This window comes from Streptomyces sp. V3I8, from assembly GCF_030817535.1.
In the GTDB taxonomy this organism is placed as follows: Bacteria; Actinomycetota; Actinomycetes; order Streptomycetales; family Streptomycetaceae; genus Streptomyces.
In genome coordinates this window covers 4335830-4392692 of the sequence record NZ_JAUSZL010000002.1, presented here as the reverse complement: position 1 = coordinate 4392692, position 56863 = coordinate 4335830, and the positions used below count along the sequence as shown (strand labels likewise).

The 56863-nt window shown below is 69.9% G+C and carries 50 protein-coding genes and 1 riboswitch (2 of these 51 cut by a window edge); of the genes, 24 read left to right on the top strand and 26 right to left on the bottom strand.

What is annotated here, in order from left to right; translation table 11 throughout:
• On the top strand, nt 1-1167 hold the 3' portion of the coding sequence (locus tag QFZ75_RS19495) for a CCA tRNA nucleotidyltransferase (protein ID WP_307538634.1). The gene continues 300 nt to the left of window position 1, outside the view; only the last 1167 of its 1467 coding nucleotides appear in the window; the start codon falls outside the window, past its left edge; the stop codon is at nt 1165-1167.
• Nucleotides 1168-1303: 136 nt separating this feature from the next.
• Here the strand turns inward: QFZ75_RS19495 and QFZ75_RS19490 are convergent, their stop codons facing one another.
• The 4 genes from QFZ75_RS19490 to QFZ75_RS19475 form a co-directional block, all read right to left on the bottom strand.
• On the bottom strand, nt 1304-1789 hold the full coding sequence (locus QFZ75_RS19490) for a hypothetical protein (protein ID WP_307538633.1): 486 nt from the start codon (nt 1787-1789) through the stop codon (nt 1304-1306).
• Between the two features lie 116 nt (nt 1790-1905).
• Complete coding sequence (locus QFZ75_RS19485; protein ID WP_307538632.1) at nt 1906-3171, bottom strand: MFS transporter; 1266 nt, start codon at nt 3169-3171, stop codon at nt 1906-1908.
• Between the two features lie 78 nt (nt 3172-3249).
• The gene (locus tag QFZ75_RS19480) at nt 3250-4332 is read right to left on the bottom strand and encodes an inositol-3-phosphate synthase (RefSeq protein ID WP_307538631.1); all 1083 of its coding nucleotides are present in this window, start codon (nt 4330-4332) and stop codon (nt 3250-3252) included.
• Between the two features lie 44 nt (nt 4333-4376).
• A complete protein-coding gene (locus QFZ75_RS19475; RefSeq protein WP_307538629.1) occupies nt 4377-5057 on the bottom strand; it encodes a PadR family transcriptional regulator in 681 nt (226 codons plus the stop codon).
• Between the two features lie 374 nt (nt 5058-5431).
• On the opposite strand from QFZ75_RS19475, the gene QFZ75_RS19470 reads away from it, so the two are divergent.
• A complete protein-coding gene (locus QFZ75_RS19470; protein WP_307538627.1) occupies nt 5432-8152 on the top strand; it encodes a transglycosylase domain-containing protein in 2721 nt (906 codons plus the stop codon).
• 151 nt (nt 8153-8303) lie between these two features.
• The gene (locus tag QFZ75_RS19465) at nt 8304-9821 is read left to right on the top strand and encodes a glycosyltransferase family 87 protein (RefSeq protein WP_307538625.1); all 1518 of its coding nucleotides are present in this window, start codon (nt 8304-8306) and stop codon (nt 9819-9821) included.
• 108 nt (nt 9822-9929) lie between these two features.
• Here the strand turns inward: QFZ75_RS19465 and QFZ75_RS19460 are convergent, their stop codons facing one another.
• The 3 genes from QFZ75_RS19460 to QFZ75_RS19450 all read right to left on the bottom strand — a co-directional run bounded on the left by QFZ75_RS19460 (nt 9930) and on the right by QFZ75_RS19450 (nt 12723).
• On the bottom strand, nt 9930-10961 hold the full coding sequence (locus QFZ75_RS19460) for an alanine racemase (RefSeq protein ID WP_307538623.1): 1032 nt from the start codon (nt 10959-10961) through the stop codon (nt 9930-9932).
• Nucleotides 10962-11079: 118 nt separating this feature from the next.
• Complete coding sequence (femX, locus tag QFZ75_RS19455; protein WP_307538621.1) at nt 11080-12201, bottom strand: peptidoglycan bridge formation glycyltransferase FemX; 1122 nt, start codon at nt 12199-12201, stop codon at nt 11080-11082.
• 207 nt (nt 12202-12408) lie between these two features.
• Nucleotides 12409-12723, bottom strand: coding sequence for a hypothetical protein (locus QFZ75_RS19450; RefSeq protein ID WP_307538619.1), 315 nt, complete (start codon nt 12721-12723; stop codon nt 12409-12411).
• A gap of 274 nt (nt 12724-12997) precedes the next feature.
• Here QFZ75_RS19450 and rpsF point away from each other — a divergent pair, with 274 nt between their 5' ends.
• From rpsF to rplI, 4 genes are all read left to right on the top strand, one after another.
• A complete protein-coding gene (gene rpsF, locus QFZ75_RS19445; protein WP_052578287.1) occupies nt 12998-13288 on the top strand; it encodes a 30S ribosomal protein S6 in 291 nt (96 codons plus the stop codon).
• Between the two features lie 78 nt (nt 13289-13366).
• The gene (locus tag QFZ75_RS19440) at nt 13367-13993 is read left to right on the top strand and encodes a single-stranded DNA-binding protein (protein WP_307538615.1); all 627 of its coding nucleotides are present in this window, start codon (nt 13367-13369) and stop codon (nt 13991-13993) included.
• 60 nt (nt 13994-14053) lie between these two features.
• Nucleotides 14054-14290, top strand: a complete 237-nt coding sequence (gene rpsR, locus QFZ75_RS19435) for a 30S ribosomal protein S18 (RefSeq protein WP_003949403.1) — start codon at nt 14054-14056, stop codon at nt 14288-14290.
• Between the two features lie 18 nt (nt 14291-14308).
• Nucleotides 14309-14755 (top strand): 50S ribosomal protein L9, encoded by a 447-nt coding sequence (rplI, locus tag QFZ75_RS19430; RefSeq protein ID WP_307538613.1) that lies wholly within the window; start codon nt 14309-14311, stop codon nt 14753-14755.
• A gap of 160 nt (nt 14756-14915) precedes the next feature.
• On the opposite strand, the gene QFZ75_RS19425 is transcribed toward rplI, so the two are convergent.
• Complete coding sequence (locus QFZ75_RS19425; protein ID WP_307538611.1) at nt 14916-16253, bottom strand: MATE family efflux transporter; 1338 nt, start codon at nt 16251-16253, stop codon at nt 14916-14918.
• A gap of 459 nt (nt 16254-16712) precedes the next feature.
• Between QFZ75_RS19425 and dnaB the strand changes: the two genes are divergently transcribed.
• The 3 genes from dnaB to QFZ75_RS19410 all read left to right on the top strand — a co-directional run bounded on the left by dnaB (nt 16713) and on the right by QFZ75_RS19410 (nt 20953).
• The gene (gene dnaB / locus QFZ75_RS19420) at nt 16713-18200 is read left to right on the top strand and encodes a replicative DNA helicase (protein WP_307538609.1); all 1488 of its coding nucleotides are present in this window, start codon (nt 16713-16715) and stop codon (nt 18198-18200) included.
• 338 nt (nt 18201-18538) lie between these two features.
• The gene (locus QFZ75_RS19415; protein ID WP_307538607.1) at nt 18539-19372 is read left to right on the top strand and encodes a PIG-L family deacetylase; all 834 of its coding nucleotides are present in this window, start codon (nt 18539-18541) and stop codon (nt 19370-19372) included.
• A 192-nt stretch (nt 19373-19564) separates the two neighbouring features.
• The gene (locus QFZ75_RS19410; protein ID WP_307538605.1) at nt 19565-20953 is read left to right on the top strand and encodes a serine hydrolase; all 1389 of its coding nucleotides are present in this window, start codon (nt 19565-19567) and stop codon (nt 20951-20953) included.
• A gap of 135 nt (nt 20954-21088) precedes the next feature.
• Here QFZ75_RS19410 and QFZ75_RS19405 read toward each other — a convergent pair whose 3' ends face one another.
• The gene (locus QFZ75_RS19405) at nt 21089-21541 is read right to left on the bottom strand and encodes a GNAT family N-acetyltransferase (RefSeq protein ID WP_307538603.1); all 453 of its coding nucleotides are present in this window, start codon (nt 21539-21541) and stop codon (nt 21089-21091) included.
• 40 nt (nt 21542-21581) lie between these two features.
• Nucleotides 21582-22046 (bottom strand): MarR family winged helix-turn-helix transcriptional regulator, encoded by a 465-nt coding sequence (locus QFZ75_RS19400; RefSeq protein ID WP_307538601.1) that lies wholly within the window; start codon nt 22044-22046, stop codon nt 21582-21584.
• Between the two features lie 138 nt (nt 22047-22184).
• Here QFZ75_RS19400 and QFZ75_RS19395 point away from each other — a divergent pair, with 138 nt between their 5' ends.
• Together QFZ75_RS19395 and QFZ75_RS19390 are read left to right on the top strand one after the other, a co-directional pair.
• Nucleotides 22185-23414 (top strand): MFS transporter, encoded by a 1230-nt coding sequence (locus QFZ75_RS19395; protein ID WP_307538599.1) that lies wholly within the window; start codon nt 22185-22187, stop codon nt 23412-23414.
• 143 nt (nt 23415-23557) lie between these two features.
• The gene (locus tag QFZ75_RS19390; protein ID WP_307538597.1) at nt 23558-23995 is read left to right on the top strand and encodes a heme-binding protein; all 438 of its coding nucleotides are present in this window, start codon (nt 23558-23560) and stop codon (nt 23993-23995) included.
• 45 nt (nt 23996-24040) lie between these two features.
• On the opposite strand, the gene QFZ75_RS19385 is transcribed toward QFZ75_RS19390, so the two are convergent.
• Nucleotides 24041-24907 carry a GNAT family N-acetyltransferase gene (locus QFZ75_RS19385; protein WP_307538595.1) on the bottom strand — a complete coding sequence of 289 codons (867 nt, stop codon included), beginning with the start codon at nt 24905-24907 and terminating at the stop codon, nt 24041-24043.
• A 5-nt stretch (nt 24908-24912) separates the two neighbouring features.
• Nucleotides 24913-25449 carry a DUF2269 family protein gene (locus tag QFZ75_RS19380; RefSeq protein ID WP_307538593.1) on the bottom strand — a complete coding sequence of 179 codons (537 nt, stop codon included), beginning with the start codon at nt 25447-25449 and terminating at the stop codon, nt 24913-24915.
• Between the two features lie 531 nt (nt 25450-25980).
• Here QFZ75_RS19380 and QFZ75_RS19375 point away from each other — a divergent pair.
• Complete coding sequence (locus tag QFZ75_RS19375) at nt 25981-27504, top strand: globin domain-containing protein (RefSeq protein ID WP_307538591.1); 1524 nt, start codon at nt 25981-25983, stop codon at nt 27502-27504.
• Between the two features lie 109 nt (nt 27505-27613).
• Here QFZ75_RS19375 and QFZ75_RS19370 read toward each other — a convergent pair whose 3' ends face one another.
• The 5 genes from QFZ75_RS19370 to QFZ75_RS19350 all read right to left on the bottom strand — a co-directional run bounded on the left by QFZ75_RS19370 (nt 27614) and on the right by QFZ75_RS19350 (nt 31295).
• Nucleotides 27614-28096, bottom strand: a complete 483-nt coding sequence (locus QFZ75_RS19370; RefSeq protein ID WP_307538589.1) for an NUDIX domain-containing protein — start codon at nt 28094-28096, stop codon at nt 27614-27616.
• Nucleotides 28097-28162: 66 nt separating this feature from the next.
• The gene (locus tag QFZ75_RS19365; protein ID WP_307538587.1) at nt 28163-29065 is read right to left on the bottom strand and encodes a LysR family transcriptional regulator; all 903 of its coding nucleotides are present in this window, start codon (nt 29063-29065) and stop codon (nt 28163-28165) included.
• A gap of 216 nt (nt 29066-29281) precedes the next feature.
• Nucleotides 29282-30421, bottom strand: coding sequence for a cystathionine gamma-lyase (locus QFZ75_RS19360; protein WP_307538585.1), 1140 nt, complete (start codon nt 30419-30421; stop codon nt 29282-29284).
• Nucleotides 30418-30909 (bottom strand): low molecular weight protein-tyrosine-phosphatase, encoded by a 492-nt coding sequence (locus QFZ75_RS19355; protein WP_307538583.1) that lies wholly within the window; start codon nt 30907-30909, stop codon nt 30418-30420. The genes QFZ75_RS19360 and QFZ75_RS19355 overlap by 4 nt, the downstream gene beginning before the upstream one ends.
• A complete protein-coding gene (locus QFZ75_RS19350; protein WP_307538581.1) occupies nt 30906-31295 on the bottom strand; it encodes a phage holin family protein in 390 nt (129 codons plus the stop codon). Before QFZ75_RS19350 ends, QFZ75_RS19355 begins: the two co-directional genes overlap by 4 nt.
• Before the next feature lie 59 nt (nt 31296-31354).
• Here QFZ75_RS19350 and QFZ75_RS19345 point away from each other — a divergent pair, with 59 nt between their 5' ends.
• From QFZ75_RS19345 to QFZ75_RS19330, 4 genes are all read left to right on the top strand, one after another.
• Nucleotides 31355-31672, top strand: coding sequence for a cupin domain-containing protein (locus QFZ75_RS19345; RefSeq protein ID WP_221348887.1), 318 nt, complete (start codon nt 31355-31357; stop codon nt 31670-31672).
• Nucleotides 31673-31844: 172 nt separating this feature from the next.
• Nucleotides 31845-32057: a DUF5326 family protein gene (locus tag QFZ75_RS19340; protein ID WP_149512501.1), complete on the top strand. Its 213-nt coding sequence runs from the start codon at nt 31845-31847 to the stop codon at nt 32055-32057.
• A gap of 280 nt (nt 32058-32337) precedes the next feature.
• Entirely contained in the window at nt 32338-33051 is a 714-nt protein-coding gene (locus tag QFZ75_RS19335; protein ID WP_307544601.1) for an IclR family transcriptional regulator, read from the top strand.
• A 99-nt stretch (nt 33052-33150) separates the two neighbouring features.
• The gene (locus QFZ75_RS19330; RefSeq protein ID WP_307538577.1) at nt 33151-33591 is read left to right on the top strand and encodes an SsgA family sporulation/cell division regulator; all 441 of its coding nucleotides are present in this window, start codon (nt 33151-33153) and stop codon (nt 33589-33591) included.
• 7 nt (nt 33592-33598) lie between these two features.
• On the opposite strand, the gene QFZ75_RS19325 is transcribed toward QFZ75_RS19330, so the two are convergent.
• Nucleotides 33599-35014 carry a YibE/F family protein gene (locus QFZ75_RS19325; RefSeq protein WP_307538576.1) on the bottom strand — a complete coding sequence of 472 codons (1416 nt, stop codon included), beginning with the start codon at nt 35012-35014 and terminating at the stop codon, nt 33599-33601.
• 71 nt (nt 35015-35085) lie between these two features.
• Nucleotides 35086-35242: riboswitch (TPP riboswitch) on the top strand.
• On the opposite strand from QFZ75_RS19325, the gene thiC reads away from it, so the two are divergent.
• Nucleotides 35235-37109, top strand: a complete 1875-nt coding sequence (gene thiC / locus QFZ75_RS19320) for a phosphomethylpyrimidine synthase ThiC (RefSeq protein ID WP_307538574.1) — start codon at nt 35235-35237, stop codon at nt 37107-37109. Its footprint overlaps the riboswitch before it by 8 nt.
• A gap of 63 nt (nt 37110-37172) precedes the next feature.
• Here the strand turns inward: thiC and QFZ75_RS19315 are convergent, their stop codons facing one another.
• From QFZ75_RS19315 to QFZ75_RS19305, 3 genes are all read right to left on the bottom strand, one after another.
• On the bottom strand, nt 37173-38045 hold the full coding sequence (locus QFZ75_RS19315) for a hypothetical protein (RefSeq protein ID WP_307538572.1): 873 nt from the start codon (nt 38043-38045) through the stop codon (nt 37173-37175).
• Between the two features lie 183 nt (nt 38046-38228).
• Nucleotides 38229-39455, bottom strand: a complete 1227-nt coding sequence (locus QFZ75_RS19310) for a metallophosphoesterase (RefSeq protein WP_307544599.1) — start codon at nt 39453-39455, stop codon at nt 38229-38231.
• A 176-nt stretch (nt 39456-39631) separates the two neighbouring features.
• Complete coding sequence (locus tag QFZ75_RS19305) at nt 39632-40744, bottom strand: LacI family DNA-binding transcriptional regulator (protein ID WP_307538570.1); 1113 nt, start codon at nt 40742-40744, stop codon at nt 39632-39634.
• Nucleotides 40745-41176: 432 nt separating this feature from the next.
• Here QFZ75_RS19305 and hisC point away from each other — a divergent pair, with 432 nt between their 5' ends.
• From hisC to QFZ75_RS19275, 6 genes are all read left to right on the top strand, one after another.
• A complete protein-coding gene (gene hisC / locus QFZ75_RS19300; RefSeq protein WP_307538568.1) occupies nt 41177-42259 on the top strand; it encodes a histidinol-phosphate transaminase in 1083 nt (360 codons plus the stop codon).
• A gap of 304 nt (nt 42260-42563) precedes the next feature.
• The gene (locus QFZ75_RS19295) at nt 42564-44069 is read left to right on the top strand and encodes a cytochrome ubiquinol oxidase subunit I (RefSeq protein WP_307538566.1); all 1506 of its coding nucleotides are present in this window, start codon (nt 42564-42566) and stop codon (nt 44067-44069) included.
• Nucleotides 44070-44089: 20 nt separating this feature from the next.
• Nucleotides 44090-45094: a cytochrome d ubiquinol oxidase subunit II gene (gene cydB, locus QFZ75_RS19290; protein ID WP_307538564.1), complete on the top strand. Its 1005-nt coding sequence runs from the start codon at nt 44090-44092 to the stop codon at nt 45092-45094.
• 103 nt (nt 45095-45197) lie between these two features.
• Entirely contained in the window at nt 45198-48713 is a 3516-nt protein-coding gene (gene cydD, locus QFZ75_RS19285) for a thiol reductant ABC exporter subunit CydD (protein WP_307538562.1), read from the top strand.
• 100 nt (nt 48714-48813) lie between these two features.
• Complete coding sequence (locus QFZ75_RS19280) at nt 48814-50433, top strand: GAF domain-containing sensor histidine kinase (RefSeq protein ID WP_307538560.1); 1620 nt, start codon at nt 48814-48816, stop codon at nt 50431-50433.
• Nucleotides 50434-50580: 147 nt separating this feature from the next.
• The gene (locus tag QFZ75_RS19275) at nt 50581-51627 is read left to right on the top strand and encodes a M23 family metallopeptidase (protein WP_307538559.1); all 1047 of its coding nucleotides are present in this window, start codon (nt 50581-50583) and stop codon (nt 51625-51627) included.
• Here QFZ75_RS19275 and QFZ75_RS19270 read toward each other — a convergent pair.
• The 5 genes from QFZ75_RS19270 to QFZ75_RS19250 form a co-directional block, all read right to left on the bottom strand.
• The gene (locus QFZ75_RS19270; RefSeq protein WP_307538557.1) at nt 51624-52499 is read right to left on the bottom strand and encodes an HAD-IIB family hydrolase; all 876 of its coding nucleotides are present in this window, start codon (nt 52497-52499) and stop codon (nt 51624-51626) included. The genes QFZ75_RS19275 and QFZ75_RS19270 overlap by 4 nt on opposite strands.
• Nucleotides 52500-52735: 236 nt before the next feature.
• On the bottom strand, nt 52736-53647 hold the full coding sequence (locus QFZ75_RS19265) for an LLM class flavin-dependent oxidoreductase (protein ID WP_307538554.1): 912 nt from the start codon (nt 53645-53647) through the stop codon (nt 52736-52738).
• Between the two features lie 73 nt (nt 53648-53720).
• The gene (locus tag QFZ75_RS19260; RefSeq protein WP_307538553.1) at nt 53721-54329 is read right to left on the bottom strand and encodes an RNA 2'-phosphotransferase; all 609 of its coding nucleotides are present in this window, start codon (nt 54327-54329) and stop codon (nt 53721-53723) included.
• A gap of 122 nt (nt 54330-54451) precedes the next feature.
• Nucleotides 54452-55396: a MerR family transcriptional regulator gene (locus tag QFZ75_RS19255; protein WP_307538552.1), complete on the bottom strand. Its 945-nt coding sequence runs from the start codon at nt 55394-55396 to the stop codon at nt 54452-54454.
• A 106-nt stretch (nt 55397-55502) separates the two neighbouring features.
• Nucleotides 55503-56863 carry the 3' portion of an SDR family oxidoreductase gene (locus QFZ75_RS19250; RefSeq protein WP_307538550.1) on the bottom strand. Its footprint extends 406 nt past the window's final position, so 1361 of the gene's 1767 nt are visible here — the last part of the coding sequence; its start codon lies beyond the right edge, outside the window; its stop codon occupies nt 55503-55505.

Genomic DNA, 56863 nt, shown 5'->3' with positions numbered 1-56863 from the left:
GCCCGCGTCGGAGAGGTGGACCAGAGCTTCCAGATCGAGGTGACGACGTACCGCTCGGAGGCGTACGACCGGACCTCGCGCAAGCCCGAGGTGTCCTACGGCGACTCCATTGAGGACGACCTGGTGCGCCGTGACTTCACGGTGAACGCGATGGCCGTGGCGTTGCCCGAGAAGGAGTTCATCGATCCGCACGGCGGGCTCGCGGATCTCGCCGCCCGGGTGCTGCGGACGCCGGGCACCCCCGAGTCGTCCTTCTCCGACGACCCGCTGCGAATGATGCGTGCCGCGCGCTTCGGGGCGCAGCTCGACTTCGAGGTGGCACCGGACGTCGTCGCGGCGATGAAGGCCATGGCCGACCGTATCGAGATCGTGTCGGCCGAGCGCGTGCGCGACGAGCTGAACAAGCTGATCGTCTCGGCGCACCCGCGCAAGGGGCTGACGCTGCTGGTCGACACGGGACTCGCCGACCGGGTGCTGCCCGAGCTGCCCGCGCTGCGCCTGGAGCGGGACGAGCACCACCGGCACAAGGACGTCTACGACCACACGCTGATCGTCCTGGAGCAGGCGATGGCGCTGGAGGAGAACGGCCCGGACCTCACGCTGCGGCTGGCCGCCCTGCTGCACGACATCGGCAAGCCGCGGACGCGTCGTTTCGAGGAGGACGGGCGGGTCTCCTTCCACCACCACGAGGTGGTGGGGGCCAAGATGACCAAGAAGCGGATGACGGCGCTCAAGTACTCCAACGAGCTGGTGAAGGACGTCTCGCGCCTGGTCGAACTGCACCTGCGCTTCCACGGCTACGGCACCGGGGAGTGGACGGACTCGGCGGTCCGCCGCTACGTCCGTGACGCGGGTCCGCTCCTCGACCGCCTCCACAAGCTGACCCGTTCCGACTGCACGACACGGAACAAGCGCAAGGCCACGGCGCTCTCCCGCGCGTACGACGGTCTGGAGGAACGCGTGGCGCAGCTCCAGGAGCAGGAGGAGCTGGACTCGATCAGGCCCGACCTCGACGGCAACCAGATCATGGAGATCCTGGGTATCCGGCCGGGTCCGGCCATCGGGCAGGCCTACAAGTTCCTGCTGGAACTGCGCCTCGAGAACGGGCCGATGGAGCACGACGCGGCGGTGTCGGCGCTCAAGGAGTGGTGGGCGCAGCAGAGCTGAGAGTGCGCGGCGAGGTCATGTTTCACGTGAAACATGACCTCGCCGCGGAAGAACCGGATACGCCGAGGGCCGTTGTTTCACGTGAAACAACGGCCCTCGCGCGTCAGCATGTTCCCGCTCGTGCGTCAGCACGTTCCTACTTGGAGGAGTACTCCGACAGGCAGAGGGTGAAGTCACTGCTGCCGCCGGTCTCGGTGTACTCGGCGTACTTGGTGCGGTCGCAGCCCGTGCTGTTGCTCTTCTTCTGCTCGACCTTGTACGCGGCCTTGGAGCTGCCGCAGTCCACGACCTCGAGGTCCGGGTCGGTCGTGCTGTCCGGGTTGCCGATGCTCATGCAGTCGCCGACCTTGGCCGTCTGGGCGTCATCGCGGTTCGACAGCCAGCCGCCGATGCCGACTATGAGGACGACGACGGGGATGGCGAACCGCAGGTACTTCTTGAGGTTGCGCTTCGGCGGCTCGGGCGGGACCGGGGCGTACGGAGCGTTCGGCTGCTGCGGGTAGCCCTGCGGCGGCTGCTGCCCGTACGGGTTTCCTTGCGGGGGCTGCTGTCCGTACGGGTTGCCCTGGGGCGGCTGGCCCTGAGCGAACGGATTCTGGCCCTGAGGCGGCGGAGTGGTCACTTTGGGGGTCCCCCTCGAACGTAAGAGCGCGTGGCGCGAAATAAGACGCACGTAAACTATCGGGCCCCACTGACAACTCCGTAGCCCGGAGGGGCTTCGTGGCATTGATGTGACACTTACTGGCGAGCAAAGCGGGCCATAGTGACAGCAACCGCCCCGTAGATAACGGCCATCGTGACCACAAGCACCACGGAACGGCCGTCAGGGGGCAGCATCAGGGCAGCCACCGCCGCGGCGCCGACGAAGGCGACGTTGAACAGGACGTCGTAAACGGCGAAGATCCGGCCACGGAAGCTGTCGTCGACGGACGACTGGACCACGGTGTCCGTGGCGATCTTCGCGCCCTGCGTGGTCAGTCCGAGGACGAAGGCTGCGACCAGTACGGGGGCCACGGCGAACGAGAGGCCCAGCGCCGGTTCCAGGACGGCGGCGGAGGCGGCGCAGACGATGATCCACCCACCGGGCCCGAACCGGTTCACCGCCGCCGGGGTCAGCACGGCCGCGGCGAAGAAGCCGGCCCCGGAGATCCCCACGGCGAGGCCCAGGAGGGCGAGCCCGTCGTCGTCGGGGCCCGACGGCCAGGCGTACCGGCAGAGCATCAGCACCATGACCGTCAGGGCGCCGTAGCAGAAGCGCATCAGCGTCATCGCGGTGAGCGCCCAGGCGGCTTCCCGGCGGGAAGGCCGGGCAAGGTGGCGTACGCCCTGCGCCAGACCGCGTGCGGTGCCCGTCAGCGCGGCCCTCAGCCGCGGCTGCACCTGCTGCCGGTCGGGACCCAGCAGGTCCGGGGCCAGGCGCAGCGAGGCGAGCGCGGAGCACACGTACAGGGCCGCTGCCACCAGGACGACCGCCGCGTCGGAGTCGGAACCCACGAGCCGTACGACGAAGGCGAGACCGCCGCCGAGGGTCGCGGCGAGCGTGCCGGCCGTGGGCGACAGGGAGTTGGCCGTCACCAGGCGCTCGGAGTCGACGACCCGGGGCAGGGCTGCGGACAGGCCGGCCAGCACGAACCTGTTGACGGCGGTCACGCACAGGGCGGAGGCGTAGAAGAGCTGGTCGGGCACGCCGCTCAGCATCAGGACGGCCGTCAGGGAGGCGAGGAGCGCCCGCAGCAGATTTCCGTACAGGAAGACCTGGCGGCGCCTCCAGCGGTCCAGCAGGACCCCCGCGAAGGGGCCCACGAGGGAGTACGGGAGGAGCAGGACCGCCATCGCGGAGGCGATCGCGGCCGCCGACGTCTGTTTCTCCGGCGAGAAGACGACGTACGTGGCGAGGGCGACCTGGTAGACCCCGTCGGCACCCTGCGACAGCAGCCGTACGGCGAGCAGACGTCGGAAGTTCCGGAGGCGCAGGAGTACGCGCAGGTCACCCACGACAGCCATGGGTCACAGCCTCGCACAGGGCGAGGGCTCCCGGAGCAGTGCCCCGGGAGCCCTCGACAGCCGTACGCGGGACGGGTCCTAGCGCTCGACCTCGCCCTTGATGAACTTCTCGACGTTGTCGTAGGCCTCGTCGTCGAAGTACTGGACCGGCGGGGACTTCATGAAGTAGCTCGACGCGGAGAGGATCGGGCCGCCGATACCGCGGTCCTTGGCGATCTTCGCGGCGCGCAGGGCGTCGATGATGACACCCGCGGAGTTCGGGGAGTCCCAGACCTCGAGCTTGTACTCCAGGTTCAGCGGGACGTCACCGAAGGCGCGGCCCTCGAGGCGGACGTACGCCCACTTGCGGTCGTCGAGCCAGGCCACGTAGTCCGAGGGACCGATGTGGACGTTCTTCGCGCCCATGTCGCGGTCGGGGATCTGCGAGGTGACGGCCTGCGTCTTCGAGATCTTCTTCGACTCGAGGCGGTCGCGCTCCAGCATGTTCTTGAAGTCCATGTTGCCGCCGACGTTGAGCTGCATGGTGCGCTCGAGACGGACACCGCGGTCCTCGAACAGCTTCGCCATCACACGGTGCGTGATGGTGGCGCCGACCTGCGACTTGATGTCGTCACCGATGATCGGGACGCCCGCCTCGGTGAACTTGTCCGCCCACTCCTTGGTACCGGCGATGAAGACCGGCAGGGCGTTGACGAAGGCGACCTTGGCGTCGATGGCGCACTGGGCGTAGAACTTCGCCGCGTCCTCGGAACCGACGGGCAGGTAGCAGACGAGGACGTCGACCTGCTGGTCCTTGAGGACCTTGACGACGTCGACCGGGGCCTCGTCCGACTCCTCGATGGTCTCGCGGTAGTACTTGCCGAGCCCGTCATGGGTGTGGCCGCGCTGGACCGTGACGCCCTTGTTCGGGACGTCGCAGATCTTGATGGTGTTGTTCTCGCTGGCGCCGATGGCGTCCGAGAGGTCGAGGCCGACCTTCTTCGCGTCGACGTCGAAGGCGGCGACGAACTCGACGTCACCCACGTGGTACTCGCCGAACTTCACGTGCATCAGACCCGGCACCTTGGACGCCGGATCGGCGTCCTTGTAGTACTCGACGCCCTGAACCAGCGAGGCGGCGCAGTTGCCCACGCCGACGATGGCTACGCGAACCGAACCCATTCCGGTTGCTCCCTGTGTGTACTCGGTGAAGCCCTGAGCGGACCTCACGTGGCAGTGTCGCCGGACGGATCCGGCCCGGGGGTACCCCCGGGCCGGGGCAGGCCGCCCGACTCCCCAGATGTGTTGTCGTGCTGAGCGGAGCCGTCGGGTCCGGGACGTTGGTCCCGGCCCGCCCGCTCGCTCTCGATGAGCTCGTTCAGCCAGCGCACTTCGCGCTCCACGGACTCCATTCCGTGGCGCTGGAGCTCAAGCGTGTAGTCGTCGAGGCGCTCCCGGGTGCGCGCCAGTGAGGCGCGCATCTTCTCCAGTCGCTCCTCGAGCCGGCTGCGGCGGCCTTCGAGGACCCGCATCCGTACGTCCCGTGACGTCTGGCCGAAAAACGCGAAACGAGCGGCGAAGTGCTCGTCCTCGTACGCGTCGGGGCCCGTCTGCGAGAGCAGGTCCTCGAAATGTTCCTTGCCCTCCGCCGTCAACCTGTAGACGATCTTGGCGCGGCGACCTGACAGGGTCGTCGCCAGTGCGTCCTCGGGGGTGTTCCCCGGCTCCTCGATCAACCAGCCGTTGGCGACCAGCGTCTTGAGGCAGGGGTAGAGCGTCCCGTAGCTGAACGCACGGAACACACCCAGTGACGTATTGAGGCGTTTGCGCAGCTCATAGCCGTGCATCGGGGACTCGCGGAGAAGGCCGAGGACGGCGAACTCGAGGATCCCGGAACGCCGGCTCATCGTCGCCTCCTCTCTGCCGCGGTTCTGCCGTGACGGTCTTTATGCCGAGCTGATGTATCGACTCGATACATCAGCACGATAGATCGGTCCTCCGCCTGCGACAAGAGGGAGCAGGGTGAACGGGGTCACATCACTGATTCGTAGGAAGCAAGTTGCCTGATTTGGGCTGAACTTCGGTCCTAGGCGGGGTTTGACGGTGCGTAGTCTGTGCGCCATGCAAACCACCGGGAACCGAGTGACGCCTGGGGACGTCCATGCCCTCGGTGCGGTACGGATGAATGTAAAAACGACCGCATCCGTACTTCGGGGGGACCGGAAACCAGCCGCTGTTTCCAGGCGCGCTCAGGTGCGCCTGCCCGAGGAGTAATCGTTCGATGAGCGAGCACCGTCGCAAACCGTCACAGCCGCAGGGTGGCGGACGTGCCGCTGCCCGACGCGGCCAGACCGGCTCGTCCTCCGGCCGCCGTGCGGCACCGCGGGGCGAAACCGAATCTCCTTCCGATTCCTACGACTCGGGGGGTGAGGAACGCCCGTTCGGCAGCCGCGCCGAAGCCCGGCGGGCGTCACAGAGGAGCACCAACGGCGGCGGTCGACGCAGAACGGCCGACGGCGCGGGATCCGGCGGGCGCGGCGGCGGTGGCCGGGGTGGCCCCGGCGGGCCCACCGGCCCCGGCCGGGGCCGCGGACGCGGTTCCGTACCGCCGAAGAAGCAGATCATCGACTACCCGCGCGCGGGCAGGTACGGGGCGGCCCGCTGGGTGCCGTCCTGGAAGCTCGTGACGGGACTGTTCATCGGCTTCTTCGGCAGCATGATGGCGGTCGCGGGCGTCGCGTACGCGCTGGTGGGCCTGCCGGACGTGGCCAAGACGGCGGAGGCGCAGAACAACGTCTACTACTGGGCCGACAATACGCAGATGGTCGCCACCGGTGGTGAGACGAACCGGCAGATCATCGACTACTCCCAGATTCCCAAGGCGATGCGCTACGCGGTCATCTCGGCCGAGAACAAGTCGTTCGAGAACGACCGGGGCGTCGACCCCATGGGCATCGGCCGGGCCCTGTTCAACATGGCCAAGGGCGGCCAGACCCAGGGCGGCTCCACGATCACCCAGCAGTACGTGAAGAACGCCATGCTGGAGGACCAGTCGCAGACGATCTCCCGCAAGTTCAAGGAGCTCTTCGTCTCCATCAAGGTCGGTGCCAAGGTCGACAAGGACGACATCATGGCCGGCTACCTGAACTCGGCCTACTACGGCCGCGGGGCCTACGGCATCCAGGCCGCCGCGCGGACGTACTTCGACAGCGCCGCCAAAGATCTGAACCCGAGCCAGTGCGCCTTCCTCGCGTCGGTGCTCAAGGGAGCCACGTACTACGACCCGGCGGGCGCGGAGTCCATCGACCCGGCCGCCACTCCCGCCGCCAACCGTGCGCGCGCGGAGAACCGGTGGGGCTGGATCCTCGACGAGATGGTCAAGGACGGGCACCTGGAGCAGTCGGTGCGCGCCAAGTACACGAAGTTCCCCAAGCTCCAGAGCCCCCGGTCGAACGCCCAGCTGAGCGGCCAGGTCGGTTACCTGGTCGACCTCGCCAAGGCGTACATCGTCAACAACAGCGAGAAGACCGGGATCACCGAGAAGCAGCTCCGCGAGGGCGGCTACGAGATCCACACGACCTTCGACAAGAACAAGGTCAAGCAGCTCGAAGCCGCGGTGAAGAAGGTCCGCAAGGAGAACATCAAGGACAAGGCCCGGCCCAAGACGGACACCCACGTCCAGTTCGGCGGGGCCTCCATCGATCCGGACACCGGCGCCATCAAGGCCATCTACGGCGGCGAGGACGCGACCAAGCACTTCACCAACAACGCCGACCAGACCGGTGCCCAGGTCGGTTCGACCTTCAAGCCGTTCGTCCTCGCGGCCGCCATGAAGTGGGGCGTCCTCGATCCCGACCTGGCGCCGGGCCAGGCCCAGGACGAGAGGAAGAAGGTCTCGCCCAAGAGCATCTACAGCGGCAAGAACAAGCTCAAGATCGAGAAATACGACGGGACCGTCTGGCAGGACAAGGACGGCGGCGAGTGGCTGCAGCGCAACGACGGTGACGAGTCGTACAACCCGCCCAGCTTCCGGATCGACCTCCGTGAGGCGATGAGGGTCTCCTCGAACTCCGCGTACGTGCAGCTCGGCATGGACGTGGGCCTCGACAAGGTCCGGGAGTCCGCCATGGACGCCGGCATCCTGGAGGACAGCCTGGCCAGTGCCAGCGTGCCGTCCTTCTCCATCGGCACCTCCGACCCGAGCGCGATCCGCATGGCCGGCGCCTACGGCACCTTCGCGGCGAGCGGCAAGCAGAACGATCCGTACTCGGTCGACGAGATCACCGACAAGGACGGCACGGTCTTCCAGCACAAGAACGTGGCCAAGGCGAAGGAGGCCTTCGTCCCGGCCGTCGCCGACAACGTCACCGACGTCCTCAAGACCGTCGTCGACGAGGGCACCGGTACCGCGGCGAAGCTGACCAACCGGCCGGTGGCGGGCAAGACCGGTACGACCGACGGCAACAAGTCCGCCTGGTTCGTCGGGTACACCCCGCAGCTCTCGACCGCGATCTCCATGTACCGCCTGGACGACGACGAGTCCAACAAGAAGCGCGAGTTCCTGGAGATGTTCGGAACCGGTGGCCAGGAGAAGATCCACGGCGCCTCGTTCCCGGCCGAGATCTGGCACGACTACATGGAGCAGGCGCTCAAGGGCACGAAAGTCGAGCAGTTCCCGACGCCCGAGCCCATCGGCGAGGTCGTCGACGACGTCCCGACCCCGACCCCGACCCCCACGCCCACCGTGACGGAGGAAGAGGAGGAGGAGACGGAGAAGCCGAGTCCCACGCCGACGAAGAGCGAGCCGTCTCCCAGCGCCACCCCGACCGAGACCTGCGGCAACTTCGACTTCGACTGCGAGGAGACCGGCGGTACGGAGAACGGCGGCACGGAGACCGGAGGCACGGACGGCGGGGTGAGTGCCTCACCCACGGAATCCGAGGAGGAGGGCAACAGCAGGGGCAACAGCAACGGCGGCCTCTTCGGAGGCTCCACGGGCTAGCCTGCAGCGCTCTCCCGTACGCGAAGTGGTCGCCGACCCCGGTCGGCGGCCATTCGCGTTTCCACGGCCGGAGGACGGATCCGGCGCCCGGACCTCCCCACCGGCCCCGAACGAGCCCGCTCCCGGCGGTTTCCCAGGCACGTACGGCAGGATGTGCGGCATGCCCAGTGCAGAGACGACGCGCGCGAGCGTGCACGAGCCGGATCCGGTGCCGCCGACCAGGGAGGACCCGGTCGCGGCGACCGGCAGTGAACTGTTCGGAGGTCCCCTCGGGCGGCGTGCGCTGCTCGGGACGTCCTGGTGGACCCCGGTGCGGGTCGTCGCGCTCGTCGCGATCGGCATGTTCGCCCTCGGCATGGTGCAGAAGCTGCCCTGCTACGACGGCGCCTGGTTCTTCGGGGCCAGCTCCCAGTACACGCACGCCTGCTACTCGGACATCCCGCACCTCTACCAGGGGCGGGGCTTCGCCGACGGGCTCGTGCCGTACTTCGACAAGCTCGAAGGCGACATGGAGTACCTCGAGTACCCGGTGCTGACCGGCGTGTTCATGGAGGTCGCCTCCTGGCTCACGCCGGGCGGCGGCAGCATCCAGGACCAGGAGCAGGCCTACTGGATGGTCAACGCCGGGATGCTGATGGCCTGCGCGGCCGTCATCGCTGTCTGTGTGAGCCGCACCCACCGGCGGCGCCCCTGGGACGGCCTGCTGGTCGCCCTGGCACCCGCCTACGCGCTGACCGCCACCATCAACTGGGACCTCCTGGCGGTCGCTCTGACGGCCGCGGCGATGCTGATGTGGTCCCGGAGCCGTCCCCTCGCCTTCGGGGTCCTCCTGGGGCTCGCCACGGCCGCCAAGCTCTATCCCGTGCTGCTGCTGGGGCCCCTGCTCGTGCTGTGCTGGCGGGCGGGCCGGTGGCGCGCGTTCGGCACGGCCCTGCTCGGCGCCGCCGGCTCCTGGCTGGTCGTGAACCTTCCGGTCATGCTGCTGGCACCCGAGGGCTGGTCGAAGTTCTACACGTTCAGTCAGGAACGCGGCGTGGACTTCGGCTCCTTCTGGCTGATCCTCTCGCAGCGCACGGAGGAACCGCTCGTCACCGACACCGTCAACACGTGGGCCACGCTGCTGATGCTGCTCGCCTGCGCGGGCGTCGCGGCGCTCACGCTGACCGCCCCGCGCAGGCCCCGCTTCGCCCAGCTGGCGTTCCTGATCGTCGCGGCCTTCATCCTCACCAACAAGGTCTATTCGCCGCAGTACGTACTGTGGCTCGTTCCGCTCGCCGTGCTGGCCCGCCCGAAGTGGCGCGACTTCCTGATCTGGCAGGCGTGCGAGGTCGCGTACTTCCTCGGGATCTGGATGTACCTCGCCTACACGACCAGTGGCGACGCCCACAAGGGACTGCCCCAGGAGGGGTACCAGCTGGTCATCACGGTCCACCTGCTGGGGACGCTGTACCTGTGCGCCGTGATCGTGCGCGACGTCCTCCTGCCGGAACGGGACGTGGTGCGCCGCTCGGGCGACGACGACCCCTCGGGGGGTGTGCTGGACGGCGCGCAGGACGTCTTCGTCCTGGGCCCCGCCGCCCGCCCGCCGCGCCAGGAGGCGGACTCCGAGGGCCCGTACGTGGAGTGGGGCAGCGACGGCGAAGCGGGGAGGAAATCGAGTTCGCTCTGAGCGAACAGCTCGCGGGTAGGGTACGCGAAAGGCCGTACACGAGGTGCGTGTACGGCCTTTCGCGTACCCCGCCCGGCGCCGGGCGGCCAGTGCGCCGGAGCGCCGGGGTCAGCGCTCGACGACGCGGTCGAACTGCGTGGTGGTGTGCCGAAGATGGGCCACCAGTTCCTCGCCCACCTGCGGCTCCGGGGCGTCCGAGGGCACGAAGAGGATCGAGACCTGCATGTGCGGGGGCTCCGCGAACCAGCGCTGTTTGCCGCCCCAGACGAACGGCGAGAGGTTCCGGTTGACCGTGGCGAGGCCGGCCCGGGCCACCCCCTTGGCGCGCGGCATGACGCCGTGCAGGGCCTTGGGGGCCTCCAGACCCACCCCGTGCGACGTGCCGCCCGCCACGACGACCAGCCAGCCGTCCGAGGCGGCCTTCTGCTGGCGGTAGCCGAAACGGTCCCCCTTGGCGACGGGCGTGACGTCCAGGACGGCTCCGCGGTACTGGGTCGCGTCGTGGTCCCCCAGCCAGAGCCGCGTGCCGATACGGGCCCGGAACCGGGTCTGCGGGAACTGCTGCTGCAGCCGGTGGAGCTCGTCCGCCTTGAGGTGGCTGACGAACATGGTGTGCAGCGGCAGCCGGGCCGCGCGCAGCCGGTCCATCCAGCCGATGACCTCCTCGACGGCGTCCGAGCCGTCGGTACGGTCCAGGGGCAGGTGGATCGCGAAGCCCTCGAGCCGCACGTTCTCTATGGCGGCGTGCAGTTGGGGCAGGTCCCGCTCGCTCACGCCGTGCCGCTTCATGGAGGACATGACCTCGATGACGACACGGGCGCCCACGAGGCCGTAGACCCCGTCCACGGAGGAGACGGACCGGATGACGCGGTCGGGCAGCGGCACGGGTTCCTCACCCCGCCTGAAGGGCGTCAGGACCAGCAGGTCGCCGCCGAACCAGTCCTTGATCCGCGCCGCCTCGTAGGTCGTGCCGACGGCCAGCATGTCCGAGCCCAGGCGGGTGGCCTCGTCGGCGAGCCGCTCGTGGCCGAAGCCGTAGCCGTTCCCCTTGCAGACGGGTACGAGCCCCGGGAACTGCTCGACCACGTGCTTGTGGTGCGCCCGCCAGCGTGCGGTGTCGACGTAGAGCGTGAGCGCCATGGCCGGACCTGGAACCTTTCTCGTGGCAGCGGTGTCAGAGGTGTCGAAGACGACCGTGATGCCGAAACCGACTGTGATGCCGAAGTCGACCGAGGTGTCGAAGACGGATTCTGGTACGTCAGCGGCGCGACATGTACATGTCGAGCGCCTTGTGGAGCAGTTTGTTGAGCGGGAAGTCCCACTCCCCGAGGTATTCGGCGGCCTGCCCACCGGTACCCACCTTGAACTGGATCAGACCGAAGAGGTGGTCCGTCTCGTCCAGGGAGTCGGAGATGCCGCGCAGGTCGTAGACGGTCGCACCGAGCGCGTAGGCGTCACGCAGCATGCGCCACTGCATCGCGTTCGAGGGCCGCACCTCCCGGCCGATGTTGTCGGAGGCGCCGTAGGAGTACCAGACGTGCCCGCCGACGACCAGCATTGTCGCGGCGGACAGGTTCACACCCTCGTGCCGCGCGAAGTAGAGCCGCATGCGGTTGGGGTCCTCGGTGTTGAGAGCCGTCCACATGCGCTGGAAGTACGAGAGCGGGCGTGGCCGGAAGTGATCGCGCAGAGCCGTGATCTCGTAGAGGCGCTGCCACTCCTCGAGATCCTGATAGCCGCCCTGGACGACCTCGACGCCGGCCTTCTCGGCCTTCTTGATGTTGCGCCGCCAGAGCTGGTTGAAGCCCTTGTGGACATCCTCGAGGGACCGGTTGGCCAGCGGCACCTGGTAGACGTAGCGGGGCTGTACGTCGCCGAAGCCCGCCCCGCCGTCCTCGCCCTGCTGCCAGCCCATGCGCCGCAGCTTGTCGGCCACCTCGAAGGCGCGCGGCTCGATGAAGTCGGCCTCGATGTCGCGCAGGCGCTTCACGTCCGGGTCCTGGATGCCCCGCTTGATCGACGTGGCCTCCCAGCGCCGGATGATCACCGGCGGGCCCATCTTCACGGAGAAGGCGCCCTGCTGCTTGAGGTGCGCGAGCATCGGATCCAGCCACTCGGCCAGATTCGGCGCGAACCAGTTGATGACCGGGCCCTCGGGCAGGTAGGCGAGGTAGCGCTTGATCTTGGGCAGCTGGCGGTACAGCACGAGGCCTGCACCGACGATCTCGCCGGACCTGTCGTCGAACCATCCGAGGCTCTCGGAGCGCCACTCCGCCTTGACGTCCGCCCAGGCGGGGACCTGCATGTGGCTGGCCGCGGGCAGGCTCTGGATGTACGCCAGATGCTGCTCGCGGCTGATGGTCCTCAGGGTCAGGCTCATTCCGGGCGCTCCTCGGGCTGGTGTGTCCCCATGGGTACAGGGGCTCCGGCTCTCGCGCCGAAGCCTACTGCGCCCTGGGAGCGCCCCTGCTGACCGTATGCGTCCCGGGCCCCTGCCGGTACGTGCGAGGGACGTCCCGAGGAGGTGCCGGCGGCCGGTCCGGGAGCTCGGCGGGCCGTCGGAGGGCCGCCGGGCTCCCGGCCGCCGTCAGCCGATGACGCCGCCGAAGAGGCCGCCGTGCGCCATGCCCAGGAGAAGGCCGACACCGGAGGCGCCCAGGCCCACGATCAGCCCGAACCGTTCCCTGGTCGTCTCGGAGACGAACTGGCCGGTCGCGCCGGTGATGATCCCGATCAGCCCCGCCCACGAACTGAGCAGGTGGAGGCTGTGGAACATCGCGGAGACGAAGGCCGTCACCCCGAGGACCAGTGTCACGGCGAGCAGCGTGTCCTGGAGGGGATGGGACCTGTGGTCGGTGGCGAAGAGGGATCCCACGGTGTTGCGTCGCAATGCCTGTGCCATCTGGCACCTCCTGCGGAAGGCGGCGCATGGTAGCGCCGTACACACCCGATGTGTACAGACTGACGGCCATCGGCCCCTGATTTCAACCGGAAGCCGGTGAGCGGGTAGTCTGTAGCGTCTGCACCGGTGTCTGTCCAGGCCACGGCACGGCTCCCGCTCAGTTCGCTGATCGGCGGTCCGATTGTCAGTGGCGGCCGATACCGTTGCGAACGCATCACAACCCTCCTGCCACGGAACGACCGTGGCCGCCGAGTCCAAAGGAGGTGGGTTACACATGCGTCACTACGAAGTGATGGTCATCCTCGACCCCGATCTCGAAGAGCGTGCTGTCTCGCCGCTGATCGAGAACTTCCTCTCCGTCGTCCGTGAGGCGAACGGAAAGGTCGAGAAGGTCGACACCTGGGGCCGTCGTCGTCTCTCGTACGAGATCAAGAAGAAGCCCGAGGGCATCTACTCGGTCATCGACCTGCAGGCCGAGCCTGCGGTCGTGAAGGAGCTCGACCGCCAGATGAACCTGAACGAGTCGGTCCTCCGGACCAAGGTCCTCCGTCCCGAGACCCACTGAGCCTTCCGGCTCAGCTGATCCCGGGCATCGAGTAGCAGCACCAAGCAGCCAGCAGCAAACCCGCCGAGAGGTTCCCCCATGGCAGGCGAGACCGTCATCACGGTCGTCGGCAATCTTGTCGACGACCCCGAGCTGCGCTTCACCCCGTCCGGTGCGGCGGTCGCGAAGTTCCGTGTCGCGTCCACTCCCCGCACCTTCGACCGTCAGACCAACGAGTGGAAGGACGGCGAAAGCCTGTTCCTGACCTGCTCGGTCTGGCGTCAGGCGGCGGAGAACGTCGCGGAGTCGCTCCAGCGAGGCATGCGCGTCGTCGTGCAGGGCCGGCTGAAGCAGCGGTCCTACGAAGACCGTGAGGGCGTCAAGCGCACGGTCTACGAGCTGGACGTCGAGGAAGTGGGCGCCAGCCTGAAGAACGCCACGGCCAAGGTCACCAAGACCACCGGCCGGGGTGGCCAGGGCGGTTACAGCGGCGGTGGCGGTGGCGGCGGCCAGCAGGGCGGCGGCTGGGGCGGAGGCTCCGGCGGCGCTCAGCAGGGCGGCGGCGGTGCTCCCGCCGACGACCCCTGGGCGACCAGCGCTCCTGCCAGCGGCGGCAACCAGAGCGGTGGCGGCGGCGGTGGCTGGGGTGGAAACTCCGGCAGCTCCGGCGGTGCCAGCGGTGCCGGCGGCTCCGGCGGCGGCTACTCGGACGAGCCCCCCTTCTAGGCCCAGGGCCGACAAGGGTGGGTCGTACCCACACTTCTTGATCAAACAGGAGAGACACACATGGCGAAGCCGCCTGTGCGCAAGCCGAAGAAGAAGGTCTGCGCTTTCTGCAAGGACAAGGTCACGTACGTGGACTACAAGGACACGAACATGCTGCGGAAGTTCATTTCCGACCGCGGCAAGATCCGTGCCCGCCGCGTGACCGGCAACTGCACGCAGCACCAGCGTGACGTCGCCACGGCCGTGAAGAACAGCCGTGAGATGGCGCTGCTGCCCTACACCTCCACCGCGCGATAAGGGAAGGGTGACCGACTCATGAAGATCATCCTCACCCACGAGGTCTCCGGCCTCGGTGCCGCGGGCGACGTCGTCGACGTCAAGGACGGTTACGCTCGCAACTACCTGATCCCGCGGAATTTCGCTATCCGCTGGACCAAGGGCGGCGAGAAGGACGTCGAGCAGATCCGCCGTGCTCGCAAGATCCACGAGATCGCGACGATCGAGCAGGCCAACGAGATCAAGGCGCGCCTCGAGGGCGTCAAGGTCCGCCTGGCCGTCCGCTCCGGCGACGCCGGTCGGCTCTTCGGTTCCGTCACCCCGGCCGACGTCGCTTCGGCGATCAAGGCTTCCGGTGGCCCCGAGGTCGACAAGCGCCGCATCGAGCTGGGCACGCCGATCAAGACGCTGGGCGCCCACGAGACGTCCGTGCGTCTGCACCCCGAGGTGGCCGCCAAGGTCAACATCGAGGTTGTCGCAGCCTGACCGCTGCGCTCGGCAGAGCTGGGAGAAGGGCCGCACCCCGCGTGGGTGCGGCCCTTCTTCATGTGGCTATGCACGTGGCTATGCGGCTATGTGGCTGGACCAAGGGCTGTGAGCGTCCGTTTCACGTGAAACGGGCGATCCGTTTCACGTGAAACGTCAGTCAGCGCGTGGCGCCCGTGACGATCCAGCGGCCCGAGCGGGTACGCAGCCACAGGGTCAGCATGCGCACGGTCATCATGAGGGTCATCGCGGCCCAGACCGCCGTGAGTCCGCCACCGAACGCCGGGACGAGCAGCGCCACCGGAGCGAAGACCGCCAGGGTGAGCAGCATGGCCCGTGCGAGGTACGGGCCGTCTCCCGCCCCCATCAGTACGCCGTCCAGGACGTAGACGATGCCGCAGACCGGCTGAGCGAGCGCCACCATGAGCAGCGCGGGCAGCGCTATGTCATGGACGGCCGGGTCGCTGGTGAACAGCGGGAGGAAGAGAGGGCGGGCGGCGATCACCAGCCCGCCCAGCACGACGCCGACAGCGATGCCCCACTCCACCATGCGGCGGCAGGCCTCCCGGGCCCCCAGGGTGTCGCCCGCGCCGAGGTAGCGCCCGATGATGGCTTGTCCGGCGATGGCGATGGCGTCGAGCGCGAAGGCGAGCAGGCTCCACAGGGACAGGATGATCTGGTGGGCCGCGATGTCGGCGTCGCCGAGGCGGGCGGCGACGGCGGTCGCGATCATCAGGATCGCGCGCAGCGAGAGGGTCCTGACGAGGAGCGGTGCGCCGGCCCGGGCACATGCGCGTATCCCGACGGCGTCGGGGCGCAGGGAAGCGCCGTGCCGCCGTGCCCCGCGGACCACCACGACGAGGTACGCCGCGGCCATCCCGAACTGGGCGATGACGGTGCCCCAGGCGGAACCGGCGATGCCGAGACCGGCGCCGTAGACGAGACCGACGTTCAGGGCGGCGTTGGCGACGAAGCCCGCGATGGCGACGTAGAGAGGCGTCCTGGTGTTCTGCAGACCGCGCAGAACTCCGGTGGCGGCGAGGACGATGAGCATCGCGGGGATACCGAGCGCCGAGACGCGCAGATACGTGACGGCGTAGGGGGCGGCGGTGTCCGAGCTGCCGAAGAGCTCCACCAGGAAAGGCGCGGTGGGCAGAACGACGACGATGACGGCGACGCCGAGCAGCAGGGCGAGCCAGATCCCGTCCATGCCCTGGCGGACGGCGGCCTGCAGGTCTCCCGCGCCGACCCGTCGGGCGACAGCGGCCGTGGTGGCGTACGCGAGGAAGACGAAGATGCTGACGGCTGTGGCGAGGAGGGCGGAAGCGACTCCGAGTCCGGCGAGTTGCGCGGTGCCGAGATGGCCGACGATGGCGGTGTCGGCCATGAGGAAGAGGGGCTCGGCGATGAGCGCGCCGAACGCCGGAACGGCCAGTGCGACGATCTCCCGATCGTGTCTGCGGCGGGAGGCCCTGGGAGCCACGGGAGCCTGTGTCATGCACATCAATCTAATCTTCCACAGGTAAGAGATGCAAATGCAGAGTGACCCTTACTGGCAAACACGTGCGACGCCCTGTTGCCCGTCCTTCGCGACGATCTTGGCCCGACCGGGAAAGTTTTTCTTCTGCACAGCCGGTGGATGGGATAACCGCAGCTCAGGGCGGTTGTGGAAAAGAAGCTGAGTGCTTGTTCACAGGCCTGTCCACCGAGTCGTGCACAGGTTTCACCGAGTTCTCCACAGCATCGGGGCCGTCGTCCACATGGCCTGTGGATAACCAGATTGGCTGACGGTGCCCGCGGGCCTACCGTGGTGCGGCACCCTCTCCTCCCCCAGCCTCGGAAACCTCGCAAAACCGACGCGTCAGAACCGGAGTCGGGGCGTCTCATTTGTCAGTGTCGTGCCGTAGGAATGAGGGGCACGGCGAGGTCCGCTCGGCGGACGGGAGGAGGTGGCCCGGTGAGTATTTCCGAGCCCTTGGACGACCCGTGGGCCGACAGCGGTCCCAGTGATCGTCTGCCCGCCTCCCGCCGGCGCGACAACGGCGGCGGTGGCGGTCGCGGCCGGGAGGACCGGCACGACCGCGGTCCGGACAACAGCGCCTGGGACGGCGGGGGCTCGTCCTTCGAGCGGGTCCCGCCGCAGGACCTGGACGCCGAGCAGTCCGTCCTGGGCGGCATGCTGCTCTCGAAGGACGCCATCGCCGATGTCGTCGAGGTGCTCAAGGGCCACGACTTCTACCGGCCGGCGCACGAGACCGTCTACGGCGCGATCCTCGACCTCTACGCCAAGGGCGAGCCGGCCGACCCGATCACGGTCGCCGCCGAGCTCACCAGACGCGGCGAGATCACCAAGGTCGGCGGCGCGTCGTATCTGCACACCCTGGTCCAGACGGTCCCGACGGCGGCCAACGCCGAGTACTACGCGGAGATCGTCCATGAGCGCGCCGTCCTGCGCCGCCTGGTCGAGGCCGGTACCCGCATCACGCAGATGGGTTACGCGGCCGACGGCGACGTGGACGAGATCGTCAACAGCGCCCAGGCCGAGATCTACGCCGTCACCGAACAGCGCACGACCGAGGACTACCTGCCGCTCGGCGACATCATGGAGGGCGCGCTCGACGAGATCGAGGCGATCGGCTCGCGGTCGGGGGAGATGACCGGAGTACCGACCGGCTTCACCGACCTCGACCAGCTGACGAACGGGCTGCACCCCGGCCAGATGATCATCATCGCCGCACGTCCCGCCATGGGTAAGTCGACGCTTGCGCTGGACTTCGCCCGGGCCTGCTCGATCAAGCACAACATGCCCAGCGTGATCTTCTCGCTCGAGATGGGGCGCAACGAGATCGCCATGCGCCTGCTGTCGGCCGAGGCACGCGTCGCCCTGCACCACATGCGTTCCGGCACGATGACCGACGAGGACTGGACCCGGCTCGCGCGCCGGATGCCCGACGTCTCGGCGGCTCCCCTCTACATCGACGACTCTCCGAACCTGTCGATGATGGAGATCCGTGCCAAGTGCCGCCGCCTCAAGCAGCGCGCCGACCTGAAGCTGGTCATCATCGACTACCTGCAGCTGATGCAGTCGGGCGGCAAGGGGCGCTCCGAGAGCAGGCAGCAGGAAGTCTCGGACATGTCGCGAAACCTGAAGCTGCTGGCCAAGGAGCTGGAGCTGCCCGTCATCGCGCTGTCCCAGCTGAACCGTGGCCCCGAGCAGCGCACGGACAAGAAGCCGATGGTCTCCGACCTGCGTGAATCGGGATCCATCGAGCAGGACGCGGACATGGTGATCCTGCTGCACCGCGAGGACGCCTACGAAAAGGAGTCGCCGCGCGCGGGCGAGGCGGACATCATCGTGGGCAAGCACCGAAACGGCCCGACGGCCACCATCACGGTCGCCTTCCAGGGCCACTACTCACGCTTCGTGGACATGGCGCAGACCTGATCCCCGCCCGGTGCAGGTGCGGGGTCCCGGAGTTCGTGCCGGAATCTCACGGCCGGTGCGGGGCGGAAGCCGGATCCGGCGGGGTGCCCGGACATGCAGGCCGCGCCTGTACCTCGTTCGCGTCGAACGCCGACTCCCGGAAGGTCGAGTGGCGTGCGGGGAACAGCCGGTCCGGCCGGCGCGGTTGCACCGACCGGGGGACCGGCGCCGTACGGCGGGGGGCATGGGGACCACAAGGTCGTTCGCCCCACCGGGGTCCGGGCCCCGGGACCGCGGTACGCCTGCCGCGCACCCGTACCGAGACGTATTCACGCAGGCTTATGCAGGAGGACTTTTTCATGACAGACCGGCCTCTGACGCTCATGGCAGTACACGCCCACCCCGACGACGAGGCCACCGGAACCGGGGGAGTTCTCGCGCGATATGCGGCGGAGGGAATCCGTACGGTTCTCGTGACGTGTACCGACGGCGGCTGCGGTGACGGACCGGGGGGCGTCAAGCCGGGCGATCCCGGGCACGATCCGGCGGCCGTCGCCTCGATGCGCCGCCGAGAGCTCGAGGCGAGCCGTGACGTCCTGAAGATCAGCGACCTGGAGACGCTGGACTATGCCGACTCCGGGATGATGGGCTGGCCGAGCAACGACGCGCCCGGATCCTTCTGGCGGACCCCCGTGCAGGAAGGCGCGGCCCGCCTCGCGGAACTCATGCGGCACTACCGGCCCGATGTGGTCGTCACCTACGACGAGAACGGCTTCTACGGTCACCCCGACCACATCCAGGCCCACCGCATCACGATGGCGGCGCTGGAGATGACCACGCTGACACCGAAGGTCTACTGGACCACGATGCCCCGCTCGGGGATGCAGCGGTTCGGCGAGATCATGCGCGAGTTCCACGAGGACATGCCGGAACCGGATCCTGCCGAGGCCGCCGCGATGGCCGAGATCGGCCTCCCCGACGACGAGATCACCACGTGGGTGGACACCACCGCGTTCAGTGGTCAGAAGTTCGACGCGCTGGCGGCGCACGCCAGTCAGGGCGAGAACATCTTCTTCCTCAAGATGGGCAAGGAGAGGTTCGGCGAGCTGATGGGCATGGAGACCTTCCTGCGGGTCCAGGACGCCACCGGCGCGGCCATACCCGAAGACGATCTCTTCGCCGGACTGCGCTGACCCACCCGCCCGTGCGGCCGGAAAGCGCGTCGGCCGCACGGCGCGACCGAGCGGGTCGCACACCCGGCGGTCCGCTCCGATCAGGACGGACCGCCGGGAAACGGCACCGATCGCGAGACGCCGCACCCGAAGCCCGACGCGGCGCGGACAAATGCGCTCGACGCGGGGCGCCGGGGCAGGTGGACTTGCGCCATGACGACCACACCCGCGGAAGAGCTGCTTCCCGCCACGCGCCGTGCCCTGCTGCACGAGATCGCCACCGCCCAGACGAAAGGGCGCGCGCCGTCGTTGGTCGCAGCGGTGGTGCGCGGCGGGGAGACCGTGTGGCACGGCTCCCGTACCTCGGTGGACGGGCACGGGCCCGACGAGAACGTGCAGTACCGCATCGGCTCGATCACCAAGACATTCACCGCCGTCCTCGTCCTGAGACTGCGTGACGAGGGCCTGCTCGACCTGGGCGACCCGCTGGAGAAGCACCTGCCGGGCACGGGCGCGGGGGAGGCGACGATCGCCGAACTCCTCGCGCACACCGGCGGGCTGGCGGCCGAGTCGCCCGGTCCCTGGTGGGAGCGCACGCCCGGTTCGCTGCGCCCCGAACTGGCCGATGTCCTGGGTGAGCAGCCGCACCGGCATCCGGTCGGCCGGCGGTTCCACTACTCGAACCCCGGCTACACGTTGCTGGGTGCGCTGGTCGAGGAACTGCGCGGCGCCCCCTGGGAGGACGTCCTGCGGAGCGAGGTGCTCGAACCGCTGGGGCTCGACCGGACGAGCGGGCAGCCACGGGCGCCCCATGCGGGCGGCTGGGCCGTGCACCCCTGGGCGGACGTCATGCTTCCCGAACCGAGCGAGGACCTGGGGCGGATGGCACCGGCCGGGCAGCTCTGGTCGACCAGCGGGGACCTGGCCCGCTTCGCCGTCTTCCTCGCCCGCGGCGACGACCGGGTGCTGAGCGCGGAGTCCGTACGGGAGATGCGTACGCCCGCCGCGCCGGCCGAACCGGAGGAAGTGGCCGCCGGCGCCGCCTACGGTCTCGGGATGCAGGTCCAGCACCGGGACGGCCGGACCCTGGTGGGCCACAGCGGCTCTCTCCCGGGCTTCGTCGCGGGGCTCATGATCAGCGTCGAGGACGACCTGGCCGCTGTCGTGCTCGCCAACTGCACCTCGGGCCCGCCGGTGTCGACGGTTGCCGCTGATCTCGTACGGATCGTCGCGGAGGCCGAGCCCCGGATCCCCGAGCCCTGGCGGCCTCTGCCCGAGGTCGACCGTGCGGTGCTGGACCTGGCCGGGCCCTGGTACTGGGGGACTCACGCCTTCGCACTGCGTCTGGCGGCCGACGGGGACGTCACGCTGGGACCTCTGGCGGGCACCGGCCGGCGCTCGCGTTTCCGGGCCGGGGCCGACGGGACCTGGACCGGGCTCGACGGCTACTACGCCGGTGAGCTCCTACGGGCCGTGGAAGGCCCTGACGGGTCGGTGACCCACCTGGACCTCGGTTCGTTCGTGTTCACGCGGCAGCCGTACGGTGAGGGCGCTCCGGTCCCGGGCGGCGTGGATCCCGAAGGGTGGCGCGGCCTCAAGTAGTCGCCTTCCTGGACGTATACGCGGACACGGTATGACGAAGGGTGTCCTGTTTCACGTGAAACAGGACACCCCTCGTCATACGGCCTGCCGCATGCTCGCCGCACCCTGCTGTGGGGGACCACCGGCGGTGGACCCTCAGAGCTGAAGCTTGAACCCGACGTGCGACGCCGTGAAACCGAGTCGCTCGTAGAACCGGTGCGCATCCGTCCGAGTGGCGTCGGAGGTCAGCTGCACCAACTGGCAGCCTTCGGCGCGGGCTTGGTCCACGGCCCACTCGACGAAGCGGGTGCCCAGACCGCTGCCGCGCTCGTCGGCGTGAACCCGTACGGCTTCGATGATCGCGCGGGTCGCTCCCCTGCGGGCCAGTCCGGGAACGACCGTGAGCTGCAGGGTGCCGACGACACGGTCCTCGCGCACGGCGACCACCAGGTGCTGGTTCGGATCTCCGGTGAGGCGCTCCAGCGCCGTCAGGTACGGGGCCAGATCGTCCGGTGACTCGCGCTGCGCGCCCAGCGGATCGTCGGCGAGCATCGCGACGATCGCGGGCACGTCGTCCGCGACCGCGCGGCGTATCTCAAGATCTCCCATGACCACAGCCTAGGCCCGCCGCACCCGGCGCCGGACGCGCCTACGCGGGGGCGGGAACGCTCGCCGACTCCACCACGCGCACCAGCGGGGCCAGCTCAGGGCTCTTGGCCGCTTCGTCCAGTGCCTCGCGCAGGGCCGAGTCGTTGGTGGGCCGGGCCTCGTCCAGGAGCGCGAGTCCCGCCTCGCTGACGTTCGTGTAGATGCCGCGGCGGTCGGTGGGGCACAGGTAGCGCGAGAGCAGGCCCCGGTCCTCGAGCCGTGTCACCAGGCGGGTGGTGGCGCTCTGACTGAGAACGACCGCGTCGGCGACCTGCTTCATCTGCAGGTGTCCGCCGTCGCCGTCGTGCTGGCGGCTGAGGACGTCGAGGAGTGAGTACTCGCGCACGCTCAGGTCGTGCTCGGCCTGCAGGGCCCGTTCGATGTGCGCCTCGATCCTCCCGTGCAGCAGGGAGAGCGCGCACCAGCCCTGGGCGAGAGCGGTGAGTGCGGGGTCCGTCGCTGTCATGGCATGTCCTCCGTCCCGAACGGCTGAGAACCAGGATAGGGCACATCCGCAATATCCAGCGTTTGCACTTAGCCCGCGTCTGCAACTATTGTGAACGCACGTAAAGCGCTCCTGCAATCTTCTGGAAGGTTCTCCTCCATGCCTCTCGCGCTTCTGGCCCTCGCGATCGGGGCCTTCGGAATCGGAACCACCGAGTTCGTGATCATGGGCCTGTTGCCCGAGGTCGCGGGTGACTTCGGTGTCTCCATCCCCACCGCCGGGTTCCTCGTGACCGGTTACGCGCTCGGAGTCATGTTCGGCGCACCCCTCATGACCGTCCTCGGCACCAGGGTGTCCCGCAAGCGGATGCTGATGCTGCTGATGGGGCTGTTCATCGTCGGCAACCTGGTCTCCGCCGTCGCCCCCACGTTCTCCGTCATGCTGGTCGGACGCGTGGTCGCCTCACTCGCGCACGGTGCCTTCTTCGGCATCGGTTCGGTCGTCGCCGCCGACCTCGTCGCGCCGGACAAGAAGGCGGGCGCCATCGCGATGATGTTCACCGGCCTGACCGTCGCCAACGTCGTCGGCGTACCGCTGGGCACCCTCATCGGGCAGTCCGCCGGCTGGCGCGTGACCTTCACGGCCGTCGCCGCACTGGGCGTCCTCGGCCTGGCGGGCATCGCCAAGCTGGTGCCCGACATGCCCAAGGCGGAAGGCGTGCGACTCCGCCACGAACTGGCCGCCTTCAAGAACGTCCAGGTCCTGCTCGCCATGGCGATGACCGTCCTCGGCTTCGGCGGCGTCTTCGCGGCGATCACGTACATCGCGCCGATGATGACGCATGTCGCCGGCTACGCCGACGGCTCCGTCACCTGGCTGCTCGTCCTCTTCGGCCTCGGCATGGTCGGCGGCAACCTCGTCGGCGGCCGGTTCGCCGACCGCGCCCTGATGCCGATGCTGTACGTGTCACTGGGCGCCCTCGCGGTCGTCCTCGCCCTCTTCACGCTCACCGCGCACAACAAGATCGCGGCGGCCGTCACCATCACGCTGATCGGTGCCCTCGGCTTCGCCACCGTTGCGCCGCTGCAGAAGCGGGTGCTCGACCAGGCCCACGGTGCCCCGACGCTCGCCTCCGCGGTGAACATCGGCGCCTTCAACCTCGGCAACGCCCTCTCGGCGTGGCTCGGTGGCGTCGTGATCGCCGCAGGGCTGGGCTACACCGCCCCCAACTGGGTCGGCGCCGTCCTCGCCGCAGCGGCTCTTCTGCTCGCCGTCCTGTCGGCCGCCCTGGAACGCCGGGCCGGCTCCACCGGACACGCGGCCGACACGGTCGTCGCCGACGCGGGGCAGTCGCTCTCCGCGCAGCAGCGGGCCGTGGTCCACAACTGAGGCACGGACCGGGCCACCACCGCGGTGCGTGGCCAGGCGCGGCGCCGTCCTGTCCCGCCGCGTCCGGTCACGGTTCCTGCCGGCAGCAACCGCCCCTCCCCACAACACCCCTTCGCACCTCTGCCGCACAAGGAGAAACCCTCATGAGCACCACCACCGTCACCCCGCTGACCACTCAGGACGCCGAGAACCTCGTCACGGCCGCCCGCCGGGCCGCGGAGGCCGCCGATGTCACGGTCAGTGTCACGGTCCTCGACGCGGGCGGTCACCTGCTCGCCTTCCGACGGGACGACCGCGCGGTGCTGATCTCGGGCGAGACCAGCACCCGCAAGGCCTACACGGCACTGCAGCTCGACACCCCCACCGCGGACCTGGTCGACGCCGTCCGGCCCGGCGGTCTCTTCCACACCCTGCCGACCGCGCTCGACCGCCCGCTCCTGTTCATCGCGGGAGGCGTCCCGGTGCACCGGGACGGCCGTCCGATCGGCGCGATCGGAGTCGGCGGCGGCGCACCCGAGCAGGACCACTCCTTCGCCACCGCAGCCGTGCGGGCGCTCACCCAGGAGGGCCGGCGCGCCTAGCACGACCGGCACGCCCGGGGCGTCACGGAGCAGTGGACGAACGGTTCAGCCCGCGGCCACGGTGAGCGGCGCGAACCGCCGTGTCCAGTCGCCGGGCAACTCCCCGATGCCGTACGTCATGACCGCGTTGAAAGCCACGGCAGCGAGTCCACGCTCCTTCACCCAGGCGAGCAACTCCTCGTGCCGTACGTCGATGTCGGTGCGCAGCGGGAGGTCGGTGCGGGAGGCGAGCGAGGCGACGAGGGCCTTCGCCACCTCGGTGTCCCGGGCGATCAGCGGGCCCACGACCTGGCTGTCCATGTTGGGCCAGGCGGCTGCGTACCCGATGATCCGGCCGTCCTCCTCGGCGACGCGCAGCTGGTCGGAGAAGGCCGGCAGTCGCGTGATCATGTGGGTCCGGTCCGTACCGAAAACCTCTTCGTCGAGGCGGAGGATCGCGGCGAGGTCCCCGGCCGTGGCCGGGCGCGTGGCGACCCCGGACTCCGGGCCGCCGGGAGTGAAGCGGCCACGGACCATCTCGGCCCGCCCGACGGCCTTGAAGCCCAGCTCCTCGTAGAGGGGGCGCCCGTACGGCGTGGCGTGCAGAGTCACCGGAGTGGTCCCCAGGTCGGCCACGATGTGGCGCATGAGCCGGCGTCCGATGCCCCGGCGGGCGTGCCGTTCGGCGACCAGCACCATGCCGATCGCTGCGAGATCAGGTCGGTCCTGCGGTCCGTAGAAGGTCACGACGCAGCCGGCGACGAGGCCGCCGCCGGGGTCGTCGATGCCGTAGCCCGTGCCGGCGGCGAGCAGCAGACCCCACTTGTGTTCCTCCCGGGGCCAGCCCCGGTTCTCGGAGAGGTCGGCGCACGCGGAGAGGTCGCGAGGCGTCAGACGGCGAATGGGCAGAGTGGCGGAGGAAGGAATCGGCACGCAGGTCAGGCTGTCCGACCGGCGGCTCCGGCGTCCACCCGTTTGCGGAGGGTCGTACGGATCCTTTGCCCGCGTCGGGTCAGCCCCCAGGGCTTGAGGATCGAGATCACCGTCATGAAGAGGTACGCGGTCAGGGAGACGATCGGCCCGAACAGGACGTCACCGGAATCGGGCAGGACCCCGTCCGCGGACACGGCGGCCACCGCCGAGCCGACCCCGGGACGCAGGGCGAGGACGGTGGCCGTGACCGTCACCAGGGTCAGCCAGAACTTGGTGTGGACCCACCGGTGCCTGGCCAGCCCCCAGTGCGTGCCCAGAGACAGCACCAGGCCGCTCAGGAGCGTGAGGAACGCGAGGGGGAGCAGGAGCCAGTCGGTGAACATCTTCATGGCGCGGACAGAGGCTTCCACGGTCGCCGCGGACCCGGTGGTGGTCGCGGCGACACCCAGCGCGAGCAGCCCGAGCGTGAGCCCGAGCCAGCACGCGGACGCGGCTACATGGACGACGAGGTTGGCCCGGCGTGCGGGGCGGCTTAGTTTCACGTGAAACACCGTGCCGGGTGCGAGCGCCGGAGGCGTCCGACAGCGGGAGTAACCGTGCGTACTGGCCTCGGCGTACATGACGAGCCCGCGTCGAATTGCCGTGTGCCGTCCGGCAATTGAGAGAACCGACGGGAAGTCCCCACCCAATTCCTGACGTAAGGAATCTTGGACTTGTGCGCATGACAGCGGCCGGTATGGTCGACTCCGGTTCGTCTTTGACGGGGTGTCCGCACATTCCGCCGGGGTACGCACAGAGCAATGCAGCGTAAGGGGACAGGGAGATCGAAGACCCGCGTTCGCGGTTACGTGACCGGGGCGTCGAGCCGAGTGGAAAGCTGCGATGGCAGTGGTGCGGCCAATGTCACATTCTCGGCTCACTTGTCCGCAGGGCGCGTGATACGCGATTCAATGTGGCCGAATCGGCCGACGGGACGGAGCGGGGCGAAGCAAGCAGTCCGCGGGGGAAGGCAGGCATCTTCCGATCGAGGAGGTGCGCAGACCGACCGAAAGATGTTCGAGGCGAGGCACAGCATGGACGCTCCGACCACCACGTCGGCCGACAACGGCACTTCTGGGGGTGGCGGCGGAGGCGGCTGGTTCACGCCGCACACACCGCCGGATCCGCCCGCGGGCGGCGGGCAGGAGGCGACCGAGGGGCGGCGTCTGGCCGGGCTGCGCCCCGTGGGACGGCCCGCGAAGGGAGACAACAGCCCGACGCGGCGGCGAATACCCCCGCATACGGAGCCCGGAGCGGACACCGACCGCCCCGATTCCGACCGCTCCGGCCCCGACCGCTCCGGCCCCGACCGGTCCGATCCCGAGCGTTCAGACGCCGGCCACTCCGGTACCGACCGCTCCGACGCTGATCGTGCGGCCGTCGACTCCGCCGCCTCGGACACCGTCTCCGCTCCCGCCCCGGACACCGCCCCGGCCCGGCCCGCCTCCCCCGACGCCGTCCTGATCCGCCGCACCATGGACGAGGTGGCGCCCGTCGCCGACAAGGTCACCTCGTACTTCTACGCGTTGCTCTTCGTGCGCCACCCGGACCTGCGGCCGCTGTTCCCCGCCGCGATGGACGCCCAGCGGGACCGGCTACTGAAAGCCCTGCTGACGGCGGCCGAGCACATCGACAACACCGAGATCCTGGTCGCGTACCTGCAGAACCTCGGACGCGGCCACCGCAAGTACGGAACTCGCCCCGAGCACTACCCGGCCGTCGGGGAGTGCCTGCTCGGCGCGCTGAGCAGGTTCGCCGGCACCGTCTGGGACCGGGAGGCGGAGGCGGCCTGGGTCAGGGCGTACACGACGATCTCCCAGATCATGATCGACGCTGCGGCCGCGGACGAGCTGCGTGCCCCGGCCTGGTGGTACGCCGAGGTGGTCTCGCACGACCTGCGGACCCCGGACGTCGCCGTCGTCACGGTCCGCACCGATCAGCCGTACCCCTTCCTCGCCGGGCAGTACACGAGCCTGGAGACCCCTTGGTGGCCCCGTGTGTGGCGGCACTACTCGTTCGCCTCGGCGCCCCGGTCCGACGGACTCCTGTCGTTCCACGTGAAGGCGGTTCCGGCGGGCTGGGTCTCCAGCGCCTTGGTGCACCGGGCCCGCCCCGGCGACATCATCAGGCTCGGCCCGCCCGCCGGCTCGATGACCGTCGACCACACCACCGACAGCGGTCTGCTCTGTCTGGGCGGCGGCACCGGCATCGCCCCGATCAAGGCGCTGGTCGAGGACGTCGCCGAGCACGGCCACCGGCGCCCGGTCGAGGTCTTCTACGGAGCCCGCACCGATCACGACCTGTACGACATCGACACCATGCTCCGGCTCCAGCAGAGCCATTCCTGGCTCGCGGTGCGCCCGATCGTCGACCAGAAGGCGCATCTGCAGCTTCCCGACGCGGTACGCGAGTCCGGTCCGTGGAACGAGTACGACGCCTATCTGTCGGGCCCGCCCGGCATGATCCGCAACGGTGTGGACGCCCTTAGGGACATCGGTGTCCCCTCGGACCGGATCCGGCACGACGCGGTGGAGGATCTCGTCGCGATACGGGACTGACTCCGTCCGGAGACCGCGGTACGAGACCGGAGACCGCGGTACGAGAAGCGCGGCAGGTGCCCCCGGGCCGCGAGCCGTCCCCCGGCCTGCGGCCCGCGGTGGCGAGCGGTCAGCCGAGGTCGGGCGCGTGCATCGCCCGCAGGCCCTCGATGTTCCCGTCGAGGTAGTGCCGCAGCGAGAGCGGTACGAGATGGACGGAGGCGATGCCCACCCGGGTGAAGGGGATCCGTACGATCTCGTACTCGCCGATGGGTTCCTCGATCTCGGGGCCATGGCGCAGCGAGGGATCCATGGATTCCAGGCGGCAGACGAAGAAGTGCTGCACCTTCACACCGGTCGAATCGCTGTCCTCGCCGATGTGCTCGACGGTGTCGACGAAGCAGGGCACGACATCGGCGATCTTGGCGCCGAGCTCCTCGTCCACCTCACGGTGCAGCGCTTCGACGACGGTGGCGTCCTCCGGTTCGACCCCACCGCCCGGTGTCAGCCAGTAGGGATCGACTCCGGGCTTGGTCCGCTTGATCAGGATCAGGTCGTCGCCGTCCAGCAGTACAGCCCGGGCAGTGCGCTTGACCACGGGTCGGTCGGTCATGGGAGGAATGTGGCCCGGTTGGTTCCACGTGAAACATCGCCGCGTCGTCGAGGTGGGGCAACTTCCTCACGACCAGTCGGCGGCCGCGCGTATCAGCCACTCGTGCGCCCGTGCGATGTGGGGCATGGCGAGTGTTCCGGTGCGTACGACGAGAAAGTAGGTACGCAGCGGAGGCACCGCGGGTTCGGTCAGCGCGACGATGTCGCCGCGCTCCAGAGCCGGTCCGCACAGGTAGCGCGGCAGTACCGCGAGTCCCGCGCCGGTGGTGGCGCAGGCGAGCACGGCGCGCAGGTCGGGAACGATGACGGTGCCCGACGCGGCGGGCAGGGAGTCGAAGACGGAAGCCCAGTAGCGGGAGATGAACGGCAGCGACTCGTGCACCTCCACCACGGGCAGGTTCTCCAGCGCGGGTGCGCCCATGCGGCACAACGTGCCGCAGTCGATGCGGGTGAGCCAGCTCGGGGCGGCGACCAGCACGTGTTCCTCGTCGCAGAGCGGAGTCGCGGTGAGCAGGGGGCCCCGTGGGCGAGCCGTGCCGATGGCCAGATCGTGATGCCCGGCAGCCAGCCCTTCCAGCGTTTCCTCCGCGTTGCCGAAGGAGGCCCGCAGCGCGAAGCCGTGGCCGTCGTCGATGGCCCTGGTCAGTGCGGGCAGTGCCCGTTCGGCGGTGAACTCCGGCGGTCCGGCGAGATGGAGGGTGCGGAGGGAGGAGTCGGCGTCGAGGCCGGTCTCGGTGATCTCCACGAGGGCGTCGAGGTGCGGGGCGGCCTTGTGTGCGAGTTCGTCGCCGATGGTCGTGGGGGTCACCCCGCGGGCCTGCCGCAGGAACAGGGGGCGGCCCAGTTGCCGTTCGAGCGTACGGATCTGCGAGGTGACGGCCGGCTGGGAGAGGCCCAGCAGGGCGGCGGCGCGGGTGAAGGAGCCGGCCCGGTGCACGGTCACGAAGGTCCGCAGCAGGGCCAGATCCATGGCGTCCCTTCCTCGGCCGGCTCCTTCGGAAGTCACCCACTATAAATATGTCGATAGGCCCCTGTCGCTACCGTGATTGGACACTGACACAGAGTCAACTAGCCTTGTGCACGCGGTTCTTCGCGCGCAGAACCGGGACGGCCCGAGCCACGAGGGGGGAGGCTCGGACCGTCCGTCCCGCGCAGGCCCGCCACCGGCCCGGCCGTCAGTGGAGGCTCACCGCGCAGATGCCTCGAGGGCCTGCCGGACGTCCGCCAGGAGGTCCTCCGGGTCCTCGGCGCCGACCGAGAACCGGATGAAGCCCTCCGGGACCGCGTCGCCGCCCCAGCGGCCGCGCCGCTCGGCCGTCGACCGCACGCCGCCGAAGCTGGTCGCGTCGTCCACCAGCCGCAGCGCGTCGAGGAAGCGGTCGGCACGCGCGCGCGTGGGCAGTGTGAACGACACCACGCACCCGAAGCGCCTCATCTGCTGCGAGGCGATCTTGTGCGAAGGATCGCCGGGCAGCCCGGGATAGCGGACCCCGAGCTCCTCGGGCCAGTCCCGCAGCGCCTCGGCGACCACCTGGGCGCTCGCGTTCTGCCGGTCCACACGCATCTGCAGCGTGGCGAGCGAGCGGTGTGCGAGCCACGCCTCCATGGGCCCCGGGATCGCCCCGACAATCTTGCGCCAGCGCCGCACGGAGGCCATCGCGGAGGCGTCGTTCCCCGTGACGTACCCCAGGAGGACGTCGCCGTGCCCGGTGAGCTGTTTGGTGCCACTGGCCACGGAGAAGTCGGCGCCCAGTTCCAGCGGCCGCTGGCCGAGCGGGGTCGCCAGGGTGTTGTCGACCGCGACGAGGCAGCCGCGCGCGCGGGCCGCCTCGGCGAGCCGCCGCACGTCGCACACGTCGAGCCCCGGGTTCGACGGGGTCTCGATCCACAGCAGTTTCGCTCCGTCGAGGAGTTCGAGCTGGGCATCGCCGCCGGTCGGCGCGGTGCGCACCTCGATCCCGTACGCCTCCAGCTGACCTCGTACGAGCGGCAGGACCTGGTAGCCGTCGTCGGGCAGGACGACCGTGTCGCCCGCGCTCAGCTGGGAGAAGAGGACGGCGGAGACGGCGGCCATGCCGGAGGCGAAGACGAGCGTCTCGACGCCGTCGTGCCCCGGAGCCTCCAGCTCACCGATGGCACGTTCCAGATGGGTCCAGGTCGGGTTCTCGTCGCGCCCGTAGGTGTACGGGCCGGTGGGGTCGCCCGGAAGGTGGAAATGGGCCGCGAAGACCGGGCCCGGGAGGGTCGGCTCGTGCTTGACCGGCTCGGGCAGCCCCGCCCGCACGGCACGCGTGCCGTCCCCCGCTCCCTGCTGAGAATTCGTCATGCTGCCTGTTCCTCCACTTGCTCGCGCACGACGGCGAGCAGTCCCGCGCTCGCCCCCTCCACCATCTCAAGACACTCCTCGAAACCGTCCATCCCCCCGTAATAGGGATCCGGTACGTCGAGATCGTCGCCGGCGGCGGGGTCGTACGAGCGCAGCAGCCGGACCTTCCCGGCGTCGGCCGGGCCGGGTGCCAGGCGGCGCAGAGCCCTGAGATGGCCGGCGTCGAGGGCTATCACCAGGTCGAGACGGGCGAACCAGTCGGCCCGGAACCGGCGGGCCGAGTGGCCGCTGTCGTAGCCGTTGGCCTCGAGGACGGAGACGGTGCGCGGATCGGCGCCGTCGCCCTCGTGCCAGCCGTCGGTACCCGCGCTGTCCACCTCGACCGAGGTGCCGAGCCCCGCCTCGGCGACCCGCGCGCGGAAGACCGACTCGGCCATCGGGGAGCGGCAGATGTTTCCGGTGCACACGAAGCACACGCGATAGGTCATCGGGCCGCTCGGTCCTTCTCGGGAAGGACGACGTTCAGTGCCCAGGAGACGATCGAGATGATCAGGCCGCCCAGGACGGCGGTCCAGAACCCGTCGACGTGGAAACTCAGGTCGAGCTTGTCCGCCAGCCATGAGGTGAGCAGCAGCATCAGGGCGTTGACCACGAGTGTGATCAGGCCGAGCGTGAGGATGAACAGCGGAAAGGTGAGGACCTGCACGAGGGGCTTGACCAGGACGTTCACCAGTCCGAAGAGCAGTGCGACGAGCAGCAGGGTGCCGATCTCCTTGCCCGTGCTGTCGCCGGTCAGGGTGATCTTGTCGAGCAGCCACACCGCCACGGCCAGGGCGCCCGCGTTGGCGATCGTCTTGACTACGAAATTCTTCATGTGTGTGATCGTGGCAGAAGAGATCGGACACGAGCAGCGGGGCAGGAGCGGACAGGGCGATGAAGGCATTTCGGCTGGACGAACTGGAGGCGGAGCGCGCCGCCAACGACGGCGCGTACCTCCAGTTCCTGCGCGAGAAGAACATGTCGGTCGGCCTGTACGCGCTGGACGCGGGCACGCAGGACCCGCAGCAGCCCCACCGCCAGGACGAGGTGTACTTCGTCGTCAGCGGGCGGGCCGCGATCACGGTCGGGATGGAGACGACCCAGGTGGCGCGGGGCAGCGTCGTGTACGTACCCGCCGGGGTGGCGCACAAGTTCCACCACATCAGCGAGGATCTGCGGGTTCTTGTGGTCTTCTCTCCGCCCGAGAGCTGACGTCGGCCTCAGGGTTCCCTAGGGGAACGGTCAGGGGAGGACAAGGGGTGCGGGGCCCCCGCCGGCACCCTGCCGCGCCTAGCATCGGGAACAGGACATCCGAGACCCGTCCGTAGTGCGGACGGGCCGGGTCGGCACCCGGCAACGGGCAGAGAGACGAGGGACAAGGGCGATGCGAGAGATCTTCGCGGGGATGCCGTGGTGGGTTAAGTGGGTCGCGGTGCCGGTCATCGCCCTGGTCGTGTTCGGCGGGTTGCTGGCGAGCGTCGTCGGCTTCGTGATCGGCCTGCTCTTCAAGCTGCTGGTGTTCGTGGCACTGGTCGGCGGACTGATCTACGTCGTACGGAAGTTCATGTCGAGTTCCACGTCACGGAGCGACTGGTAGGCACCGGTTGCCGGCGGTGCGAACGACAGTTCCCCGGGGTGAACGGGGGTTTTCGAGGCATGGCGTGAGGGATCGGTGGCAGACGGTTAGGGTCCGGAACCCGACACGGGAGTGACCCTCGTGGGCGGCGTTCCGAACCCTCTCGTGAAACTCCAGCACGGGCGGCCCCCTCGCGTTTCGGGAGTACCCCTTGGCCACGGTTGACACCGCGCCCGCAGGACTGCGTGCCTCCGCCTCCGAACTTCACCCCACCACGCTCATCGGCTCGGTGCGGCGAGCGATGCGTCTCCTGGAGTCGGTGGCGCGGCACGAGCACGGGGCGCCCGCCAAGCAACTGGCCCGCGAGGCAGGCCTGGCCCTCCCCACGGCGTACCACCTGCTGCGCACCCTGGCGCACGAGGGCTACCTGCGGCGCGAGAAGGGGCTGTTCTTCCTCGGCGAGGCGGCCGAGCGCCTGGGTGGCAGCGGCGCCGAGCAGAAACGCCGCAGCACGGTCGCCGACGCGCTGGGAAGCTGGCGGGATGTGATCGGTGCCCCGGTGTACTGCGCGGCCTACCGCGACGGGGAGATCGAGGTGCAGCACGTCGCCGACGCCCCGGGCAATCCGGCGGTCGAGGAGTGGGCGGACTTCCGCGAGACGGGGCACGCGCACGCGATCGGTCAGTGCCTGCTGTCCCAGCTCGACGACGAGGCGCGCAGGGACCACCTGGACCGCTACCCCGTACGGGCCATCACGCCGTACACGGTGCGTGACGATCTCACCCTGCTGCGCCGCCTCGAATCGACGCGTCGCATGCAGCCCGTGATCGAACATCAGGAGTACGCGCTGGGCACGGTCTGTGCCGCGATCCCGATCACGCTGGGCGGTACGGCCGTGGCGGTGGCCATCTCCATGCCGTCCCACCAGGCCGAACGGCTGCTCCCCGCGGCGCGGCGACTGCAGAGTGAGATCAGCGGCATGCTGGGGACGTTTTCGCTCTCTATCAGTATCTGAAAACTCACTCCTTGTGATCTGGTGTACACGGTGAGCAAGATGCCAGAAGCGTTTAGGTGGGCGATTCCCGGCCATGGACGGCGAACGACAGGGCAGGCGATGCACGAGTCGGTAGTACAGGCAGAGGTCATGATGAGCTTCGTGGTCTCGGAGGAGCTTTCCTTCCGGATCCCGGTGGAGCTGCGTTATGAGACCGGTGATCCCTACGCCGTGCGTCTGACCTTCCACCTGCCCGGAGACGCCCCGGTGACCTGGGCCTTCGGCCGGGAGCTGCTGGTCGACGGAGTGGGCCGCCCGTGCGGGGACGGGGACGTGCACATCACCCCAGCGGACACCGAGGGGTTCGGCGATGTGCTGATCCGGCTCCAGGTGGGGGCCGACCAGGCCCTGTTCCGCTGCGGTACGGCGCCCCTGCTGGCGTTCCTCGACCGCACGGACCGGCTGGTTCCGCTGGGGCAGGAACGCTCCCTCGCCGATTTCGACACGCACCTGGACGAAGTGCTGGACCGCATCCTGGCGGAGGAACAGAGCGCGGGATGACGCGGGTTCAGTGCTTGCGGCGGCGGCCGCTCCCGCCGCGCAGCGGCACCCTCGGGCCGGACGGGGACTGCGGCTGGGCCGGTGGCTGGGCCTGCGGCTGCTGGACAGGGGCGGCGGCGCCCGGACGATCCGCCGAGACCACGAGGGCCGCGAGAGCGGTCGTGACCGGCACCGAGGCGACCAGCCCGATCGACCCGACGAGCGTGCGCACGATCTCCTCGGCCACGAGTTCGCTGTTGGCCACCGCTCCCACGCTGCTCTGCGCGATCGAGAAGAGCAGCAGCAGGGGAAGCGCCGCACCGGCATAGGCCAGGACGAGCGTGTTGACGACGGACGCGATGTGGTCGCGTCCGATGCGGATGCCCGCTCGGTACAACCCCCGCCGGCCCATGGTGGGGTTGGCTTCGTGGAGCTCCCAGACCGCGGACGTCTGCGTCACCGTGACGTCGTCGAGCACGCCGAGCGAGCCGATGATGACCCCCGCGAGCAGCAGACCGCTCATGTCGATGGACGGGTAGAGCCCGTGGATCAGACCGGTGTTGTCGTCGGTGTTGCCCGTCAGCGCGGCCCAGCCGATGAACAGCGAACCGAGCAGCCCGATCAGCAGCAGGGACAGCAGGGTGCCGAGCACCGCGACCGAGGTCCGGGCGGAGAGGCCGTGGCACATGTAGAGCGCGATCAGCATGATGGCGCTGGCCCCGATCACCGCCACGACCAGCGGGTTCGACCCCTGCAGGATCGCGGGCAGGATGAAGAACGTCAGGATCATGAAGCTGACGGCCAGCGCGACCAGCGCCATGACACCGCGCATCCGGCCCACCACGACCACGGCGACGGCGAAGATACCGGCGAGCAGCGCCATCGGCAGCTTGCGGTTCACGTCGGTGACCGAGTACTGCAGCTCCTCCGGAGCGTCGGGCGCATACGCCACGATCACCTCCTGGCCCTGCTTCAACTGCCGGGAGGAGTCCGGCTGGACGATCTCCGTGAAGGTACGGCCCTTGTCCTTGCCGGTGTCGACCCGGACCGTCGCCTTCTTGCAGGTCCCCGAAGCCTGTTGCTGTGCGGACGAGCCCTCGGCCGTCGAGGTGTCGCCGGTCGGGGTCCCGCCCGAGGCGTTCACGGACTTGCAGTCGACCTCGTCGACCTCGGTCACGGTGGCCTGCTGCGTCTGCCGGTCGAAGCCCACACCCGTGCGCTCGTGCCCGGGAGCGCCACCCGGCCAGAGCACCACGAGACCGACCACGACCGCCGCGGCGAAGGGGATCAGGACCGCAGCGATGATCTTGCGCAGATGCGCGGAGACGGGCGCCGCGGGGCCATGACTGTGCGAGTGCCCGTGCCCACCGTCGGCGGGTCCGTCGTGGCCGTGTCCGTGGGGCGGTTCGGACGGCGGAAGTGGGGGCTGCTGCGTCGTGGTCACCGACCGATCATCGCAAGAACGCGAGGGGCCCACTGTTCACCGCGCCCATTGTGGCGCTAGCGTGGAAGCACCTTTGCACACGCGGGAGCTCGGAGCACCGGGCTGAGAGGGCGCTGACCTCCGCATCCGCGATGTTTCACGTGGAACATCGCCGGACGGAAAACGCTGCGTCGACCGCCGAACCTGTTACCGGGTAATGCCGGCGTAGGGAGTAGGTCTCATGACCAACAAGGACGCACGCACGCCTGTCTCCAGCCAGACGACCGGGGCGCTCGCCCCGGTCGACGGCACCGAGGTGTCCGACTCGCCCGAGAGCGGCGGGGCAGCCGTCCCGGCCGGGAACGGCGAGGCCGGCAAGTCCATCGGCTGGCACAAGGCGTATGTCGCGGGTTCGCGCCCCGACCTGCGGGTGCCGGTCCGTCAGGTGCATCTCACCAACGGCCGGTCGGTCACGCTGTACGACACCTCCGGCCCGTACACCGACCCGGCCGTCGACACCGACGTACGCAGGGGTCTGGCACCCCTGCGCGACAACTGGATCATCTCCCGCGGCGACACCGGGGAGTACCCGGGCCGCGCCCCGCGCCCCGAGGACGACGGGATCAAGCACACCTCCCCGCGCGGTGGACTGCGCAACCTCGACGCGGTCTTCCCGGGGCGCCCGCGGCTGCCCCGCAGGAGCCGCGACGGGCAGGCGGTGACACAACTCGCCTACGCCAGGCGGGGTGAGGTGACCCCGGAGATGGAGTACGTGGCCATCCGGGAGAACGTGGCCCCCGAGGTCGTACGTGAGGAGATCGCGGCGGGCCGGGCCGTGCTGCCGGCCAACGTCAACCACCCGGAGATCGAGCCGATGATCATCGGCAAGCGGTTCCTGGTGAAGGTCAACGCCAACATCGGCAACTCCGCCGTCACCTCCTCCATCGAGGAGGAGGTCGAGAAGATGACCTGGGCGACGCGCTGGGGCGCCGACACGGTCATGGATCTCTCCACCGGCCGCAACATCCACACCACGCGGGAGTGGGTGCTGCGCAACTCCCCCGTGCCCATCGGGACGGTCCCGCTCTACCAGGCGCTGGAGAAGGTCGACGGACGGGCCGAGGAGCTCACCTGGGAGATCTACAAGGACACGGTCGTCGAGCAGGCCGAGCAGGGTGTGGACTACATGACGGTCCACGCGGGCGTACGGCTGCCGTACGTCCCGCTGACCGCGAACCGCAAGACGGGCATCGTCTCGCGCGGCGGCTCGATCATGGCGGCGTGGTGCCTGGCGCACCACAAGGAGTCGTTCCTGTACGAGCACTTCGAGGAGCTCTGCGAGATCCTCGCCGCGTACGACGTCACGTACTCGCTCGGGGACGGCCTGCGGCCCGGCTCGATCGCGGACGCGAACGACGCCGCGCAGTTCGCGGAGTTGCGCACGCTCGGTGAACTCAACAAGGTCGCGAAGCGTTTCGGCGTACAGACCATGATCGAGGGCCCGGGGCACGTCCCGATGCACAAGATCAAGGAGAACATCGACCTTCAGCAGGAGATCTGCGACGAGGCTCCGTTCTACACGCTCGGCCCGCTGACGACGGACATCGCCCCGGCGTACGACCACATCACCTCCGGCATCGGTGCCGCGATGATCGCCTGGTGGGGCACGGCGATGCTCTGCTACGTCACGCCCAAGGAGCACCTGGGCCTGCCGAACCGCGACGACGTCAAGACGGGCGTCATCACCTACAGGATCGCGGCCCATGCGGCGGACCTCGCCAAGGGGCATCCCGGCGCACAGGAGTGGGACGACGCGCTGTCGGACGCCCGCTTCGAGTTCCGCTGGGAGGACCAGTTCAACCTGGCGCTCGATCCCGACACAGCCCGGGAGTTCCACGACGAGACGCTTCCGGCCGAACCGGCCAAGACGGCGCACTTCTGCTCCATGTGCGGGCCGAAGTTCTGCTCGATGAAGATCAGCCACAGCATCAACGAGCAGTTCGGCGGCACGGCGGAAGCGGGGGCCACGCCCGAGGAGGTCGCCGACGGGATGCTCCAGAAGTCGAAGGAGTTCGCCGCCGCGGGCAACCGGGTCTATCTGCCGCTGGCCGACTGAGGAGGGCGCAAAAAAGATCGACGACGGGTCTCCGTCGTCGATCAGTTTTGCGAGGCGGATTCCTCACTCAGGAGCGTGCTCCGGTCCTCCGAAGTCCGGGCTGCTGAAGTCCGGACTCGAGTAGCTCGGCCGGGGGCCCGCTGCCGGCCCGCCGTCGGGGCTGCTGAAGCCCGGCCGGTTGTAGCCGAGCTGCGGGATCCGGCTGGTCGGCGCCGAGGGCTTCGTACGGCCGAGAGCCGCGGCGCCCGGGTCGACGAGGGCCTCCTTGAGGAACGGCATGATGCCGTGCTCCAGGAGGGCGTCGTGCCAGGCCTGCCTGGCACGGTCCACCTCTTCGCCCCGCTCGCCGTGCGCGCCGGCCTGGAGCGAGCTGTCGCCGTTGCGCAGGGCGGCGAGCAGCAGACCGACCGCGGCCACCAGGATCGAGGCCGCGGTGATGACGCCGAACACCCACCCGGTGGTGACGAGGGTCTGTGCGATGTTCGGCCGGGGGTCGAGCATTCTCAGGGCGTAGCCGACGAGCAGGAGTATCACCGCGGCCGTGCCGGCGAGGACGGGGGCGAGCACGGCGACGACCGCGGCGGCACCGGCCCCGGCGGTCTCGGCGACCTCCCCCATGGTGGTGGCGAGCCCCACCGCGCTCGTACCCGGATCCGTGGAGCTGGAGGATCCTTCGCGGACGGGAGGGGTGGACGGCGCCGGCCGGCGCAGTTCCTCGCGGACCTTCACGTAGTGCTGGTACTCGGTCGCTGCGGCCGCCGTGATGAGGGCGGTGGCGTTCAGGGCCATCGTGCGCAGCTGTTCGGTGTTGAGCCGCTGACCGACAGCGGCAAGTTCGGGACGGTGTGGTGCGGAGCGCAGCGCCTCGTCGAGGATCCGCTCGTACTCTTGGCGGTCCTCGCTCAGCAGGTGCTGCGGAACGCTGTTCATGTGCATCCCCCGATGCTCCGTAGGGCTTGGGGCTCGGCATGCTGACGAGCCGTCGGGCAGAAACGGAGGGGAGCCTGCTACGGATAAGCCGATGGTAGAGCGGTGACGGCACAGGGTGACAGGGGGTTTCCAGAATTTACCCCCGGACGCCATGTGTCCTTCATCGAAGGACGTCTGCCCCGTGAACGCTCAGCCATCCAGCGGAAGTTGCTGGACCAGCAGTTTTCCGGCCATGGTCACGCCACCGTCCATCGCGATGGCGAGTTTGTCGGCGTACACGTGCGGTTCTTCGACCGCGGGAGCCGACGAGTCCCCGCCGTCCTCCGAGCCGACGTCGCCCCTGAGGTACGGAATGGGGCTGTGACCATGGACGATGCGCGAACCGCCGTACGTCTCCAGCAGGGAGCGCACCGCCTGCGCGCCGCCGTCGTCGCGGAACGCGAAGCGCTTGGTGAATTTGCGGAAGAGGTCCCAGCACTCGTCCGCGTCATTGCGGGTGAGCGCTTCCCGGATGGTGTCGTTGACCGCTTCGATGGAGTCGCCGTAGTCGAGATAGGCGGTCGTGTCGGAGTGCACGAGGAGATGCCCGTCGGCCAGTTCCATCGCGTCGAGGCGGGCCATCCACTGCAGATGGTGGTCCTGGAGGCGCTCCATGTCGGTCTTCTGGCCGCCGTTGAGCAGCCAGGCGGCCTGGAAGGTGGCGGTTCCGGCGCCGGAGTTGACGGGGGTGTCCCCGAACCGCCTGGCGCCGAGCAGCAGCAGCTCGTGGTTGCCCATCAGCGCCTTGCAGTAGCCGCCGGCGGCGGCGGCCTCCGCCGACAGCCGCATCACGAGGTCGATGACGCCGATGCCGTCGGGCCCGCGGTCGGTGAAGTCACCGAGGAACCAGAGCCTGGAGGTCCCGGCCACCCAGCGGCCCTCGGCGTCGATGAGCCCCTTCTCGCGCAGTGCGGCGAGCAGCTCGTCGAGGTATCCGTGCACGTCACCGACGACGTAGAGCGGCCCCGGGCCCTCGTCGGGCTGCACCGGCTGCACGGCCTCGGGGTCGACCGCCACCTGAACCGTGTCACCGCGGTTGATGACCGGCAGATCGCGCTCCGTCGGTGTGTAACCCTCCGGCACCTCGGCCGGGACGCCGCCCTCGGCGTGCGGCGGTCGACCCGCGTAGGTGCCCGGCCGGACGTACGGCTCAGCCGGCCCGGTGTACGGGTCGGCGGTCTGGTCGTACGGATCCGCGGCCCGGTCGTACGGGTCGCCGGGCCCGTCGTACGGTCCGGGCGGTTGCGGGTGAGGTCCGGGCTGCTGCGTGTACGGACCGGCATCGTGGACGTACGCCGGCACGCGGAAGTCGCGCACCGTCGGCGTCCGCATCTCGGGTCCCTGACCGGCCCCCTGAGTCATCGACCCCTCCACCACCATCGCGCCGCATCTGCACCGCGTCGGACTGCCTGGTCGCAGCGGCCCGCGGTGTCGTCCGCCCATCATAGGAATGCGGATCGCGCCATGTGATGACCCAGGGGTGGTGAATCGGAGCGGAACCCCAGTTCACCGTGGTTTTCTCCCGAATTGGGATGGCCTTTCCGCGGGGGAGGTCACCCCTGTTCCGGAGACCTCGGCGCACTGACGGTCGTCCGTGGCGGCCGTCGCTGGGAGGAGGTGCGCACGATCAGTTCCGTCGGTATCACCTGCTCGACCGGTTGGTCCGTTTCGACCCCCTCGATGGCGTCGATGAGGAGCTGGACCACGGCCGTGCCGATCCGTCGCGGTTTGAGCGAGAGTGTCGTGACGGGCGGCTCGGTGTTGGCGTAGACGGTGGACTCGCTGCAGCAGACGAGGAGCAGGTCCTCCGGGACGCGCAGTCCGTAGCGCCGGGCCGCCGCGAGGAGGTCGGTGCCGTTCGGGTCGAAGAGCCCGTAGACGGCGTCGGGCCGGTCGGGCCGGGCGAGCAGCCGGTCGGCCGCGACGGCCCCCGCGCACGGATCGTGCGCGGGATAGGCCTCGTACACGGGATCCTGGCCCACCCGTTCGCACCAGCGCAGGTACGCGGTCGTGGAGAGGTGCGTGTAGGTGTCCGTGGTCGTGCCCGTCAGCAGCCCGATCCGGCGGGCTCCGGCGGCGGCCAGGTGGTCGAGGATGCCCAGGACCGCGGCCTCGTGGTCGTTGTCCACCCAGGCGGTCACCGGCAGCGAGCCGGCCGGGCGGCCGTCCGAGACCACCGGTAACCCCTGGCGGACCAGTTCGCTGACGACCGGGTCCTGGTCGGAGGGGTCGATGACGACCGTCCCGTCCAGGGCCACGTTCGACCACACGTCGTGTCGCGAGGTCGCGGGGAGGATGACCAGGGCGTAGCCCCGGGCGAGCGCGGCCGAGGTGGCGGCTCGGGCCATCTCCGCGAAGTACGCGAACTCCGTGAAGGTGAAGGGTTCGTCCCCGTACGTCGTCACGGTCAGGCCGATGAGGCCGGACTTGCCGGTGCGGAGCGTCCGGGCCGCGGCGGAGGGGCGGTAGCCCAGCCGGTCGGCGACCTCGCGGACATGGCGTCTTGTGGCGTCCGGAAGCCGTCCCTTGCCGTTGAGGGCGTCGGAGACCGTCGTGATGGAGACTCCGGCGGCCGCGGCCACGTCTCTGATGCCCGCCCGGCCCGGCCGGCTTCCTCGGCGGGAGGTATCCGACCGGCTCACCTGGTGCTTCCCTGCTGCTGTCATGGCGAGCCGATAGTAGGGCTCATGCGGTGGGGTAGTGCGGACGCATATGCACGCGTTGACAGGCACGTTTCTGCATGGTCATAAATCCACGACTCCCTTGGAAAGCAAGGAGGTTGAAGGATTCAATGGCAGTACGTCACTTGTCGACGCGCATGAGCCTGCTAAATGAGCCATGTTTCGAAGAGGTCTCAACTCACCTGCACGAGGGATGCGCGCCACGGCGCAAGCCACCGGCGCGGGCCGGGACGAGCGGCGCGCCCCCTCATTCGTACGCCTTCGAGTGGTGATGCCCGGGAGTGCGCACCCCCGGTGACCGGTGCCGGCGGGGAGGTCGGTCCCGGCCGTACGCGGCGGCGTCGAATCCTCTTAAGGTGAGCAGTATTGGCAGCCGGCGGCGGTGATGAGCCGGAGACGGTCACGAGGAGGACTGCGGTGAGCGAGACGAGCCCGAAGCTGCGAGCCGAGCTGGAGGGTATCCCCACGTACAGGCCGGGCAGGCCCGCCGCGGCCGGGGACGGTCCGGTGACGTACAAGCTGTCCTCCAACGAGAACCCCTATCCGCCGCTGCCGGGCGTGCTGGAGAGCGTGAGCGCGGCGGCGGGCGCCTTCAACCGCTATCCGGACATGGCGTGCACGGGGCTGATGAACGAGCTGGCGGAGCGGTTCGGAGTGCCGCCGGCCCATCTGGCCACCGGTACCGGCTCGGTCGGCGTGGCGCAGCAGTTGGTGCAGGCGACCTCCGGTCCGGGCGACGAGGTGATGTACGCCTGGCGGTCCTTCGAGGCGTACCCGATCATCACCCGCATCAGCGGGGCGACGCCGGTCCAGGTGCCGCTGACGCCGGGGGACGTGCACGACCTCGACGCCATGGCCGACGCGATCACCGACCGGACGCGGCTCATTTTCGTCTGCAACCCCAACAATCCGACGGGCACGGCGGTACGGCGGGCCGAGCTGGAACGATTCCTCGACCGGGTGCCCGGTGACGTCCTCGTGGTCCTCGACGAGGCGTACAGGGAGTTCGTGCGCGATGTCGAGGTGCCGGACGGCGTCGAGCTCTACCGGGACCGGCCGAACGTCTGCGTGCTGCGTACGTTCTCCAAGGCGTACGGTCTCGCCGGGCTGCGGGTCGGCTTCGCGATCGCTCACGAGCCGGTGGCGGCGGCGCTGCGCAAGACGGCCGTGCCCTTCGGGGTGAGCCAGCTCGCCCAGGACGCGGCGGTCGCCTCGCTGCGCGCCGAGGACGAGCTGCTCGGCCGGGTCGGTGCGCTGGTGACCGAACGCACCCGTGTGGTCGAGACGCTGCGCGGCCAGGGCTGGACGGTGCCGGACACGCAGGCGAACTTCGTGTGGCTGCGGCTCGGGGAGCGCACCACCGACTTCGCCGCCGCGTGTGAGCAGGCCGGCGTCGTCGTGCGGCCCTTCGCGGGCGAGGGGGTCCGTGTGACGGTGGGCGAGCGCGAGGCGAACGACATCTTCCTGAGGGCGACGGAAGACTTCCGCAAGGAGCTCTGACCGACGTGTGAGCTCCGACTCACTGGCGGCCCAGGCCCCGGTATCCCGCACCTCGCGGGATGCCGGGGCCTGCTGTTTCCGGTGGGGCACCATGCCCTTTCACCTGCGCTGACCTGGTGTTATGGAGCTGTAGCGACCGGATCGGCACCCGGGCACCCCCACCTCTCCACACTCGAACGCGCATGCTGCATAATTGCTTGTGAATGTGAACGCGTTCACAAGCGTGTCCCAGTTACTCCCGTGATGTCACTGACAAGCGGGACAAACTGCCGCTGTTTCTACGGCGACGTAAGGAGATGACGACGTGGAATTGGCTCTGGCACCGGAAACCGTGGCCCGATGGCAGTTCGGCATCACCACCGTCTACCACTTCCTCTTCGTCCCGCTCACGATCTCGCTCGCCGCGCTCACCGCGGGCCTGCAGACCGCCTGGGTGCGCACGGAGAAGGAGAAGTACCTCAGAGCCACTAAGTTCTGGGGCAAGCTCTTCCTGATCAACATCGCGATGGGTGTCGTCACGGGCATCGTGCAGGAGTTCCAGTTCGGTATGAACTGGTCCGACTACTCGCGCTTCGTCGGTGACGTCTTCGGAGCGCCGCTCGCCTTCGAGGCCCTGATCGCCTTCTTCTTCGAGTCCACCTTCATCGGGCTGTGGATCTTCGGCTGGGACAAGCTGCCGAAGAAGATCCACCTCGCCTGCATCTGGATGGTCTCGATCGGCACCCTGCTGTCGGCGTACTTCATCCTCGCCGCCAACTCCTGGATGCAGCACCCCGTCGGCTACCGGATCAACGAGCAGAAGGGCCGGGCCGAGCTCACCGACTTCTGGCGGGTCCTGACCCAGAACACCGCGCTCAACCAGGTCTTCCACAGCTTCTCGGCGGCCTTCCTGACGGGCGGCGCCTTCATGGTCGGTATCGCCGCGTCCCACCTCCTGCGCAAGAAGCACATACCGGTGATGCGCACCTCGCTCCGGCTCGGCCTGGTCACCATGGCGGTCGGCGGCATGCTCACGGCGATCAGCGGGGACACCCTCGGCAAGGTCATGTACGAGCAGCAGCCGATGAAGATGGCCGCGGCCGAGGCGCTGTGGGACGGCGAGAAGCCCGCACCCTTCTCCGTGTTCGCCTACGGCGACGTCGACGAGGGGCACAACAAGGTGGCCCTGGAGATACCCGGGCTCCTGTCCTTCCTCGCCCACAGCGACTTCGACTCGTACGTGCCCGGCATCAACGACACCAACAAGGCCTCGCAGGAGAAGTTCGGCCCCGGCGACTACAAGCCCATCGTCCCCGTCGCCTACTGGGGCTTCCGCTGGATGATCGGCTTCGGGATGGCGTCCTTCTCCCTGGGCCTGCTGGGACTCTGGCTCACCCGCAAGAGGTTCCTGCTGCCGGCCGCTCTGCGGACGGGGGAGGACGAGGTGCCGCACCTGGTCCTGCTGAAGAAGCCCCTCGGGTCCAGACTCACCCGGCTGTACTGGCTCCTGGCGCTCTGGACGATGGCCTTCCCGCTGATCGCCAACTCCTGGGGCTGGATCTTCACCGAGATGGGCCGGCAGCCCTGGGTCGTCTACGGCGTGATGCAGACCCGGGACGCGGTCTCCCCCGGCGTGTCCCAGACCGAGATGATCATTTCGCTGGCCGTCCTCACCACGATCTACGCGATCCTCGCCGTCGTCGAGGTGAAGCTGCTCGCGAAGTACATCAAGGCCGGACCGCCCGAGCTCACCGAGGCCGACCTCAACCCGCCCACCAGGATCGGCGGCGACCTCCGGGACGCCGACAAGCCGATGGCCTTCTCCTACTAGGCCGAGGGAGCTGCTGAGTCATGGAACTTCACGACGTCTGGTTCGTCCTCATCGCCGTCCTGTGGACCGGCTACTTCTTCCTGGAGGGCTTCGACTTCGGGATCGGTGTTCTCACCAAGCTGCTCGCCCGTAACCGGACCGAGAAGCGGGTGCTGATCAACACCATCGGGCCGGTCTGGGACGGTAACGAGGTGTGGCTGCTCTCGGCGGGCGGTGCCACCTTCGCCGCCTTCCCCGAGTGGTACGCCACCCTCTTCTCCGGCTTCTACCTGCCCCTGCTGCTCATCCTGATCTGTCTGATCCTGCGCGGAGTCGCCTTCGAGTACCGGGCCAAGCGGCCCGAGGAGCAGTGGCAGCGCAACTGGGAGAACGCGATCTTCTGGACCTCGCTGCTCCCGGCCTTCCTGTGGGGTGTGGCCTTCGGCAACATCGTGCGGGGCGTGAAGATAGACCAGGACATGGAGTACGTGGGTTCCCTCTGGGACCTGCTCAACCCGTACGCCCTCCTGGGCGGTCTGGTGACACTGACGCTGTTCACCTTCCACGGGGCGGTGTTCGCGGCGCTCAAGACCGTCGGTGACATCCGGATACGGGCGCGGAAGGCGGCACTCGGGCTCGGACTGGTGACGGCTGTCCTCGCGCTGGTCTTCCTGCTCTGGACCCAGGCCGAGAACGGCGACGGCAAGAGCCTGGCCGCACTGGTCGTGGCGGTGATCGCGCTCGTCGCGGCGATCGGGGCGAACCAGGCAGGCCGTGAAGGCTGGGCCTTCGCGCTGTCGGGCCTCACCATCGTCGCCGCGGTCGCGATGCTCTTCCTGACGCTCTTCCCGAACGTCATGCCGTCCTCGCTCAACGACGAGTGGAGCCTCACGGTCACCAACGCCTCGTCGAGCCCGTACACGCTGAAGATCATGACCTGGTGTGCGGTGATCGCGACACCGGTGGTGATGCTCTACCAGGCCTGGACGTACTGGGTCTTCCGCAAGCGGATCGGTACGCAGCACATCGCCGAAGCCGCACACTGAGCCCGATGAGTCCAAAGGTCGTGTTTCACGTGAAACACGACCTCATGAGAGAAAGGTGTGTTTCACGTGAAACACACCTGCTTGATCCGAGGGTGTGTTTCACGTGAAACCGATCGACCCGCGACTCCTCCGCTACGCCCGCGCCACCCGCTTCTTCCTGATGACGGTCGTCGGCCTGGGGGTCGTGGGTGCGGGGCTGGTCATCGCCCAGGCCATGCTCATCGCCGAAGTGGTGGTCGGCGCCTTCCAGCGTGGGCTGACGACCGGTGAACTCCGTACGCCGCTCCTGCTGTTGGCGTCTGTGGCGATCGGCCGTGCCCTCGTCTCCTGGCTGACCGAACTCGCGGCACACCGGGCGAGCGCGGCGGTCAAGTCGGAGCTGCGGGGGAGGTTGCTGGAGCGGGCCGGCGAGCTGGGGCCGGGGTGGCTGAACGGGCAGCGGACGGGTTCACTGATCGCGCTCGCCACACGCGGGGTGGACGCCCTGGACGACTACTTCTCGCGCTACCTGCCGCAGCTGGGGCTCGCAGTGGTCGTGCCCGTCGCCGTGCTCGCCCGGATCGTCACCGAGGACTGGGTGTCGGCGGCGATCATCGTGGGCACCCTGCCGCTCATCCCGGTCTTCATGATGCTCATCGGCTGGGTCACGCAGTCCCAGACGGACCGGCAGTGGCACCTGCTGTCCCGGCTCTCGGGGCACTTCCTGGACGTGGTCGCGGGGCTGCCCACCCTCAAGGTGTTCGGACGCGCCAAGGCGCAGGCCGAGTCCATCCGGCGGATCACCGGTGAGTACCGGCAGGCGACCATGCGGACCCTGCGGATCGCCTTCATCTCGTCCTTCGCGCTGGAACTGCTCGCCACGCTCTCGGTCGCCCTGGTCGCAGTGACCATCGGGATGCGGCTCGTCCACGGTGAGATGGAGCTGTACGACGGTCTGGTCGTGCTGATCCTCGCCCCCGAGGCGTATCTGCCGCTGCGCCAGGTCGGGACGCAGTACCACGCGGCGGCGGAAGGGCTGTCGGCCGCCGAGGAGATCTTCTCGGTCCTGGAGACGCCCGTGCGGGCGCCCGGGACCGGTGCCGTGCCCTCCTCCGGCGAGCTGCGCTTCGAAGGCGTGACGGTCCGGTATCCCGGGCGTTCGGCCGACGCGGTGACGGACGTGTCCTTCGCGGTCCGGCCCGGGGAGACGGTGGCCCTGGTCGGCCCCAGCGGCGTGGGCAAGACGACCCTCCTGAACGTGCTGCTGGGGTTCGTCGAACCCACGGCGGGTCGGGTCGGCGCCGGTGGGGTCGATCTCGCGGAAGCCGATATCGAGGAGTGGCGTGCGCAGGTCGCCTGGGTACCGCAGCGGCCCCACCTGTTCGCCGGGTCCGTCGCCGAGAACGTACGACTGGCACGGCCCGGGGCGGACGACGCGGCGGTGCGGGAGGCGCTGGCCGACGCCGGTGCCCTGGAGTTCGTGGACGCGCTGCCGGACGGGCCGGACACGGTTCTCGGTGAGGACGGTGCCGGGCTGTCCGCGGGGCAGCGGCAACGGCTCGCCCTGGCACGGGCCTTCCTCGCGGACCGGCCGGTGCTGCTGCTGGACGAACCGACCGCCGCGCTGGACGGGGCGACCGAGGCGCAGGTCGTGGAGGCGGTCCGGCGGCTGGCCGTCGGACGGACCGTGCTCCTGGTCGTCCACCGGCCCGCCCTGCTGGCCGTGGCGGACCGGGTGGTGCGTCTGCGACCGGTGGCTCCGGCGGACCGCGTCGCAGAGCCCGACGGTGTGGACCACGCCGCGGGCCGCACGGAACCCTCTTACCCCGACGCGGTGCCCGTGGTACCGGCGGCGGGCGGGGAAGAGATCCCCGTGCTCCCCGCAGGGCGGGGCGGGGTGCTCGCGCGCGTACGGGCCATGGCGGGGCCCCGCCGTGGACGGCTGGCGCTGGCGCTGCTCCTCGGCAGTCTCGCGATCGGGAGCGCCGTCGGCCTCATGGCCACCTCGGGCTGGCTGATCTCCAGGGCCTCGCAGCAGCCGCCCGTCCTCTATCTGATGGTCGCCGTGACGGCCACGCGGACGTTCGGCATCGGGCGGGCCGTCTTCCGGTACGCCGAACGGCTGGTGTCGCACGACGCCGTGCTGCGGATGCTCGCCGACACCAGGGTCGCCGTGTACCGGCGCCTCGAGCGGCTGGCGCCCGCCGGACTGCGTACCACCCGGCGCGGTGACCTGCTGTCGCGGCTCGTCACCGACGTCGACGCGCTGCAGGACTACTGGCTGCGCTGGCTGCTGCCCACCACAGCGGCGGCCGTCGTCTCCGCCGGCTCGGTCGGGTTCACGGCCTGGCTGCTGCCCGAGGCCGGCGCCGCCCTCGCCGTCGGGCTGCTCGCCGCCGGCGTGGGCGTTCCGCTGGTGACCGGCGCCGTCGCGCGCCGTGCCGAGCGCCGGCTGGCACCGGCACGGGGTGCGCTCGCGACCCGCGTGGCCGATCTCCTCACCGGAACCGCCGAACTGACGGTCGCGGGCGCGCTGCCCGCCCGTACCGCCGAAGCACGGCGGGCCGACGCGGACCTCACCCGCATCACCTCGCGCGCGGCCACCGCCACCGCCCTCGGTGACGGGCTCACCGCGCTGATCTCCGGGCTCACCGTCACGGCCGCCGCGTTCTTCGCCGTCCGGGCGGTCCTCGACGGCCGCCTCGGCGGTGTGACGACCGCTGTCGTCGTCCTCACACCCCTGGCCGCGTTCGAAGCCGTCCTCGGGCTGCCCCTCGCGGCCCAGTACCGGCAGCGGGTGCGCAGGAGCGCGGAGCGCGTGTACGAGGTCCTGGACGCGCCCGAGCCCGTACGGGAACCGGAGCGGCCCGAGCAGGCCCCCGGGTCGCCGTTCCCGCTCGTGCTGAAGGGCATGACGGCCCGGCACGGGGGCCAGGAGCGGGACGCGGTCGCCGGGGTGGACCTGGTGCTCGAACGAGGGCGCCGGACCGCGGTCGTCGGCGCGTCCGGATCGGGCAAGACGACGCTGGCACAGGTCCTGCTGCGGTTCCTCGACCCGCGCGGGGGGACGTACACCTTGGGCGGTGTGGACGCGTACGGCATGGACGGTGACGACGTGCGGCGCATGGTGGGCCTCTGCGCGCAGGACGCCCACCTCTTCGACAGTTCGGTGCGCGAGAACCTGCTGCTCGCCCGGAAGGAAGCCACCGACTCCGACCTGCGGGACGTGCTGCGACGGGTGCGGCTGCTCGACTGGGCCGACGGGCTGCCCGACGGACTCGACATGCTGATCGGGGAACACGGCGCGCGGCTGTCCGGGGGACAGCGGCAGCGGCTGGCGCTGGCCCGTGCCCTGCTCGCGGACTTCCCCGTGCTCGTTCTCGACGAGCCCGCGGAACACCTCGACCTCGCGACCGCCGACGCCCTCACCGCCGACCTGCTGGCCGCGACCGAGGGACGCACGACGCTGATGATCACGCACCGGCTGGCGGGGCTGGAAGCGGTGGACGAGGTGATCGTCCTGGCCCGGGGGCAGGTGGTGCAGCGAGGGCCCTTCGACGAACTGGTGCGTGCGCAGGGGCCGCTGCGGGAGATGTCCGAGCGGGAGAGCCGGACGGAGACATCGGCTCTCATGCGCTGACGGCCCGACCGGCCGGACCCGACCGGCCGGGCTGCATCAGTCAGACCCGACCGGCCAGGCCCGACTTTCCCTGACAAATGCCACTGATTAGGCTCGGTTCATGTCAGTCGAGCCGGGCCCCGGTGGCACTCCGAACCCAGACGATGTGCCGCGGCTGCTGGAGGCGATGCGGGCGGTGGGGAGCGGGCTGCACCTGCGGTCCACGCTGGAACGGATCTGCGAGACCGCGGCCGAGCTGGCGGACGCGCGCTACGCGGCGGTCGGACTGACGGCGGAGTGCGAGGAGGGCTCCGCCGGGCACGGACCCGACGGGCGACCGTGCGAGGACCCCGAAGGGCCGCCGTGCGAGGACCCCGAAGGGCGGCAGGTCCGCTGGATCGGACGGCTGCCGGCCGGGCACGAGGGACCCGGCGGATCACCGGCGCCCGGCTTCCTGCGGGCCCCCATCCGCGTGCGGGGCGAAAGGCTCGGCACCCTCCACCTCGCCGAGAAGCGCGACGGCGGACCGTTCGGCGACCACGACCTCGACATGGTGCGCGTACTGGCGCGGGAGGCGGGCATCGCCCTCGGGAACGCGCGGCTGTACGAGGCCGCCAAGCGGCGTGAACGCTGGATCGACGGATCCGTGGCCGTCACCACCGCGCTGCTCTCCGGAGGGGACGCCGACGAAGCCCTCCAGGTGGTCGCGGAACAGGCCCGCAGGCTCTCCGACTCGATGGCCGCACTGGTGCTGCTGCCCGCCGCGCAGGGCGGCCTGGAGATCGTTGCCGTCGCCTCCGAGCGGCCGTCGAGGACGCTGGGGCTGGTCGTGCCGCCCGAGAACGCGGTGGCCGGTCACCTCCTCGCGGGTCGGGCGGTCTTCATCGAGGACGCGGCCCGCGACCCCCGGATGCACTCCGACCTGGCCCGCGGTTACGGGCCGACCCTGCTCCTTCCCCTGCAGAGCAGCGGCCGGGTCCTCGGGAGCCTCGTCATGGCGCGGGCCGGGGATGCGCGCCCGTTCACGGACGTCGAGCGCACCCTGGCGACGCAGTTCGCCTCGCAGGCCGCGCTCGCGCTGATGATGGCCGAGGCCCAGCGGGACCGGGAGCGGCTCGCGGTCTTCGAGGACCGCGACCGGATCGCCCGTGACCTGCACGATCTCGTCATCCAGCGGCTGTTCGCCACCGGGATGCTGCTGGAGAGCGCACAGCGGCGGTCCGTCCTGCCCGAGGTGCGGCGGGGCGTCGGCAAGGCCGTCGACGAACTGGACGTCACGATCCAGGAGATCCGCACGGCCGTCTTCGCGCTCCAGCAGGGACCGGCGGAGTTCCCGACCGGACTGCGGACACGGGTACTGCGCGAGATCAACATGGCCGCCGTACCGCTCGGCTTCACCCCCTCGCACCGCTTCGTCGGCCAGGTCGACACGGTGGTCGGCGAACTCACGGCCAAGAACCTGATCGCGGCCCTGCGCGAAGCACTGTCCAACGCCTTCCGGCACGCGGGAGCCTCCCGTATCGACGTCACCGTGGACGCGACGGCACGGCTCGCGGACCAGCGGTCCGGCGTGCGCCTGACGGTCGCGGACGACGGCGTCGGCATCCCGGAAGGGGGCAGGCGCAGCGGGCTGAAGAACCTCAGTCGCCGGGCGGAGTCGCTCGGCGGGGACAGCTGGTACGGGCCGGGGGCCGGGCGGGAGGGCGGCGGTACGTCGGTGGTCTGGGAGGCGCCGTACTGAGCCGGCCGGGCCGCGGTCCCGGCGCGGCCCGGTGTCCCCGGTGGTACTCCGTTCGGCCCAGCGCAGTGGTCCGTCCGTGCCGGCCGCTCCCCCAGGTGTACGACTCGGACGGGCCCGCGGCGGTCCGTACGCGACACGATCCATGTCATGCGCTCACGTCGTCGCTCCTCCCTGCTCGTCCCGGTGCTGCTGTGCGCGGTGGCCGTCCTGGTGGCGGGACCCGCGGCGGCTTCCGGGGACGCGGACGGTTCCGACGGGCTGAGCGCCGAGGTGGTGCGGCTGTACGAGGAGGCGTCGGAGGCGACGCAGCGGTACGAGGAGGGCCGTCGCGCGGCCGAGACGCAGCGGGGGCGGGCGCGGCGGCTGGAGCGGCTCCTCGACCGCGAGCGGCAGGACGTCGAGGTGCTGCGCGGGGAAGTCGGCCGTATCGCGCGCGCCCAGTACCGGAGCGGCGGCGGCCTTCCGCACGCCGTTCGGATGCTGCTCGCGCGCAATCCCGACGAGCTGATGCGCGGGCAGCGGGCCGTCCGGCAGGTCGGTCTGACGGTCGACCACACGGTCGGCAGGAGCCGTCGGGCCGAGACCCGGCTGGCCGCCGACGAGGCCAGGGCGGCGTCGGCATGGCAGGCGCTGGATCGGCGCAACGGCGAGCTCGCCGGGATCAAGCGGGAGATCGAGCGGAAACTGAAGAAGGCCCAGGGAGCGCTCCAGGGGCGGGCGGACGCCTCGGTGGCCGCCGGTGCGTGCCGGGGCTCCGTCCGGCTCGACCAGCCGCGTACGGCCTTCACACAGCCGTGGATCCCGCCGGTGGAGACGTACGCGCTCTCCGCCGGTTTCGGCAGCGGCGGTGACCGCTGGGCGAACCGGCACACCGGGCAGGACTTCGCGGTGGACATCGGCACGCCGGTGCGGGCGGCCGGCGCGGGACGGGTGGTGAAGGTGGCGTGCGGCGGCCCGTTCGGCATCGAGGTCGTGGTGAGGCACGCGGGGGGTTACTACACGCAGTACGCCCACCTGGCCGCCGCCACCGTGGACCAGGGGGAGCGGGTGTCCGTCGGGCAGTGGGTCGGCCAGTCGGGCACGACCGGCAACTCCACCGGGCCGCACCTGCACTTCGAGGTACGCCTGACCCCACAGGCCGGCTCGGCGGTCGATCCGCGGGAGTGGCTGGCCGAACGGGGGGTGCGGCTCTAGGACGCCCCGCGCTCCGCGAGTATCCGCTCGATCACGACGGCCACGCCGTCCTCGGTGTTGGCGGCCGTACGTCCGGACGCCGCGGCGATCACCGCGGGGTGCGCGTTGCCCATCGCGTACGACGTGCCCGCCCAGGTGAGCATCTCCACGTCGTTCGGCATGTCGCCGAAGGCGACGACCTCCTCGTGCGAGATACCGCGCTCGGCGCAGCACAGCGCGAGGGTGCTCGCCTTGGAGACACCGGGGCCGCTGATCTCCAGCAGAGCGCTGGGACTGGACCGGGTCACATCGGCCCGGTCGCCGATGGCCAGCCGGGCGGTCATGAGGAAGTCGTCCGGGGCGATGTCGTGGTGGTAGGCGAGGATCTTGAGGACCGGTTCGTCGGCACCCGGGGCGTCCGGCGCCAGGAGTTTCTCGGCGGGCGCGAGGCTGTCGGGCGCCTCCAGGTGCAGCTTGGGGTACTCAGGCTCCTGGTAGAAGCCGTACGTCTGCTCGATGGCGAAGAGCGTCCCCGGAGCGGCGTCGCGCAGCAGCCGTACGGCGTCCAGCGCGTTCTCCCGCGCCAGTTCCCGGACCTTGACGAAACGGTGGGCGCCGGGGCCGCCGTGCAGGTCGACCACGGCGGCGCCGTTCCCGCAGATGGCGAGGCCGTGGCCGTGGACGTGATCGCTGACGACGTCCATCCAGCGGGCCGGGCGCCCGGTGACGAAGAAGACCTCGATGCCGGCGGCCTCGGCGGCGGCCAGGGCGGCCACCGTGCGCGGCGAGACGGACTTGTCGTCGCCCAGCAGGGTGCCGTCGAGATCCGTGGCGATCAGGCGGGGCGGGAGGGGGGAGGCCGGAATCCCCGGCTGTCGGGTCGCTGAGGTCACTTCACCATTCTCCCGCACACGTGCGCACGGCCGTGCGGCGGTCCGCACATGTGAGTGACACCCGCCTCCACCTGGTCTTTTGCCGGTCCGGTGGCCGCCCCGTGCGAGGCGCCGGGAATTGCGCGAGCAATCCACGACGCCCCACGGACAAGAGACGCCCCACGGACAAGAGACGACCCGCGGAAAGAGACGCCCCACGGACAAGGGCTGACGTCGAGCTGACGCCGGCCGGGGCGTCAGCCCAGCTGTCCGACCGCTTCCGTCGCGATGGACGCGAAGACCTTCTCGTCCGCCGCGAAGTCGGAGTCCGGGATCGGCCAGTGGATCACGATGTCCGTGAAGCCGAGCTCCAGGTGACGTCCCGCGAAGTCGACGAACGCGTCGAGGGACTCCAGCGGACGGCCGCGGTCCGGGGTGAAGCCGGTGAGCAGGATCTTGTCGAGCTCCCGCACATCGCGGCCGACCGCCTCGCACGCGGCGGTCAATTTCTCCACCTGGCCCCGCAGGGCCTGCACCGACTGCTCCGGAGTGCCCGCCTCGAACAGCTTCGGGTCGCCGGTGGTCACCCAGGCCTGCCCGTGCGCGGCGGCGAGTTTCAGCCCGCGCGGCCCGGTGGCGGCCACGGCGAAGGGCAGCCGGGGCCGCTGGACACAGCCGGGGATGTTGTAGGCCTCGCGCGCCGAGTAGAACGTTCCGTCGTACGACACGGCGTCCTCGGTGAGCAGCCGGTCGAGCAGCGGTACGAACTCGCCGAAGCGGTCGGCCCGCTCCCGCGGCGTCCACGGCTCCTCACCGGTGCGCAGCAGCGTCGTGGCGTCGAAGCCGGAACCGCCGGCGCCGATGCCCAGCGTGATCCTGCCACCGGAGATGTCGTCGAGCGAGATCAGTTCCTTGGCGAGGGTCACCGGGTGCCGGAAGTTCGGGGAGGTCACCAGGGTGCCGAGGCGCATGCGGTCGGTGGCGCCCGCGGCGGCGGTCAGCGTCGGCACGGCGCCGTACCAGGGGCCTTCGCGGAACGTCCGCCAGGCCAGGTGGTCGTACGTGAAGGCGGTGTGGAACCCGAGCTGTTCCGCGCGCTGCCAGGCGGAACGCCCTCCCTCGTGCCAGCGGAGGTACGGCAGGATCACGGTGCTCAGACGCAGACTCATGCCTCAGAGCCTATGCGCAGCCCCGGGCCCCACCGCAACGGCGACCGGCGGGGACGGATCCGGCCCGTCCCGGTCAGTGCGTCGCCGGAAACCGCAGGTAACGCGGGGGCACGGCGGCCGTGAGCCAGACGCCGTTGGCGCTGACCCTGAAGACGTGGCCGTCGCGGTCCATGGCGCCCGCGTCCACGGCGAGCACGACCGGACGGCCGCGGCGGGCACCGACGCGGGTCGCCGTTTCGCGGTCCGCCGAGAGGTGCACGTCGTGCCGGTCCATGGGCAGCAGGCCCTCGGCGCGGATCGCGTCCAGACTGCGGGCGACGGTCCCGTGGTGGAGGTACGCGGGCGGGGTCGCCGGGGGCAGTCCCAGGTCCACCTCCACGGAGTGCCCCTGGCTGGCCCGGATCCGGGTGCCCTCGATCGCGAAACGCCGCTTGTCGTTGTGGGCCACCACGTGTTCGAGCTCGGCCCGGGTGAACCGGAAGCCGTGGGCGGCCGCCGCGGCCGTCAACGTGCCGATCTCGACCCAGCCGCCCTCGTCGAGCGTGAGCCCGATCCGTTCGGGCTGGTGCCGCAGATGCTTCGAGAGGTACTTCGACACCTTCACGGTGCGTCTTTCGTCGGCACCGGTTGCGTCGGCACCGGTTGCGTCGGCACCGGTTTCCTTCGGGTCGCTCTGGTCCATCCCGTCAGGGTCCCCGGTGAGACGCTGATCACGCGAACGATTTTGTTGTCGAGGTTTGATCCACAGCCAAATGCGTTATCCACAACGCCAGTTGATAAATCTGTGGACAACCGGCCGACTCATCACAACGGTTCGTCAAGTTTGTTTGACGGCGCGGCTTTTGTGGCCAGTGCGTCCAAACGCCGTGCGCGCAGCTCGCGTTCCGCGGCCAAGGTGAAGAACTCGGACGCGTGCTCCGCGCCGACCAGCCCTTCCACAGCGGTCATCGTCGGCTCCGGTACCGCCACGTCGCGCGTCTTCCCCTTACCGGGACGGTGCCGGTCCGTGCCCAGCCGGCGGTGCAACTCGCGGTGCGCGAACAGCCGCATGGCCCGAGCCAGTTCGGCGTCCACCGTCTGCCGGGCGAGCGGCCGGAGCCGTCGTACGAGGGCCGCCGCTTCGGTGGCGTCGGCGTCGGTCGGCGGACGACCGACCAGATAGCGGGCGAAGACGTGCTCGGTCGTGAACTCCAGGAAGCGTACGGCGATGTGCTCGACCTGGCCCCTCAACTCCCGCAGATGGACGGAGATCGCGGACAGGGGGACACCCGCCTCGTGCAGCTCGGCCGCCACCGCCAGTTCCTGGGGGCTCGGTACGAGGAACGTGTCGTCCTGTCCCGGGATCCGTTCGAGCACTCCGAGCTCGACGGCGTCGGCCACCGCCGCGTCGTCCGGCTCGCCGCCGAACCGTTCGTCGAGCTCGGCCCGCGAGATACGGACCGCCTCCTCGTCCGTCCACGGCCCGTCGACCTCGGCGACCAGTCCGAGTACGCCTCCGAGTCCGCGTCCCGCGTCCCAGGCCTCCAGGAGCTCCTTGATGGACGCCAGGGTGTAGCCGCGTTCCAGCAGCTCGGCGATCTGCCGCAGTCGGGTCAGATGCGTGTCCGAGTAGACGTTGGCGCGGCCGCGCCGCTCGGGACGGGGGAGCAGTCCGCGGTCCTGGTAGCCGCGGATCGTCCGGACCGTGGCGCCACTGAGGTGCGCCAGGTCCTCGATCCGGTACGCGGCGCCGGCCGGCTCGTCGGTCACTGTCCCCGTCCTTCCGGATCTCCGCCGCCACGCGGTCGCCGCGGCGCCGCCCTCCCGGTGGGCAGGGGCCCTCCGTGCACCGGCGTGACGGTGGTGTGCCGCCCGGTCACAGCGGGGGCTCCATCCGCGCGATCGCGCGCAGCGCCCCGGGAGCGAGGCGGGACATGAGGCGGCCGCCGCGCGCCTCCGCCGTCACGGGCACCACGGCCTGGTTGCGGACGACGGCCCGCAGAACGGCCGCGGCGACCTTCTCCGGCGGGTAGTTGCGCAGCCCGTACAGCCGTGCGGACCTCTTCCGGCGCCGTTCCTCCTCGTCCGCGTCGACTCCGGTGAAGCGGGCGGTGGAGGTGATGCCGGTGTTGACGAAACCGGGGCAGATCGCCGAGACCCCGATGCCCCGGCCCGCCAGTTCGGCGCGCAGACACTCACTGAGCATCAGGACCGCCGCCTTGGAGGTGCTGTAGGCGGGCAGCGCCTTCGACGGCAGGTACGCGGCCGCCGACGCGGTGTTGACGATGTGGCCGCCCTGTCCGCGCTCGGCCATCTGCTTCCCGAAGAGCCGGCAGCCGTGGATCACACCCCACAGGTTGACGTCGAGGACCTTGCGCCAGTCGTCCACGCCGGTGTCCAGGAAGGAGCCGGACAGGCCGATCCCGGCGTTGTTCACCAGGACGTCGACCACCCCGTACTCGGCGGCGACCTTCGCGGCGAGCTGTTCCATGGCCTGCTCGTCCGAGACGTCGACCGTCTCGGCCCACGCCTGCGGGGCGCCGGCCGACCGGGACAGTTCGGCGGTGCGCGCCGCGCTGTCCGCGTCCCGGTCGACGGCCACCACGCGCGCGCCCGCCCCGGCGAAGGCGAGGGCGGTGGCCCGTCCGATGCCGCTGCCCGCGCCGGTGACCAGCACGAGCTGTCCGCCGAAGCGTTCGGCGTGCGGGCCGCGCGCCCGCGGCGCGGGCCGGCCGTCCTCGGTGGCGGTCACGAAGTCGGTGATCCAGGCGGCCAGCTGGTCGGGCCGGGTGCGCGGCACCCAGTGCTTGGCCGGGAGGGTGCGGCGCACCAGCCGCGGTGCCCACGACTCCAGTTCGTCGTAGAGCTTCTCCGACAGGAACGCGTCCCCCAGCGGCGTGATGAGCTGCACGGGCGCGTGCGCGTACGCGTCGGTGCGGGGCGCGCGCAGACGGGGGCGGACGTTGTCGCGGTACAGCCAGGCGCCGTGGGCCGCGTCCGTGGGCAGCGACGGGGTCGGATAGTCGCCCGCGGGGACCTTCTCGAGCCGGCGCAGGATCTTCGGCCACTGCCTCCCGAGGGGGCCGCGCCAGGCGAGTTCGGGCAGGACGGGGGTGTGCAGGAGGTACACGTACCAGGACTTGGCTCCCTGGCCGAGCAGTTGGCCGACCCGGCGGGGCGTGGGACGGGTCATGCGCTTCTTGATCCAGTGCCCGAAGTGGTCGAGGGAAGGACCGG

Bases quoted from the DNA above. Each gene is read 5' to 3' on its own strand.
- QFZ75_RS19305 (WP_307538570.1), bottom strand. From the start codon at position 40,744: ATGACAGCAGCAGGGAAGCACCAGGTGAGCCGGTCGGATACCTCCCGC.
- QFZ75_RS19355 (WP_307538583.1), bottom strand. From the start codon at position 30,909: ATGACCTATCGCGTGTGCTTCGTGTGCACCGGAAACATCTGCCGCTCC.
- QFZ75_RS19260 (WP_307538553.1), bottom strand. From the start codon at position 54,329: ATGGACCAGAGCGACCCGAAGGAAACCGGTGCCGACGCAACCGGTGCC.
- QFZ75_RS19440 (WP_307538615.1), top strand. From the start codon at position 13,367: ATGGCAGGCGAGACCGTCATCACGGTCGTCGGCAATCTTGTCGACGAC.
- rpsR (WP_003949403.1), top strand. From the start codon at position 14,054: ATGGCGAAGCCGCCTGTGCGCAAGCCGAAGAAGAAGGTCTGCGCTTTC.
- femX (WP_307538621.1), bottom strand. From the start codon at position 12,201: ATGAGCCTGACCCTGAGGACCATCAGCCGCGAGCAGCATCTGGCGTAC.
- QFZ75_RS19365 (WP_307538587.1), bottom strand. From the start codon at position 29,065: ATGGATCTGGCCCTGCTGCGGACCTTCGTGACCGTGCACCGGGCCGGC.
- QFZ75_RS19480 (WP_307538631.1), bottom strand. From the start codon at position 4,332: ATGGGTTCGGTTCGCGTAGCCATCGTCGGCGTGGGCAACTGCGCCGCC.
- QFZ75_RS19350 (WP_307538581.1), bottom strand. From the start codon at position 31,295: ATGAAGAATTTCGTAGTCAAGACGATCGCCAACGCGGGCGCCCTGGCC.
- QFZ75_RS19425 (WP_307538611.1), bottom strand. From the start codon at position 16,253: ATGACACAGGCTCCCGTGGCTCCCAGGGCCTCCCGCCGCAGACACGAT.
- rplI (WP_307538613.1), top strand. From the start codon at position 14,309: ATGAAGATCATCCTCACCCACGAGGTCTCCGGCCTCGGTGCCGCGGGC.
- QFZ75_RS19410 (WP_307538605.1), top strand. From the start codon at position 19,565: ATGACGACCACACCCGCGGAAGAGCTGCTTCCCGCCACGCGCCGTGCC.
- QFZ75_RS19390 (WP_307538597.1), top strand. From the start codon at position 23,558: ATGAGCACCACCACCGTCACCCCGCTGACCACTCAGGACGCCGAGAAC.
- QFZ75_RS19335 (WP_307544601.1), top strand. From the start codon at position 32,338: ATGCGTCTCCTGGAGTCGGTGGCGCGGCACGAGCACGGGGCGCCCGCC.
- QFZ75_RS19475 (WP_307538629.1), bottom strand. From the start codon at position 5,057: ATGAGCCGGCGTTCCGGGATCCTCGAGTTCGCCGTCCTCGGCCTTCTC.
- QFZ75_RS19330 (WP_307538577.1), top strand. From the start codon at position 33,151: ATGCACGAGTCGGTAGTACAGGCAGAGGTCATGATGAGCTTCGTGGTC.
- cydB (WP_307538564.1), top strand. From the start codon at position 44,090: ATGGAACTTCACGACGTCTGGTTCGTCCTCATCGCCGTCCTGTGGACC.
- QFZ75_RS19280 (WP_307538560.1), top strand. From the start codon at position 48,814: ATGTCAGTCGAGCCGGGCCCCGGTGGCACTCCGAACCCAGACGATGTG.
- QFZ75_RS19400 (WP_307538601.1), bottom strand. From the start codon at position 22,046: ATGACAGCGACGGACCCCGCACTCACCGCTCTCGCCCAGGGCTGGTGC.
- QFZ75_RS19450 (WP_307538619.1), bottom strand. From the start codon at position 12,723: ATGGCACAGGCATTGCGACGCAACACCGTGGGATCCCTCTTCGCCACC.
- QFZ75_RS19275 (WP_307538559.1), top strand. From the start codon at position 50,581: ATGCGCTCACGTCGTCGCTCCTCCCTGCTCGTCCCGGTGCTGCTGTGC.
- QFZ75_RS19345 (WP_221348887.1), top strand. From the start codon at position 31,355: ATGAAGGCATTTCGGCTGGACGAACTGGAGGCGGAGCGCGCCGCCAAC.
- thiC (WP_307538574.1), top strand. From the start codon at position 35,235: ATGACCAACAAGGACGCACGCACGCCTGTCTCCAGCCAGACGACCGGG.
- QFZ75_RS19375 (WP_307538591.1), top strand. From the start codon at position 25,981: ATGGACGCTCCGACCACCACGTCGGCCGACAACGGCACTTCTGGGGGT.
- QFZ75_RS19465 (WP_307538625.1), top strand. From the start codon at position 8,304: ATGTGCGGCATGCCCAGTGCAGAGACGACGCGCGCGAGCGTGCACGAG.
- QFZ75_RS19405 (WP_307538603.1), bottom strand. From the start codon at position 21,541: ATGGGAGATCTTGAGATACGCCGCGCGGTCGCGGACGACGTGCCCGCG.
- QFZ75_RS19415 (WP_307538607.1), top strand. From the start codon at position 18,539: ATGACAGACCGGCCTCTGACGCTCATGGCAGTACACGCCCACCCCGAC.
- QFZ75_RS19370 (WP_307538589.1), bottom strand. From the start codon at position 28,096: ATGACCGACCGACCCGTGGTCAAGCGCACTGCCCGGGCTGTACTGCTG.
- QFZ75_RS19265 (WP_307538554.1), bottom strand. From the start codon at position 53,647: ATGAGTCTGCGTCTGAGCACCGTGATCCTGCCGTACCTCCGCTGGCAC.
- QFZ75_RS19470 (WP_307538627.1), top strand. From the start codon at position 5,432: ATGAGCGAGCACCGTCGCAAACCGTCACAGCCGCAGGGTGGCGGACGT.
- QFZ75_RS19360 (WP_307538585.1), bottom strand. From the start codon at position 30,421: ATGACGAATTCTCAGCAGGGAGCGGGGGACGGCACGCGTGCCGTGCGG.
- QFZ75_RS19460 (WP_307538623.1), bottom strand. From the start codon at position 10,961: ATGGCGCTCACGCTCTACGTCGACACCGCACGCTGGCGGGCGCACCAC.
- QFZ75_RS19315 (WP_307538572.1), bottom strand. From the start codon at position 38,045: ATGCACATGAACAGCGTTCCGCAGCACCTGCTGAGCGAGGACCGCCAA.
- rpsF (WP_052578287.1), top strand. From the start codon at position 12,998: ATGCGTCACTACGAAGTGATGGTCATCCTCGACCCCGATCTCGAAGAG.
- QFZ75_RS19395 (WP_307538599.1), top strand. From the start codon at position 22,185: ATGCCTCTCGCGCTTCTGGCCCTCGCGATCGGGGCCTTCGGAATCGGA.
- QFZ75_RS19340 (WP_149512501.1), top strand. From the start codon at position 31,845: ATGCGAGAGATCTTCGCGGGGATGCCGTGGTGGGTTAAGTGGGTCGCG.
- QFZ75_RS19485 (WP_307538632.1), bottom strand. From the start codon at position 3,171: ATGGCTGTCGTGGGTGACCTGCGCGTACTCCTGCGCCTCCGGAACTTC.